We start from the raw sequence: 55624 nt of genomic DNA, 5'->3' as shown, positions 1-55624 counted from the left end.
CCTGGTACCTGCTCTACGTCGTCATGTCCGGATGGGCGCGCGGCTTCATGGGCAAGGAGCTGTTCGGCTCCATCAACGTCGCGCTGGTGTTCGGCCTGCTCCAGTTCGTGTCCACGTTCCTCATCGCGTGGCTGTACGCGCGGCACGCCGGCCGCAGCCTCGACCCGGCCGCCGACCGGATCCGCGCCGCCGTGGAAGCGTCCGGCTCCGGCGACGCCGACGCGCCTGAAACGGAGGTGGCTCGATGAGCGACGAGAACCTGTCGATCACCCTGTTCCTGGTCTTCATCGGCATCACGCTGGTCATCACCGTGTGGGCGAGCAGGAACACCAAGGACGCCACCGACTTCTACGCGGGCGGACGCTCGTTCTCCGGCGCGCAGAACGGTCTCGCGATCGGCGGCGACTACATGTCCGCCGCGTCGTTCCTCGGCATCGCCGGGCTCATCGCCCTGAACGGCTACGACGGCTTCCTGTACTCGATCGGGTTCCTGGTCGCGTGGCTCGTCGCACTGCTGCTCGTCGCCGAACTGCTCCGCAACTCGGGCCGGTTCACGATGGCGGACGTGCTGGCGTTCCGGATGAGCCCGCGTCCCGTCCGCACCGCCGCCGGCGTCTCCACCATCGTCGTGTCGATCTTCTACCTGCTGGCGCAGATGGTCGGCGCGGGCGCGCTCGTCTCGCTGCTGTTCGGGTTCAGCAGCGACTTCGCGAAGGGCGCCACGATCGCGCTCGTCGGCGTCCTGATGATCGTGTACGTGGTGTTCGGCGGGATGAAGGGCACCACCTGGGTCCAGATCGTCAAGGCCGTCCTGCTGATGACCGGCGCCATCCTCATCACGCTGCTCGTCCTCGGCCACTTCAACTTCAACCTGTCGTCCCTGCTGGACGACGCCGCCGGGCAGAGCGGCAAGGGCAGCGCGTTCCTGGAGCCGGGCCTGCGCTACGGCACCGAGGCCCAGGGCCTCGAGGGCAAGCTCGACCTGATCAGCCTCGGGCTCGCCCTCGTCCTCGGGACGGCCGGACTGCCGCACATCCTGATCCGCTTCTACACCGTCCCGACGTCCCGCGACGCCCGCAAGTCGGTGCTCTGGGGCATCGGCATCATCGGCGTGTTCTACCTGCTGACCCTCGTCCTCGGCTTCGGCGCCGCCGCGCTCGTCGGCAGCAAGGCGATCGCCAAGGAGAACCCGGCGGGCAACACGGCCGCACCACAGCTCGCCGAGAAGATCGGCGACATCGTGTTCGGCAGCGCGGGCGGCACCATCCTGCTAGCGGTCATCGCGGCGGTCGCGTTCGCGACGATCCTCGCCGTCGTGTCCGGGCTGACGCTCGCGTCCTCGTCGTCCTTCTCGCACGACCTGTACGCGCACGTGTTCCGCAGGGGCAAGGCCACCGAGCGGGACGAGGTCCGCGTCGCGCGCATCTCCGCGTTCGTCATCGGCGCGGTCGCGATCGTCCTCGGCATCTACGCGCAGCGCCTGAACGTCGCGTTCCTCGTCGCCCTGGCCTTCGCGGTCGCCGCGTCCGGGAACCTGCCCGCGATCCTCTACAGCCTGTTCTGGAGACGCTTCAACACCACGGGCGCCGTCGCCGCGATCTACGGCGGCCTCGGCTCCGCGATCTTCCTGGTCGCGTTCTCCCCGGTCGTCTCCGGCACGCCGAAGGCCCTGTTCACCGACGTGGACTTCCACTGGTTCCCGCTGGAGAACCCGGGCATCGTCTCCATCCCGTTCGGCTTCCTCTGCGGCTTCCTCGGCACCCTCCTCAGCAAGGAGCACAACGCCGAGAAGTACGCGGAGATCGAGGTCCGCTCCCTCACCGGAGCGGGCGCGGAGGCTGCCACCGATCATTGAGCCCTTCCGTCCACCGTGTGCCCGGAGCCTGCCCCGCACAGGCTCCGGAGACGCGAAGACTCAATGACCTGCCGCGCGGGCATCCCCCCGCCCACCGCGGCCGCGGCCCCGTCCCCACCCCTAGGGACGGGGCCGCCCCCTTCCCGGCGTCTTCCCAGCCGCCCGCGCCACGGTCAGATACCCAGTTCCCGGCCGAGTTCAGCGAGCTCGTCGGCAGCGGCGCGATTCTTCGCCTCGGACTCCCGCTTGTAGGCCATGAGGTTGTCGTACCTGATGCGCCGGTGCCGATACGGGATCGTCCCCTCCTCCAGCAGCCCGATCAAGTAAGCCTGGGAGACGTTCAGCAGGTCCGCGGCTTGCTGGGTCGTCAGCTCGGCGTGCGATGGCATCACCGACACATCCATTCGCAGTATGCGAAGCAAACGCAAGTTCTTAGTGGTGGGGACGGCGCGGCGTGTGGGGGGTACCGCCGTGCCGTCCCCGGTCTAAGGGTTGGCCGCGCCGAGGGTTGTGGCGACGAGGGCGGCCGCTCGTTCGGGGTCGGGGCCGAGGCGGGTGTCTTTGTGGGGGCCGTTGTGCCAGGTGTAGGACGTGCCGTCCCAGCGGATGAGCCAGGGCCCCGCGTCGCGGTAGGTGACGGTGACGCGGGTCAGGCCCGCCTCCTCGTCCAGGACGGGGGCCGCCGCGATCTGCGGGGCACACCTGCGGACGGCCGCGTGGAGCCGCTCAGCGGGGCCGAAGTCCTCGAACATGTCTCTCCGGTGGTCAGGTGGCGATGAGGCCGTGGACGGCAGCGCGTAGCCGCCCGCCCTGCCCCTTCCGACGATGCCGGGGGAGCGTCGCGCCAGTTCGGCGTCGATGCGCTCGACGTCCGTCACTGCTCGTCCCGGTGCAGGTAGCCGAGGATGAAGACGGCGGCGTCGGTGACACGTCCGGCCTCGGCGATCGGCTCGTTCCAGGACGTGAAGAACCACGGCCGCCCGCCGTCCTCGACACGGGTGCGGCAGTTGATGACGTCGGACGGGATGGGGACGTCCTCGCAGCAGCCGGGAGTGCCGGCGTTCTCGACGCGCAGCCCGCGGGAGGTCAGCTCAACGTCCAGCCTTCGCGCTGAAAGATGCGCTCCCAACGCCGCGAGCCGGTCATCAGAAACCGTACGATCTGCCATAGCCAGGACCTCTTTTCCTGGTCAGGCCCCGGGCTAGCGGCGCTGCAACGCCGTCCGGGGCCGTTTATTTCAGGTGACGGGCGCTCACCGGCCGGTTCGGAGTCGGCTGTGCGGTAAGTGGCTTGGTGAGTCCTTCGACGTGATCGAGTGAACTGGGCTTGTCGCCGAGAGGCGAGATGACATCTGGTGACACGAGGACGGGGAATGCCGCAGGCTGTGACGATCACCGGTACGCGCTCAACCGGTCATCGCGTGTTGCGCGAGTATCGGGCTGTTTTCGATGAGTATGTCCGGCCGTTCGCGCGGCCTGGCGTTCGCTTTCATCTCGGGGGCGCGTCCGGCATCGACTCGCTCGCGCTGCGTTGGCTTGCGGACGAGACGGAGGCCGAACTCGTGGTCATCGCTCCGGGCAGGCTCACTGAACAGCCGAAGGACGCTCAGGACGCGGTCGCGGGCGTCCGCGCCGGCGGTCGTCTCGCTGAGTTGGTCGAGCTCGGTGGCTCACTGAACACTGAGGGCTATTTCACGCGCAATCGCTGGATGGTCGACCGCAGCGGGTTCGTCATCGGCTTCCCGTTGAAAGGCACGACGTCCAGCGGCACCTGGTACACCATTGATTACGCGGCAAACCAGCACAAACCGCGATTGATAATGCCGGTTTAGGATTCCGGTGATGTACTGCCAGGGTGGACGGACAACGCAAGGCCGGAGCCCGCATCCTTCGGCGTTTACGGATCACCCGTGGCTGGTCGTGGACGGAGTTGGCCGAGCAATTGCGTTCGCAGGCCCGCGTGTTGCGCATCACGCGCATCGACAGCGCGCAGACGGCCAGCATCCGCCGGACGATCGCGCGCTGGGAGTCGGCGGCCAGCGTCCCCGATGAGCAGTACCAGATCCTTCTCGCTCACACCTATGCGCGAACGCCCGCCGGATTGACGGCGCTCGGCGGCGGCTCGGACTTTCGTGAGCTACTGGAAGCGCTGGCCCTCCTCGGCATGCCGTCCCAGCGGATTGACGAGTTGACCGCATCGGTTGCGATCGCCGTCACCGACATGGGCACGAATTTGTTGGCCTTCTTAGGGCCGACGATGCGGGCCGACATGGCGGGCGTCCTCGCTGGAAAGGCGTCATTGAGCCTCTCGGTTCTCGAAGCGCTTGCCGAGACGAGTGAGGCGGTGGACGCGCAGATCGGCGCGATACCGTTCGTGCGGCTCCATCTCGCCCAAGCGGCCCTGGTGGACGTGTGCCGCCTTCTGCTGATGAGCGATCCGCCTGCCGCGTTGCGCTCGCGGCTCCGGGCGGTCGCCGCACGCGCGTTCGCCCTGGCTGCCCGTCTGGCATTCGAGACGGGCGATGATGCTGCCGCATTGAACTTGTACGAGGAGGCCGTGGCCGCAGTCGAGGAGACCGACCTCGCGCGGCGGGCTCTGATCCGTTCAAGCCAGACCATGGTCGTGTATTACTCCACCGGCGATATCGGCCGCGCCCGTCGAATCGCCGCCGCCGCTGTTCAGGACGCCCGCCGTGGTGACAGCGTCCTCATGCGAGCGCGGGCGCACGCCCTGCAAGCGGAGATGGCGGCCCGTGGGGAATTCCCTCAGGCGCGTCGTGCCCGTACGGCGCTGTACGAGGCATGGCACGATTTGGAGGTCGATACGGTCGGCGACCCGATGGCGGCGTCGTTCAGCAAGGTCCGGCTACGCGGCTTCGAGGGCGTGTGCGAAATCTTCCTCGGAGAGGCGGAGGCCGCCGAACGCCGGTTGGCGAAGTCCGCCGAGGAATTGGCGAGCCCGCGAGAGCGGGTTCAGCGCGCGATCGTCCTGACAGATCGCGCGGTCGCGCGGCTGCGCACGTCCGGCCCCGGCGCTCCGGAGGCCGCGGCCGAGCAACTGCACGAGTGCGTGGACCTCGTCGCGGCCACGAAGGGCCGGGTGGCGGCTCAGCGGTTGCGGCACGCACGTCTGGAACTGCGGCCATGGCGACGCGAGTCCTTCGTGGCCGACTTGGACGACCATATCCACGCAACAATGATCGGCATCTGAACGAGGCTTCCGGCAGTGTGGGGTGGGTGCCAGTTGCGGTGGTTCCGAAGCTACTGGGATGAAGACGACATCTGGTTCTACTTCGAGGTCGGCGCCGACGACTGGGTGACCCGGCAGGTCGAATTGCAAGGCATCGACCGCACGCCGATCGCCGCCGCCTCGCTGGCCGAAGCGCTGCAAGCCCGTGAAGGCGGCACCTACGCCGCCTACGCCGCAACCTACGGAGAGACGGCAGGACTGCCCGTCAGCCAATGGGAGGGCCACAACCCAATGCCGCTCACCAAGGCCGAGTTCGAGGACATCTGGACGACTGCCCGTCAAATCCTTGAGGCTCCGCACCTGCCCGAACTCTGACCTGTGCTGCCGGACACCTGGCGGCTACGTTTCGGGTTGGTTTTGTTCGGCTTCTAGGTGGTCGGCTAGGGCGGCGCGTTCGGATTGGTGGCGGTGGAGGAGGGTGGCGCTGTAGGTCGTCCAGGCTTCTTCTTGGGGCTCGGTCATTTGACCATTGTGGAGTTCGGATTCTACGTCTGGGTGGGTTCCTAGGAATTCCGTGAAGAGTTGGCCCATTTCTATGCTGTGGCGTCGGTTGAGGGCTATGCGGCGGGGGTCCATTCCTTTCGGGGGCGGGGTTTCGGCTAGTGCTAGTTGGTCGTATACGACTAGGGCTGTGTGGGCGGGGTCGTTTGGTGGGTGGACTCTTAGGGTGTGGTGGGGGTTTGGCTCGTCGTCGAGGATGATTACGGTTTTGGTTCCGGGTGGGAGGTCGGCGGGCCAGTCGGTTTCGTCGGTGGGTTCGTCTACGAGGACGTGGGCGAGCTTCCCGCGCAGGCCCTTCGCGTTGTAGGGGAGCGGCTTTCGGTTCTGGTCGTTGCTCATGTGGGCTCTCCCTCGTGGGTTCGGGAATTCTATTCGCGTTGTGGGGACGGGGTTCCCGCGGGTGTGGTTTCATGATCAAATATGGGGATGCGAGTCGGTGGCGGCGTTGTCCTGCTGGTCGTCGGGGGCTTTCTGGCCGGGTGCGGCGGTGGGGGCGAGGAGCCCGCCTCTGGGGCCGTGCCACCTGCTGCGCCTTCGCCTGCGCAGGCGGCTGAGGTCGGGTTCCGAGGGTGCTTGCAGGGCAAGGGGATCCGGTTGCCCGAGGACGAGCGGGACGGCGACAAGGACGAGCAGATGCGGACGGCGATCGAGGGATGTGCCTCGCTTCTGGGTGCGGGGGAGGCCGCTCGGATTCCCGTGGTGGCGGGGAGCGCGTTTCAGAAATGCCTCGGGCGGCATGGCGTGAAGGTTCCTTCGGCGGGTGAATGGCTGCGGCTCAATCCGGGTGAGGATCCTGTGTTGGCGGCGGCGCTAAGGCGGTGCTGAGGGCTGGGAAATCGGCCGTGCGGAATGGGGGCGGGGGATGCATGATGGGGGCATGAGCGATGATCGGCATGAAGGCGACCGGTGGCGGACGCTGCCGCCGCGGACCCCATTGGACGAGTTGGTGGCCGGGCAGGAGGTTCCGCCCAAGCCGCAGGTGATCGCAGATCCGAGCAGTACGGAGGTCGACGAGGCCCTGCGGTATCCGGTCTGACCCATGGCCTTCGGGGACGGACGCCGGATGAGGGCACCGGTCGTCGAACTGGGTGATCGGCGGGCGCTGGAGGCGTGGCGGCCCGCCGATGACGGTGTGGTCGAGGCGGCGCGGCGGCTGAAAGAGCGGGCGCTGCTGGAAATGGGGATGAGCCACAGCGCCATCGCGTCATGGCTTTACAGCAAATGCCATCACCAGATTCCTACGACGGCCCTGGAGACCGCGGCCGTGGTCGCGTCTGGGGACGGGGCATGCCTGCTTCTCTACAACCCCGAGTTCTTCGTGGCCATTGGGGCCGAGGGTGTCAGGTTCGTGCTGTTCCATGAGGCGCGGCATCTCGTTCAGCGGCATCTGTTCGCCGATGCCGACCTGCGGAGCGATCCGGTTTTCACGGTGGCGTGCGAGGTCACCGTGAACCATGTCGCGCTGATGCGGCTGGGCGGCGGGCTGCCCGAGGTGGACGGGAGACCGGTCGGGATCTCGCCGTCGAAGGTCTACGGCGGCTATGTCGAGGATCTGCGTGGTCAAGGGCTCGATCCGGTTCGGTTCGAGGAATGGATCGAGACCGACATGAGCGTCTACCGGGAATTGCGGAGGATGCGTCGGCCGCCGAGGGCTGGGGACGCGGTGTGTGTCCATGTTCTCGTTGACGTTCTCGACCAGGAGACTGTGGAGAGGATCGGGAACGACGTCCTGCGGAGCGTGCTCATCGCGGCGCGGCGGGGCGACCGGGCGGCTAAAGAGGAGCTGCTCGAACTGCTGCGGAGAACGGAAGGCGGGGGCGAGGGCGTCGACCGGATCTGGGGTGACCTCGGGGCGCACGCGCTGCGCGGGGTCACGCAGTCGACGCGGCGGGTGGAATGGTGGCAGCGCTGGCTCGTGGACGTTCTCGCGTCGAAACTCCGGGAGGGCGAGCGGCTCGTCTATCCGAAGAAGCGCGGGGCGGTGCTCGCCGCGCTCGGGCATGAGCCGATGCTCGCGCGGCGCGGCCCGGAGCGGGTGAAGACGCTGGTCATCGCGCTGGACACGTCCGGTTCTATTCCGGCGGGCGTCGTCGACTGGCTGAGCGGGCTCGTCGGACGCATCGACGGGGTCGAGACGGAATGGCTTTCCTTCGACGCGGCGGTGAACCCGTTCCGGCCCGGGGAGCCCATGTACGGCGGCGGCGGGACGGACTTCGGCGCCATCCAGCGGCATGTCGAAACGAAGGACCAATCCCCGGACGCTGTCATCGTGGTCACCGACGGATATGCCGACCCGATCCGCCCGGCGGAGCCGGAGAAATGGATCTGGCTGATCACACCCGGTGGGGACGAATGGCCGGAGCGGCGGGATCCGCCGATGGCGTGTCATCGCGTCCGGCCCGCGTGAGTCGCTACGGTCATGGCTCATGGCCCCCCAACGCAGGTCCTGGAAGACCGTTCGCGCCCGCAATATCGCCCGCTGCACGGCGGGACTGCTGCGGTTCGCGACGCCCGGCGAGGTCGATGAACTGCTCGGGCACCTCTCGGACAGCCGGGTCAGGCATGCGACGGCAAGTCACGGGATGCCCAACCGGGTCGTGATCGAGGCGCTGCTGAGGCGCGGCCGGACGGCCGACCTCGACCTGCTGATCCAGCACGCCCTGCTGGTCGGGGACCCGCCGTCCCTGCTCGGACGCCTCCTCGACCTGGACGATCCCGAGGTCAACGCGACCCTGCTGACCGCGGAGAGCGCCCTCGCCGGGATCCCGCGCAACCTGCGCCGCCAGCTCGCGCGGCAGACCTCGCGCCGGGACGGCGTCACGCCCGTCCCGCTGCCGGCGTCGTTCCGGGACGACCTGTTCCCTCTGCACGGCGGAGCTCTCGATCACGCGCTGCTTTACGCGGCCGATCCTGAGCTGGCGGGAAGTGCACTGCGATTTCTCGGAGCGGGCGCCGATCCGCATGGCGCAGTCTGGGCCTGCCTGACACTTCTCGATTCCGGCCGCGCGCATGAAGTGCGGCAGCTCGTCGACGATGCGCGCCTTCCCGCGTTCCGATGGGGGCCCGGCGAATCGGAACCGAGTGTGCTCGCCTATGCGCAGGCCGCATTGCAAAGCGGGGAGGGGCGGGAACGGCTGCGGGAACTGTCGGGACGGGTGCGGCGTCCTGAATTCCTGCAGTCGGTGGCCGAGATCGCGGACGCGGGCGGTTGCGAGCCTTGGCAGGACGCGCAGCCGCTCGTTCGCACGGTGGTGAATCGGCGTCATCCGTGCATTCCGCGCGTCGACTGGGACGCGGTGTGCGCCGACCAAAGCCCCATCCCGGCAAGGGCGGCGCGGTTCATCGTGAAGCGGACCGACGTGCCGCTCGCGCTGATCCGGAGGGTCGTCGCCGAATATCCCGAGCTGGCCGTCTTCATCAGCGACCCCGCGCCCGAAGTGCTCCGGGATCTCTGCGGGCAGGGCGCGCGTCCAGGCGCGGACGTCCTCCTCAAGGTCGTCGGAAACGGTTTCGTCGCCGGGACGATCGACGCCGCCTTCGTGGTCGAGACCGTCCCGGAAGAGGTGCTGCGGACGGTCGCCGACTCGCTCTGGCTCCCCGGAATCCGCGGAACCGCCCAGGTCAGGGCGCTACTCCACAGGGACGGCGATATCGAACTGTCCCCGCCGTTCCTGGAGGAGACCGGCCACGGCCGTACCCGCCGCCTGCGCGAGCCGGGCGTCCCGAACCATTGGAATCCCGAACTCGCCTACGGCCCAGAAGCCCTGAAACTGTTCCGCGACCGCCCGCGCGTCACAGCCGACGAAGTGCTCGCCGTGGCTCAACCAGACGAACTGCTGGCCCCGAACAAGGGCCTTCCCGACCCGCGGGTGCTGCGCCGTCTCGCCGAGCACATCGATAGGCACATCGGCGGACGTCCCGAAGCCTGGCTGGTGGCGCTCAAACTGCTGGAGGACGGTTTCGTCGGCACCCTCCCCGAACTGTTCGCGACCGCCGGAGCCGTCACCAGTTGACGACCTCGAAATCCTTCAACAGGCAGCCGTGCGGCGGATTCCCGTCGCTTTCTCCACGCACGATCGGGTCGTAGACCCGAGCGGCGGCGTCGACGGCGTCCAGCGGCGGACGGAAACCGGCGGCGGCACGCCGTGCCTTGTCCGGTTCCGGCTGCTGGTCGGTGAACCAGCCCGGATCGACGCTCGTCATGTAAACGCCGTGCGACGCGAGTTCGGACGCCGCCGTCCGCGTCAACATGTTCAGCGCCGCCTTCGCCATATTCGTGTGCGGGTGCTCGGCGCCCTTGTAGACGCGGTCGAACTGCCCTTCAACGGCCGACACGTTCACCACGTACCGACGCGGATGCTGCGAAAGTTCCAGCAACGGGCGCAGTCGTCCCACCAGCAGGAAAGGCGCCGTCACATTGATGAGCTGCGCCTCCAGCAATTCCACCGGATCGACCTCGTGCACCAGGCGCGTCCAGGAATTGACCGGGGACGGGTCGGGCAGCAGGCCCGCGACGTCCACCGCGCCCACGGCCACCGGCAGCGCGGGTGCGGGAAGCGCGGCCAGGCCCTCGCCCGCCAGCAGCGGCGCGTACGACTCGGGCGGATGGCGGAGCGTCTGCGCCGCGAGGTTCACCAGAATGTCCAACGGCCCGCCCTCCGCCACCAGCGAATCGCACCACCGGACGACCGCCGGGACGTCCCGCAGATCCATCCCGGTAATGGTGAGCTGATCATGCCACTCGTCGCGGTCGGGCACTTCCGCGAACCGCCGCTGCGCGTCTGCCGGGAAGCGCGTCAACGCGGTCACGGCCGCGCCGTCCCGCAGCATTTTCAGCACCAGCTCGAAACCGGCGCGGATTCGGCCACCGGTGACGATGGCGCGGCGTCCCGTCAGATCGGTGCGCGCGTTCCGGTGACGGCGATGTTCCGCCGCGCACGGCGGGCACAGCCGGTGGTAAAAGGCGTCCACCTCACCGAAATGCGCCTTGCACACGTAGCAGGAGCGGAGCCCACCAGACGGCGTCCTCGACGGCACGACCTCGACCAACGAAACGGAATCAACCCGGTCCACCGGCTGACCCGCCAGAATCGTCGCGTCCTCGGCGGCGCGCCGCCGCCGGGCAGCCGCCCGGTCGCGCTCCCGGACCCGCTTTCCGAACGCGCTGACCGCCATCCGCACCCGCTCCAGGTCGGGATCACCCTCGGGCGCGTCCGCCATTTCCTTCAGGACGCGCAAGCAGATCCCCACCTCGTCGTCGCGCATGGGGGCCATTAAATCGGGTGATCCCCGACGTCCCGTACCGGTGTACTTGATCGCATGAGCATGCCGGACGGGCCGCGCCTCGCCCGCTTCATCGACACCATGATCGACCTGGGCATCACCGGGCAGGTCTTCGGCGAGCACGGAATCGGGAAGACGTCCACGTTCTTCAGCCATGTCCGGCGCCGCCGCGAGGACACGGCGCTCGTCTACGTCCCCGCCGCGAACCTCACCCCGGACGACCTGCTCGTCAACGCGCCCGTCCGCCAGAACAACGGCGAGCTGGTCCTGAAACAGCTCATCATGCGGCAACTCAAGCCCGGAAAGCCATTCGTCCTGCTGATCGACGACTCGCTCCAGGCCGGGACGACGCTCCAGTCGCAGCTCATGCAGATCGCCTGCGACTGGACACTCGGCGAACACGACCTGCGCGAACTCGGCTGCATCGGCGTTTTCCTCACCGACAACGAGTCGCTGACCGAGACCGCCGCCCGCCGCACCGACCTCGCCATTCTGGACAGAATGGCGACGCTCCGGGTCACGGCGGCCGACACCGCGTGGCGGGCCGCACTGTCCCGCAAATTCCGGGGCGTGGACCTGACCGGCGTGTTCCGAATATGGGCGTCGCTACCCGCCGAGTTGCGCCGAGCGCTGTCGCCGCGCACGCTGGAGCACGTCATCGACTGCGGCCTCGCCGGATTCCCGCTGGCTTGGGGCCTGCCGCTGGTGGACGGCCACCGGCTGCCCCTCGCCGTCCCGACCCCGGACGGCAAACCCGGCGAAGACCAGGCCCCCGACATCCTCGGACGCGTAGCCGCCGAACTGCGCCGCGCGGGCGCCGACGTGCCGAACCCGCCGCACATTCCAGACGCCGTCCGCCGGCTGGTAAGGACGGCCATCGAACGCCGCTGGGCGGTGCTCGTCCAAGGCCCGCCCGGATGCGGCAAGACGGAGGTGGTCAAGGAGGTCGTCCGCGACGAACTGGGCATCGACCCGCTCTATTTCTCGCTCCCCGTAACCAATGTCGAAGACCTGTGCGCGCCCGTCCCGACCCTGGACGGCGCCCTCGACAACCTCCTCTCCGCGCCATTCCTGGAGCCCGGAGACAAGGCCATCGTCTGGGACGAGTACAACCGTCCCAAGGACAAGTCCACCTTCGCGCGCCTCATGGAGGTGACGCAGGAATGGTCCCTGGCGGGACGCCGCATCAAGGGCCTGCGCGCCCAGATCGCCTTGCAGAACCCGCCCTACCACCTCGGCCGCAAGCTCCTCGTCTCACGCAACACCATCGCGCAGGCGTCGCGCTTCACCGCGTCCCTGGAAATAGAGCCGGACGACATCCCCGCCAACGAATGGCTCATCTCCCAGTACGGGCCGGTGGCGGAGACCGTCCTCGAATGGTGGAAGAACGACATCGACGACGAGGGCCGCCAATGGATGACCAAGCGCACCCTTGAGCGCCTGATCCGCCTCCACGGCAGCGGCCTTCCCCTGGACATCGCGAAGGTCTACCTGGGCGACGGCGAGTACGCGCCCGTTCCGCTCGCCGATCTGGAGTCGCGGCTCGCCCTCCGCCAGGTCACCGGCCTGCGCGAGCTGGCCGCCGATCTCGACGGCTGGACGGCCCGGCTCCGCGCCGCCGGGCCGGAGGGCTCGGACGCGACCGACGTCGTGCACCGCGTCCTCGCCAACGCCGAGTTGTCGCAGCTCCGCGCACACGCGGAGACCGCCGCGCGGCTGGCCCCGCTGCTGCCGCCCAAGCTCAAGGCCACCTACCTGTTCGGCGCCGACCCCGAGCGCCAGCGCTTCTGGACGAACCTCTTCACCAGCTGACCTCCGTGTTGCAACTAACTTGCATTTGCGTATTAGATGCGACAAGCGACTCATACGGGGAGGGTGGTGCACGGCGTGCGGGGCGAGAGCACTCGGCGTGGGTTCCTCGGGCTGGCGGGCGGTGCGGCAGGCGCGGTGCTGCTCGGCTCCTGCGCGAAAGGCGGCGAAACAAAGCGTCCGCGCAAGGGCGGGACGGTCCGCGCCGTGTTCCCGGGCGCGGGCGCCAAGGAGACGCTCGACCCGCACGCGCAGCGCCAGTTCGTCGACATCGCCCGGCACAAGGCCGTGTTCGACAAGCTCGTCGAGCTGAACGGGACGCTCCACCCCGTCCCGCGCCTGGCGACGCGCTGGGAGACGAACGCCGAGGCCACGGTCTGGCGCTTCGAGCTGCGCGACGCCGCGTTCCACGACGGCCACCGCCTGGACGCGGACGACGTCCTCTACAGCCTGGCCCGCATCCTCGACCCGGACGCGGCCGACCACAAGGCGAAGTCGTCCCTGTCGATCATCGATCTGCGCAGGTCGCGCGCCATCTCGGGCGGACGCGGCGTCGAACTGGTCCTCAAGCGGCCGAATGCCGAGCTGCCGTCGCTGCTCGCCATGACCGGGACGGCGGTCGTGCGGCGCGGCTACCGCGACCCGTCCCGTCCGGTCGGCACTGGACCGTTCCAGTTTCGCTCCTTCACCGCCGGACGCACGTTCATCGCCCGCCGGTTCGACGACCACTGGGCCGGGCCGCCGCACGTGGACGAACTGCGCATCCTGTCCGCCGAGACCGAAGCGCGGGGGAACGCCGTCCAGGCGGGCGAGGTCGAGTACGCGCACGAGATGTCGCCGACGTTCGCCCGCGTCGTCCGAGGCAATTCCAAGGTGCGGATCGTCGCGACGCCGGGCAGCGGCGCCGAGGGATTCGCGTTGAAGACCGACCGCCCGCCGTTCGACGACCCGGACGCGGCGATGGCGATGAAACTGCTCGCCGACCGCGAGAAACTCGTGAACACCGTCCTCGGCGGAAAGGGCGAACTCGGGAACGACATCTTCGGCAGAGGGTTCGAGTACTACCCGGAGAACGTCCCGCAGCGCGGACGGGACGTCGAGGAGGCCCGCCGCCTGCTCCGCAAGTCCGGAGCGCTGAACAAGGAAATCACCTTCTACACCGCCACCATCGCGGACACGTTCGTCGACTCGGCCCACATGTTCGCCGAGCAGGCCGCGGAGGCGGGCCTGCGCATCAAGGTGACGACCGGGCCGCCCGAGAGCTATTTCACCGACATGCTGAAGACGGGCACGATCGGCAGCCACCGCAGCGGCGCGATGCCCATTCCCACCTATCTCAGCGAACGGTTCCTCTCCGACTCCCCGCAGAACGCCACCGCCTGGCACCGTCCCGACTTCGACGAGCAGTTCGTCAAGGCGCAGTCGGAGACCGACGAGAAGAAGCGCACCGAGCTTTACCGCGACGTCCAGCTCCACCTCCGCGACACCGGCGGACTCGTCCTCTGGGGCCACCCCGACTGGCTGAACGCAGTTTCGACAAAACTGCACGGCGTCAAGCCCGCACCGCCGAACACGCTCGAATGGGCGCGGTTCGACACCGTATGGCTCGGGTGACCGGTGGCGCGGCACGCCCTGCGGCGGGTGTCGCTCGCGGTCGTCCAGCTCGCGGCGCTGGCCATCCTGATCTTCCTGCTGACCGCGCTGCTGCCGGGCGACGCGGCCGAGGTCGCGTTCAACGAGCAGGCGAGCCTGGAGCAGGTCGCGCAGCTCAGGACGCAGCTTGGGCTGGACCGTCCGCTCGCCGACCGGTTCGCCGACTGGGCGGGGGCGCTGCTGTCCGGCGACCTCGGGACGTCGCTGATCGGCGGCGAGCCGGTCGGCGGCATCGTCGCCCGCTCGCTCGCGACGACCGCGCTGCTCGCCTGCGTCACCGCCGTGCTCCTCGTGCCGCTCTCGCTCGTCCTCGGCCTGGTCATGGGCCTGCGGGAGGGCGGCCGCCTGGACCGCGCGCTGTCCGCCGTCATGCTCGCGCTGAACTCCGTGCCCGACTTCGTGCTGGCGCTCGTCGCGGTCGCGGTGTTCGCGCTGCGGCTCGGCTGGTTCCCGTCCACCTGGCTGGACGCGGGCGCGGCCGACCTGCTGACCCGGCCCGGCCTGCTCGTCCTGCCGGTCGCCGTGCTCCTCGCCCGGACGGTCTGCCTGCTCGCCCGCCAGTTCCGCGCCGGAACGATCGCCGCGCTGCACGCCGACTACGTCGTCCAGGCGCGGCGGCTCGGCGTGCCGCGCGGACGGCTGGTGCTGCGGCACGTCCTGCCGAACGCGGCGGTGCCGGGCGTCCAGGAACTCGCGCGGACGGGCGACCAGCTCCTCGGCGGCGTGCTGATCGTCGAGGCGGTCTTCGCGATCCCCGGCAGCGCGACCGCGCTGGTGGACGCGGTGCAGGGCCGCGACGTGCCGGTCGTCCAGGCGCTGACGCTGCTGCTCGCGGCGGTCGCGCTCGCGTTCAACGTCGCGGCCGACCTGGTCAGCCACCGGCTCGCGCCGCGTACGGAGGTGCTCCGGTGACGGGCCTGGCGCGCCGCCCCTCGTTCGGGACGGCGACGGCCGCGCTGCTGGTCGCCGTCCCGCTGGCGATCGCCGTGCTGGGGCCGCTCCTCGCGGACGCGGTCACCCCGCCGGACGGCGCGCCCTACACCGTCGGCGACGGGCATCCGCTCGGCACCGACCGGCTCGGCCGCGACGTCCTCGGCCTGCTCCTGCGCGGCGGTCCGAGCGCGCTCGGCGTCGCGTGCTGCGCCGTCGCGCTCGGCTACCTCGCGGGCGCCCCGCTCGGCCTCGCCGCCGCCTCGACCCGGCACCGCTGGCTGGACGAGCTGCTCATGCGCCCGGTCGAGATCCTGCTCCCGATTCCGTCACTGCTCGTCATTAGTGTCGTCGGCGTCGGCTGGCGCGGGCATCCGGAGGCGATCGCGCTGGCGGTCGGGGCGCTGAACGTCCCGGCGGTAGCGCGGCTCGTCCGGGCGGCGGCGCTCGACGCGGCGAGCGGTCCGGTGGCGGAGGCGATGCGGATGCAGGGCGAGTCGCGGGCCCGCGTCCTGTTCGGCTATGTGGGACGCGCCGTCCTGCCGGTCGCCGCCGCCGACGCGGGCACCCGCGTCGGCATGGCCGTGTTCACCGTCGCCGCCGCGAACTTCCTCGGCCTCGGCCTCGAACCGACCTCGCCCGACTGGGGCGTGACGATCGCGGGGAGCCGGGAGGCGCTGCTCGTCCAGCCGTGGGCGGTGGGCGCGCCCGCCGCGCTGCTCGTCATGTTCACGGTCGGGCTCAACCTGCTGTCCGACCGGCTGCTGCGGAGCCGACGATGATCGAGGTCCGGGGGCTCACGGCGCGGACCGGCGGCTCCACGCTGCTGGACGGCGTCGACCTCACCGTCCCGGCGGGCGGCGTGACGGCGCTGGTCGGGCCGTCCGGCAGCGGCAAGACGACCACGGCGCTGGCACTGCTGGGTGAGGCGGCGCCGGGCGTCCGGCTGCGCGGCTCGGTCCGGGTCGGCGGCGTCGCGGTGGTGGACGAAACGGGCGTCACCCGCGAGGCCGCGACGCTGCGCGGACGGACGGTCGCGTACATGCCGCAGCATCCCGGCAGCGCGCTGAACCCGGCCCGCCGGACGGGCGCCGTCCTGCGCGAGCTGGCCGCGCTGCACCGTCCCGGAACGGCGAGGGGAGAGGCCGCGGCGGCGGCGCTCGACCAGGCGCGGCTGCCGTCCGGGCGGGACGTGCCGCGCCGCTTCCCGCACCAGTTCTCCGGCGGGCAGCGGCAGCGCGTCGCGCTCGCGCAGGCGCTGGTCTGCGGGCCGCGCGCCCTCGTCCTGGACGAGCCCGGGACCGGCCTCGACGCCGTCACCCGGATGGGCGTCGCCGACCAGATCGCCGCGCTCGCCCGCGACGGCATGGCCGTCCTCCTGCTCAGCCACGACCACGACCTGGTTCGGACGCTGGCCGAGGACGTCGTCCTCCTCGCGGACGGACGGGTCGCCGGGCAGGGCGCGCCCGCTGAGCTGCTGCCCGTCCGGCCGGCGCCGCCGTGGGAGGGGAGTGCCGCCGGGGAACACCGGCTGACCGTCGACGGGCTCACCGCGTGGCTTCGTCCCGGACGGCGCGGCGAAGTGCTCCATGACGTCGGCCTTTCCCTGGCGGAAGGGGAGTGCGTCGCGGTCGTCGGGACGTCCGGGAGCGGCAAGACGACGCTGGCCCGCTGCGTGGCCGGCCTGCACGAACGCCGCGTCGGACGCATCGCGCTCGACGGCGCCGACCTGCCCCCGCACCGCCGCCGCGACGCGACGCAGAAGCGCCGCGTGCAGTACGTGTGGCAGGAGGTCCGCGGCTCGTTCGACGACCGGCGGACCGTGCTCGACCAGGTCGCCCGGACGGCCGTCCGGCTGCGCGGCCTGTCCCGCGCCGACGCGGCGGAGGAGGCGGTGGAACTTCTCTCCCGGCTCGGCGTCCCGGCGGAGACGGCGCGCCGGACGCCCGCCGCGCTGTCCGGCGGCGAGCTGCAGCGCGCCGCCTTCGCCCGCGCCGCGCTGGCCGGGCCCGACGTGCTGGTCTGCGACGAGATCACCTCCGCGCTGGACGACGACGCCACCCGGCTCGTCCTCGCGGAGATCGGGCGGATGCGCCGGGAGCGGGCCGTGTCCGTGCTGTGGATCGGGCACGACCTGCGCCTCCTGCCCGCCGTCGCGGAGCGGGTCGTCGTCCTCGACGGCGGCCGGATCGCGGCGGCGGGCGACCGGCGGAAGGTGGTCGACCTCGGCGGGAAGGCGTCCCGCCACGAGCTGGAACGACTGAAGGGAACGGACACGTGACCGACACGATCGCGGAGACCGGCTGGCAGTCCTGGCAGAACCGCTGGGACGCCATGCAGGAGTGGTACATGCCCGACCGCGAGGAGCGGTTCCGGGTGATGCTGGAGACGGTGGAGGCGGTCGCGGGGCCGGAGCCGACCGTCCTCGACCTGGCGTGCGGGACGGGCACGATCACCGACCGGCTGCTGCGGCGGCTCCCCGGCGCGCGCAGCACGGGCGTCGACCTCGACCCGGCGCTGCTCGCCATCGCCGAGGGCCATTTCGCGGGCGACGAGCGCGTCGCGTTCGTCACCGCCGACCTCACCGACCCCGGCTGGACGGACGCGCTCCCGCACTTTTCGTACGACGCCGTCGTGACGGCAACCGCGCTGCACTGGTTCGACGCCGAACCGCTGCGGACGCTGTACGGGCAGGTCGCGGGCGTGCTGCGGGACGGCGGCGTCTTCCTCAACGCCGACCACATGACCGACGAGTCCGCGCCCCGGCTGAACGCCGCCGCGACCGCGTTCCACGAGGCCCGCATGAACCGCGAGCAGGCGGCCGGGGCGCTCGACTGGGCGGGCTGGTGGGACGCGGTGGCCGGCGACCCCGTCCTGTCCGGGCCCGCGCGCCACCGCTTCGAGATCTTCGGCGACCCGCGCGCCCCCGGCCACGCCGCCGCGAACCGCGACCGTCCGACCTCGACGCGGTGGCACGCGGACGCCCTCCGCGACCAGGGGTTCAGCGAGGCGCGCCAGGTCTGGTGCTCGCCGAGCGACGCCCTGATGGCGGCGTTGCGCTGACCCGCGAACAGGCCGACTCTTTTCCCGCGACCGGGGGAGGTACGAGGAGCATCCCGCTGGACGATCTAGCGTGGCTACTGCACGGGCGCTGGACGAGCACGCGCGGGGACGCGCCGGACGGAGGCGGAGCATGGGATACGTCAGGCATGCCAGACGCGGCGTGGTGATCGTCGTCGGCGGCTTGGTCCTGCTCGGCGGCGTCGCGCTGCTCGTCCTTCCCGGACCGGGACTGCTGCTGGTGCTCGCGGGCCTGCTCATCCTCGCCCGCGAGTTCCCGGCCGTGGACAAGTACGTCGAACCCGTCCGGGATCGCGCGATCCAGGCGGCGGAGGAGAGCGTCACGTCCTGGTGGAAGCTCACCGGCTCGATCCTGACGGGCCTCGCGCTGCTGGGCGCGGGCGTCGCCTGGGGGCTGGTGGACGAGCTGCCGTTCTCGGGGTGGAGCGCGGGATCGGGCCTCATCCTGTCCGGCATCATCCTCTTCGCGCTGCTGATCTGGAGCCACCGCCGAGTCCGCGCCGCCCGCGCAGCCCGCCGCGCCTGACCTGCCGCGCTTGACCGTCGCGCCTGATCCGGCCATTTCTTGGGCGGAGTTGATCCGTGGGACGGGTATGCCCGTGCAATGGGCATGGGCATTCTTCTCAGACTTCTCGTGGCCGGTGGCCTGGCGGCGGACGCCGTCGTCCACTGGCGGTTCGCGCCGGACATGGCGCCGGGCCCGCACACTCCGAGCGACACCATCCCCGGCGACGACCTGTTCTACGGCCAGGCGATCGCCGCAGCCGTCGCGGCCGTGCTCGTCCTGGTCTGGGCGCGGAAATGGACGTTCGCGATCGCGTTCGTCGTCGCGGCGAGCGCGGCCGGGGCCGTCCTGCTGTACTACTCCGTCGACTTCGGACGGATCGGCCCGATCCCGCGCATGTACGACCCGTCCTGGTACAGCGACAAGACGATCAGCCTGGCGGGTGAGCTGGTCGCGGCGCTCGCCGCGCTGGCCGGGTTCTTCACCGTGCGGCGGCCGGAACGCAGCGAGGAGCCCGCGCCCGCGTCGGTCCAGCGTTGACGTCCGTCCAGCGTTGACGTCCGTCCGGCGTTGACGTCCGGCATGGGCGGGCGGGGGAGGGGTAGCCCGGCCCTATGGACACCGCGGACGTGACGCTCGACCTGGCGGACGCGACGCTGCCGGGCGACCTCGCCCTGCCCGGCGGCGAGCCCGGCGGCGTGGTGCTGTTCGCGCACGGCAGCGGCAGCTCGCGGCACAGCCCGCGCAACCGCGCCGTCGCCGCCGGGCTCAACGAGGCGGGGATCGGCACGCTGCTCATCGACCTCCTCACCGCCGAGGAGGACGAGCGCGACGCCGTCACCGCCGAGCTGCGCTTCGACATCGGGCTGCTGACCAGGCGGCTCGCCGGGGCGATCGACTGGCTCTCCGCCGCGCCCGCGACGGCGGGCCGCCCGGTCGGGCTGTTCGGCGCGAGCACCGGCGCGGCGGCGGCGCTCGCGGCGGCGGCGGAACGTCCCGGACGGGTCGCGGCGGTTGTGTCCCGGGGCGGCCGCCCGGACCTCGCCGGGGGCGCGCTCGGCCGGGTCGCCGCGCCCGTCCTGCTGATCGTCGGCGCCCGCGACCCAGTGGTGCTCCGGCTGAACGACGAGGCGGCGGGACGGCTCCGGGGCGCCGTCCACCGGTTGGAGGTCGTACCGCGCGCGTCCCACCTGTTCGAGGAGCCCGGCACGCTGGAGCGGGTCACCGACCTGGCCGCGCAGTGGTTCGCCCGGTACCTGACGCAGCAGTCCGCCGTGCCGTAACCGGGCGGCGTACCCCGCGCGGCGTAGGCGCTTCGCCGTGTTGTGCGCCGTTCGCCGTACCCCCGGTGTCGCCGCGCACGGGACGTCTTTCCGTCCGCGAACCGGGATCGTCTTTCCGGGACGCACCGGAAAGGACGTGACGACATGGCGGCACAGGAAGCCCAGACCGTACGCGCGCCGAGCCCGACCGCTCGGCTCCCGCTCGGACGAGGCTGGCGGCGGGCGACGCTCATCGTGCACATCGTGTCCGCCGGGGCGTGGATCGGGATCGACGTGATCGTGGCCGTGCTCGTCCTGACCGGACGTTACGGCGGGAGCGGCGACGTCCGCGGGCTCGCCTACCGGGCGCTGGCGACGTTCGTGGTCTGGCCGATGCTGACCAGCGGGCTCGTCTGCTTGGCCAGCGGAGTCGTGCTCGGGCTGGGCACGAAATGGGGCCTGCTCCGCTACTGGTGGGTGGCGATCAAGCTGACGCTGAACCTCATCCTCTGCTCCCTGATCCTGGTGGCGCTGCAACCGGGAATGGGCGAGGTCGACGACTACGGCCGGACGCTGGCGGCAGGTGGTGCGCCCGATCCGGGCCGCGTTTCCGACCTGTTCTACCCGCCCGCCGTGTCGCTGACGGCGCTGACGCTGGCGACCGTCCTCGCGGTGACGAAGCCGTGGGGCCGCGTCCGCCGCCGTGGTTGAAGCCCGCGGCTGAGCGGCGCGCCGCCCGGCGTGCCGGATCGCCGGACGACGCGCCGCGGTATCAGCGTACGAGCGGCGCCGGGTCCGGTCGCTCGGCCCCCTGGGTCGCGGCCACCGCGGGGGCGGCGGCGACCCAGACCGGGTCCGGATCCGGCAGCTTGTCGCAGGTGCGGTCGACGAGGCCGCGGTTCGCGGGCAGCGTGCCGTCCCGCAGGTAGGCGACGAGGGTGTCGTCCAGGCACCGGTTGCCCGCGAACGTGATCGCGTGGCTGCCGCCGCCGCGCTCCACGACGAGCCGGGCGCCCGGCAGCGCCCGCGCCATGTCGACGCCGCCCTCGTATGGCGTCGCCGGGTCGTCCGTCGCTTGGAAGAGCAGCATCGGCGGCAGGCCGCGTCCGTCGATGCGGGTCCGGTTCCCCGCCTTGACCGGCCACGTCAGGCAGGCGGCGTTGAACCACATGTTGTTGTAGGTGTAGAAGGGTGCCTTCTCGTTGACCTTCGCCTGGTCCTTCTTCCAGAAGCGGAAGTCGCGGGGCCACTTGCTGTCCGAGCATTGGACGGCGTTGTACAGGTCGAACGAGTCGTCCGTCGGATCGGGCGCCGCGTACCGCTCATAGGCGGTGACGAGCGGAGCAGTGTCCTTCGAGTTCGTGTACGCGGACAGGACCGTCGCGAGCCGAGGCCAGCGCAGGATGTTGTAGCCGCCCGCGACCTGGGTGTCGTCGAACTCGTCCGGGCCGATGCGTCCGACCGGGTGCGCGCGGAGCGAGGTGCGCATGGCGTACCACTTGTCCTCGACGTCGTCCGGGTCGGTGCCGAGGTGGTAGACGCCGTCCGCCCTGGCGACCCAGGCGGCGAACGCCTTGAACCGCTTCTCGTGCTGGAGGTCCTGCAGCACGTTGTGGTCGTACCAGGGGATGGACGGCCCGACGATGCTGTCCAGGACGAACCGGCGGACGCGCGACGGGTAGAGCTGCGCGTACGTGGAGCCGAGCGTCGTCCCGTACGACCAGCCGAAGAAGTTGATCTTCTCGGCGCCGAGCGCGCGGCGGATCGCGTCCATGTCCCGGACGTGGTCGACCGTCGACAGGTGCGGCAGCAGTTCCGCGTGTTTCTCCGTGCAGTTCCGGACGTATCCCGCCGCCTTCGCGAGCCAGGTCTCCGTGGTGCCCTGGCTGACCTGGAAGTCGGGACGAGGCCCGTCGAAATAGTGCGGGTCGCAGGACATGCGCGGCTCGCTGTGCTGCGACCCGCGCAGGTCGAAGCCGATCCAGTCATAGGCGGCGGCGACGTCCGGCGGCAGTTGCGACGGGATGTACGACGCCATCCACAGCCCACTGATGCCGGGCCCGCCCGGATTCAGCAGTACAGGCCCCTGCCGCTGATCTTCGGGCGCGGTGGCGGGCAGCCGGTTGATCGCGATCTTCACCGTCCGCCCGTCCGGCCGGGCGTGATCGAGCGGGACCTCCAGCATCGCGCACTGCAAGGTCGGAGCCTCCGGCTCCGCGCAGTCCTGCCATTGGACTCCCTGCGCGACGGCGGCCTGCGGAACGCCGCCGACCACCGCTCCCACGGCGACCCCGGCCGCGGCGATGACCGCGCCCGCGCGTCTCCTTCTCCGGGCTTTCACCGGCTGCCTCCCTGATCTCAGTGTGAAATTGCAGTGTACAATTGCATACCTCTCCGAAAGCTGTCCAGGGAGCCGCCGGAGGCTTCGAAATTCCCTGTCAGGACGCGGTTCCCGGCACCTCCCGGCCTGCGGGAGGTGCCGGTTCAACGAGCCTCGGATTGACCGCCGATCAGTTCGCAGGCGGGGTGGCGGTCGGATCGACGCCCAGCGTGATGGTCGCGAGGAGCCCGCGCTCGAACCGGCCCTTGTGGAGCGGCCGGATCGTCAGCAGGCCCGAGTTGGCCTGCTGGTAGATGAAGTCGTCCTCCAACTTCACGCGTTCCAGAGTGTTGTCCTTGTACGGGGACAGTTTGGCGACCTTCTCCGCCAGGTCTTCCGCGAAGTAAAGCTGACCGGTGTGGCTCACATGGCCACCCGTGTAGGTCTGCTTCTTAGGGTCGACCTTGCCTCCGATGTGGACTTTCACGTGGATGTGGAGTGCGCGGCCCTGGTACCAGCCGGGGTAGACGGTCGCGAACTCGGCGTCACCGTGCCCATTGGCGAGTTGGACGCCGCGCAGGAACGTCAGGTCGTTCACCGGCTCCTGGTGCATGCCACCGCCACCACCGGGCGGCGGCCCGGTCGGAGCGCCGGTGGGCGGCGTTCCGGTGGGCGGCGTCCCTCCTCCGCCGGGCAGGGTGTTGCCGTCGTAGCCGGAGTAGACGCCGCCCGCGTCGCAGTGCCAGATGTCCACGGCCGCCTTGGGGATGGGACGGCACGTGCGGGAGTCGACGACGGTCGTCCGCAGGATGAGCGGAACTCCTGGCCGGTCCTCGGTGACGTTGCGCCGGACCATCTCGTAGTCCAGGTAGTACGGGCCTTCGATCGACTCGGGCGACAGCACGCACGACGGCTGCTTCGTGCCGGACGCGGCGGACGCGGGCGTCGCGGTTCCGCTATCGGCGCCACCGACGAGCACGACGCCGCCCGCAGCGGCACCGACCGTCAGGCCGACGCCGCCCATCGCGGTCAACGCGGCCCGGCGACTCAGCCCTGGGCGCTCCACTGCCTTCTCGTCTTCGTGCATGGGAGCCTCCTCGTGGGGGACGGGGCCGCGGTCAGCCAAACGAGATCACCTTAGATCTCAATAGGGCGAGGATGAGATTCGAGTGAGCTTTTCTCAGAAGGTGGACGGGAAAAGCCGGTGCTTGAGAACGCGGTCGATCTGGACGGCGGCGGTCTCGGGGTCCCCGCAGGGGCACAGGTAGCCGTGGCGTCCCCAGGTGGCTTCGTGGTACGCCCAGCCGCCGCCGGGGACGGCGAGGACGTTGACGACCATTCCGATGTCCTTCGTCGCCCTCGCGTAGACCCAGAGTAGGGGGACGGGCACCGGGAATTCGTCCCGCCGGTAGAAGCGCATGAACCGCCAGCCGCGCGGCGCGAGTTCGTCGGCGAGGTCCTCCAGGTATTGCGTCGCCGTCTCGTGGCCGCCGAGGGTCCGCCAGCGCAGCAGAATGCGCTGGGTTTGGACGACTAGAGCCCGCATTTCGCCCACGTGACCTTTCCTCCGTCCGGCAGCGGCCGGATACCCCAGTCGCACGCGAGGCAGGCCACCAGCGTCAGCCCGCGCCCGCTGGTCGCGGCGCGGTTCTCCGGCTGGACGACCGGCCACCCGAGGCCGCCGTCCCTGACCTCGATGACCGGCAGGCCGTCGCGCTCGTCCTTGAACACGTGCACGGCAACGGGCCCGTCCCCATGCTGCACAGCATTCGTGACCAGCTCAGACACGATGAGGCGCCCGTCGTCGTCCAGGAGCCCCCACTCGGCGAACCGCGCGGAGAGGAATCGTCGCGCCCTTCCCGGAGCCTCCGCATTGGGTTGGAGGACGCATTCGCCTTCCCCGCCCATCAGGACCGCCCCCTTTGTGAATGCGCTCATCGCCCCGCCCGATTTGCCGGACGAGTGGCGAAAATGCATTCCGTTATGACCGGTTCGGGGGGAACTGTCAAAACGATCGTCTCGAACATTCCGGCCTCCATTTCCATCGACCTCTAGCCGAGCATCGCGCAAAGTGCCATGCTGTTTAACGTGTTCGGCACGCCATGAGCCGGACCCGGGGCTTAGCCGGGTCTCATTGGTCGTCATGGGTCATCGACTGGTCATCGGGAGACACAAATGCCGCAGCCGCCAAAGCTCCTCACGCCCTCGAACAGCCCGCTCGACCTGTTCGGCTCAGAGGTCCGCAGATACCGCGTCCTGGCGAATTACAGCATCAAGCAACTCGCCGCCAAGATCCCCTACAGCCCCTCATTCATCGGCGTGGTGGAACGCGCGGAATCCCACTGCGAACGCGCCTTCGCGGAGCACTGCGACGCCGTCCTCGACACCAAGCAGGCCCTGTCCCACCTCCACGACGGCCTCTTCGGCAACAAGAAGGACGCCTTCCCGGAGTGGTTCCGCAAGTGGCCCACCGTCGAGGAGGAGGCGGGAACTCTCAAGGTCTACAGCCCGATCGTTGTACACGGCCTGCTCCAGATGGAGGCGTACGCAAGTGCGCTTCTCTTCGGAGACAGCCAAGCGATCGACGCGCGCATGGCACGTCAGGCCATCCTTACGCGGGCGGACCCCGTGCCTCCGCGCCTGATCTACGTTCTCCCAGAGACCGTCCTCTGGTACGACGTCGGCGGACGTGATGTGATGCGATCACAGCTCGACTGCCTCGCTGGGGCCAGCAACGATCGCCTTAGCATTCAGGTCGTACCCAACGGGGCACGTCATCCCGGCAATCAGGGGGAGTTCATGATTGCGACCCTGCCCGGCGGCGAGGAGATCGCTTTTGCTGACTCGGCGGGCCGTGGGATCATGATGGACACGCGCGAGGACATCTACAGACTTAAAGAGCGATTCGACGCGATCGCCACGCAGGCCCTCCCGACGAGCCTCAGCGCCGATCTGATCGCCCACACGATTGAAGAGAAGTGGACAACATGAAGCGACCCCTCACATGGCGTAAGTCGACCCGTAGTGGAAGTGACGGCGGTAGTTGCGTTGAGCTGGCCGGGTTGAACGACGATGTGGCGATCCGAGACTCGAAGGACCCGCGCGGCCCGATCCTTGTCGTGTCGCGTGTGGCCTTGCGCGATGCCATCCGATCTGCTGAGAGGTAAGGTCGTCGTAGCGAGGAAAGGGCTGCCTTCGGGCGGCCCTTTTTAGTTGGCCCCTCTCCGAGAGTGCCGACGCCTTATCGTTGTTCTGTGGTTCGGCGTCGAGGTTCGGCGGGAGAAGGACAAAAGAGATGGGCAAGCACAAGAGGGAAGTAGCGTGCGGTATGTGCAACGGCACGGGGAGAGTGAAGACGGGAGGGGGTGACGGCAAGTCCGGAGGAATGCCTCAGGAGGTCACGTGCACCGGCTGCAATGGAACTGGTAAGCAGTGAACTCACGAGAGGCGCTCAGAGGCGTTCCCCGGGAGATCTTCGTTCCGGACGAGATCTGGGTACGTGGCGACGATTGGCTGTTGACGCCCCTTCGTCGTCAGGACGAACCGGATGAGTGGGCTCGGCTGGTCGCTTCGGAGGATGAGGCGATCATCACGCGGGTGAGCGACGCTCCGTGGCCGGTCCCCACCAGTTCCAGCAGCGCGCCCGCCGTAATGGCAGAGATGATCGATGCCCTCGCGCTGGCCGAGAGCATGGGGGTTTTGGAGATCGGCACCGGCACCGGTTACAACGCGGCCGTGATGTGCGCGATCACGGGAACTCGTGTCGTCTCCATAGAAGTCGCCCCTGATGTAGCTGCTCAGGCCCGCGCGGCGCTGATCGGGGCCGGGTATCCGGTTGAGGTGGTCACGGGTGACGGAGCCCAGGGAGTTCCTGCCTTCGCACCGTTCGACCGCGTCATCGCCACGGCCGCCGTCCGAGACGTCCCTTATGCGTGGGTGGAGCAGACCAGGCCGGGCGGCCGGGTGGTCATGCCGTGGCGCAACGACCTGGTTGAGGGTGGTCGGCTGCTGGTGCTCGACGTCTCCGCGGACGGGTCCGCCGCGGGCCGGTTCGGCGGCGGCCTCTCCTTCATGCCCCTGCGCCAGCAACCCCTACCCAAGTTCGTCCCCTGGGTGAGCGACAACGAAGAAGGCGACTACGAGGAGACCACCACGCGGGTGGATCCTCGCGAGGTGCTCGACGGCCGGAACCGGGGCGCAAAATTCGCCATCGGCCTTCGGCTCCCAGGCTGCACCGATGGACGCACCATCAACGAGGACGGAACCGAGACGTTCCGACTGTCCCACTTTGAATCCGGTTCCTGGGCCGGATTCACTCCCGGTAATGGCGAGCACGTCGTGAAGCAGCACGGCACGCGCCGACTCTGGGACGAACTCGAAGCCGCCTACTCATGGTGGCTGGAGGCCGACCGGCCAGGTCCCGACCGCTTCGGAATCACCGTAACCCCGCAGGGCCAAACAATCTGGCTCGACTCACCAACAGGGATGAACTGGTCCGTGTGACCGTGAACGCGGCACCGCCGTCCGCGACTCGAAGGACTTACGCGGCCCGATCCTTTTCGTATCGCGTGCGGCCCTTCGTGATGCCATCCGATCTGTGGATGAGTGCGGTTGCCGGGTTCTTTGCGGTGTGGTGGCGAAAGGCTCAGTGAGCCGGTGCAGTGCGCATCGGCCGTCCGGCATGCCCGACGTCCCGCGCCGCAAGGGCGCGGGCGAGAACCCGCAACAGGAGATCCACCACCGTGAGCTACGACGAGCAGCGCGACGACCAGGACGAACAGCGGGTCGAGGTCACCGAATCCGAAGAGGATAAGATCGCCGACGCGGTCGAGGGCCCCTGCTGAAGAAGAAGCGCGCCCGTCCTCGCCTAATGGGGCGGGCGTCAGTCCCGCCTTATGGGGAAGACTTCCGGTTCCTGAGGCCCTCCTCGCACGCCTTCACAAATTCGGCTTGGCCGGCGGGGAACTCCGCACCCTCTATAGAAGCGCCGTATCCGGCAGCTCCGGCGCAATTTTCGTTGCCCACGCCGCCTTCCCCTTGGGACGCGTACTCTCTGACCTCCTTGTAGGTCAAAGTCTCCCCTGTCGACGAGTCTCTCATTACGATCGTGTCGTCTTTGGACGACCCACAAGCCGTGAGGGCAAGCAGAAGGCACAGGGTGCACAGCAGGAGGATGCCGAGTGCCGATGACCGGGGCAGAGGTCTGGCAGGTGGGTTCATGATGATCCTGTCGTCCGAAGCCTTGGCGGGGCGCGACGTGTGTGGGACGCCCGAGGGGTGCGGGCTGTTCACCGGCGACACGATCCGGCCCGCCCGCGCTGTGCGGCGTCCAGCAGTGTCGGCGACGAGGCGAAGATCATGAGGTCGGACAGGACTGGGATGAGGTAGGCCACGAGCCCACCGGTGCCCGTCGCGCGCACCACGTCCAGCCCGTGCTGGGAGGAGATGACGGCGGTGATTGCGGCGGATGTGCCGAACGTCAGTGCGGCCGCCACGACGTCGCGCTCGGCGTCACTGATCCGGCGGCCGGGAGGCTCAGGGGTAAGTCCACGGCTTTCCGGTGTTGCGATACTCCTCCACGGGGATGGGGGTTGTGCCGTCGAGCATGCGGTCGGTGTAGAGGCGTCCGTACAGATGGTCGATCTCATGTGCGGCCAGGCGGGCGAGGCCGGTGTCGAGGGCGATGATTACTTGCCGGCCGTCCAGGCGGGTGTGTTCGATCTCCAGGCGCAGCGGGCGTGGGACCAGGCCGCGTACCTCGAAGAAGCTCAGGCAGCCCTCGTACTGCACGTCGGTCTCGGACGACGAGCTGACGACGCGGGGGTTGAGCAGCACGAGCGGTTCGTCGTCGGGGTCGGGAGGCTGGACGAGGGCGGCGGCGCGGCCGATCCCTATCTGCGGAGCGGCCAGGCCCATGCCCTTGCCGAACACGTGGTGCTCGCGGACCCGTTGCATCGCCGCGAACAGCCTGTCCACGACGTCGTTGGCCACCTCGGCCTCGGTCGGCAGGTCGAACGGCCGCGCCGTCGCCGACAGGACCGGGTCGCCGCGCTGAACGATTCCTGCGGCCTTCATCCGGTCGCTGGCGGTGCGCAACTCGGGACGCGGTTGGTCGTCGTCGCGGGCGCGGAAACGCCATTCCAGCCGGTAACGGGCACCCATGGGCGGATCCTGGGTGGCCCAGGAGAAAAATACCCGCTCGCCGTCGACCGCGCGGGCGATCGGGGTTCGCAGCGGGACCGCCTCGGCGGTGGTGGACGTTTCAGTGCCCCACACCACCGGATTCAGTTCGGCGGGGAAGACCAGGTCGACCGATAACCGCCGAGTGGGCAGCCGCACGGCCCGCTGAAACCAGGGGCCCCAGCGGTCGTGATCGACCTGGTAGCCGTACTCCAGAACCGTGTGCTGTCCGGGATAGAGCGGGAAGCGGCCGCGATCGTTCTCCAGGCGGAGCCACGCTTCCTTGAACGAGTCCCGGTCATGCTTGGACGTCCAGTTCATGGGCTCGCCATCGCAGGTTGCGTCAAGTGCGAGCTCGCCCCAGGTCAGAGGTCGCGCCCGGTAGAGAGCGTTGGACCGCTCGGGCTGGCCCGGATAGCGGTCGACGCTGATGCGCATCAGGTAGCGGGTGACCGGTTCGGCGCCGCCGTTGAACAGCTTGCGGCGCTGGACGGGCCGGTACATCCGCCCGTCGTAGTGCAACCGCGCGTGATCCTCCTCCACGATCAGTCCATCGGCCTGGCCGGTGTCGGGACCACGGGCGGCGGTTCCCTCGGCCCGCCACGCCTGCCACAGCGCGCCGCCCGCGCTCAGGACGCTCTCGGCTTTGCGGGCGAAATCCTCACTGGCCTGGTGCCGTCCGGCCTCGACATGGCTGACGTAGGACGGGTCGTAACCCATCGCGGCGGCCAGCTTCTTCTTGGACATCCCGCGATGTTCGCGCCACCGGGTCAGCGCCAAGCCGAAGGAGGGCACCTCGCCCGCGGGCTTGCCCTCCGCAGGAGGGACGGGACGACTCGGTGGCATGCCTCAATCCTCTCCCGAATAAGGAGTGAGGGCGTGAATGAACCGTGAATGAAGCCGGTTCAGCCTGGTTTCAGCGCCTCCACGGGAGGTCCCCTGGATCTGACCGCAGACATCTCGTCCCGCTCCTCGCGGGGCACGCCGCTGGAGGTACTGATGACAGTCACCACCGAACGGGCGACCGGAATCGCCCTCGAACCACGCGAACTGGTGGACCGCGCCCTGTTCGACAAGCTGTCGGCGTACGTCGCCAAGCACCAGGAGGTCACGCGCTCCTACGCCGAGGGCGTGGTCGGACAGACGCTGGTCTGGTTGCGGGCCGTCGCCGACAATCCCGGTGTCCGGCTGGCCATGTCCGAGACGGTCGACCCTGGATGGCACGCCTTCCTGCTCCACTCCCAGGACTACGCCCGGTACTGCGCGGACAACCTCGGCTACTACCTGCACCACGTCCCGCCCACCCCGGGTGTGGCCGCGTGCGAGGAAGAGATCGCTCGGACGCTCCCGGCGCTGCGCGCCACCGGATACCGGGTCGACGACGAGCATTGGGCGGGTACCGCGTACCCGTGCTGCCCGCCCGACCCCTGCGTGGTGAAGGCACCTCGCGCCTGATCGCGTGGCAGGCTCTCCTTTCGTGGATCGTGTCGAGTGGGAGAGTCTGCCGTCCGATCTGCGGGACGCCGTCCAAGAGGCGGTGGGGCCGCTGGTGAAGGTCGAGCCGGTCGGTGAAGGGCGGCGTTCGGCGCTTGCCGTCGTCGCGTACACCGGTGGCGGACGGCTGTTCCTCAAGGGGGCACCCGTCGCGGACGGGCGGGCGGGGGCTCAGCTTGCCCGCGAGGCCGTCGTCAATCCCTGGGTGCGCACCGTTGCCCCGGCGCTGGCATGTGACGTTGAAGCCGGAGGGTGGCGGCTGCTCGGGTTTGAGCATGTGGAAGGGCGGCGCGCCGATTACACGCCCGGCTCACGGGACCTGGACGCCGTCCTCGAAACGCTTGCGGCGGTGGACGCCCTGCGGGTTCCCGCCGAGGTGGACGTGCTGTGTTTCGAGAGGCGGTGGTCCAACTACGCCGTCGTGCCGAGGGACCTGAGCCGTATCGCGGGGACGGTGCTTCTGCACACCGACCTCAATCCCGGGAACGTGCTCTTGACCGGCGTGAATGCGCGACTGGTGGATTGGGGCATGGCTTCAAGGGGCGCGCGACTGGTGAACCCTTCCGACTTGGTGGTCAACCTTGTCGCGTGTGGTCACGCGCCCCGCGAAGCCGAGGCAGTCGTGCGCGAACTGGACGCGTGGGCGGATGCCGACCCGGTGACGGTCGACTACTACGCCAGGCTGCTAGCCACCACATGGCTGGAGGCGTTCTGGACGCCCACGCATCCCTGGACGCGGACCGTGGTGGACGCGGCCGTTCGCTGGGCGATGCATCGACGAGCCCGGCGCTGACGACCAGCCGCCGGGGCGGGTCCTTAGGCCGTGGTGCCTGGGCCCGCCCCGGCGGCAGGGGTGGCGTCTAGTCCATTTCGAATTGTTCGACTACGTAGTCGACTACGTCCTTGCCGTACTTGGTGTTCAGTGTGGCGAGGTGGGGGTCGTAGAGCTTCTTGATGGGGGCGAGTTTCTCGCTGTCTTCGCCAAGCACGTCCTCGCGCGTGCGGATCAGGACGTTGTACTCGAGGCTGGTGGTCTCCATGTCGGGGACGGGCGTCTTGCGCTTGCTCGTTGAGGGGCTCGCACTGCTCGGGGTCATTCGGGCGGCCACCAGGCTGGAGACCAGGCTGAGCATGGCCAGCACCTGGTTGGCCCGCAACGCGGGCGACTGGTGCTGCGTCGTCGCGGAGAAGTCTCCGTCTTTGACCTGCTTGGTAAGCGTGGCGAGCTTCTCGGACTCTCCGCCGATCCCCTTGAGGGCGGTGTGGAGTCGGTAGAAGGGCAGGACGTGCAGTTCGAATTCGTGGAGCCCGGTGGTGATGAGCCTCGCGCTTGACGTTCCGATTTCCGCCGAGTTGAGCCAGACCTCGACCCGCGTCGATTCGAGGGCGCCCGCCCATTCGGAGAGGCTGCCGACGTCGGGCGTCTGGGCGATTAAGGCGAACGGGTCCGTGGTCGACTTCTTTCCGTAGAGCCCGGCGAAGGTCCAGCCCAGCACGTTGGTGAGCGTGGTCGAGGGCGGCATCGCGGAATAGGTGAAGGTGACGGTGAAGTCCTTGGCTTCATTGATGGCGCGCACCGTGTCGGGCGCGGTGCTGTGGGCCTTGATCGCGTCGAGGACGGGCTGGGTGGTGGTGTTGGCCTGGAACACCATGGCGGAGTCTCCCCGTGTGCGTGGCGAACGTGCGGCACGCCCATCGTCTGCTCTGCCGGTACCGCTGGCATCCCCCATATGCCGTAGCCGGGGAGGCTAGTTCTGGGGGCCGGGGTCGCATTCGTACTTGTTCAGTGCGTCGAATGCCGGTCTGTTCTGTTTGCCGTAGAGAGGGGTGACGACGTCGCGGATCAGGGCGCCCTTTTTGAGGTGGGTTGAGGACTCCTTGATCGCCTTTAGGACGGTGCGGAAGTGGGCGGCGATGTCCGGTGGGGCGGTTGACTCCATTTCTTCGCCCCAGGTGAGGATTAGGGCGGCCTTTCGGCGGAGTTCTTTGAAGTCCAGCGGTTGGCCTTCCATTGCCCGGCCCGCGTCGGCGGTGTAAGCGATCAGGCCGACCTGGAACGTCGAAAGGTCGAGGCAGAACGCTGATGCGGGTGAGGTCGATGGCGCCGGTTTTGGTGCGGTGGTTTGCGGGACGGCCGGGGAGCCGTCCGAGTTTGAGCAGCCCGCGATCAGCGGCGTTGCCAGCAGGAGCGCGGCCAGGGTGCGGGGAACGGTCATGGGCGGAGGGTAGGGAGCGGGGCGAGGGAGGGGTCCCGAAGGTGGTCTGAAACCGGGATGAAAGTCGGGTGAAGCCGCGTCCCGGCAGGGTTCAGGGCATGGACACGGAACCACGGCAGACGGCCATTTTCGCGAAAGGGCTGCGGAAGGCGTTCAAGGACAAGGTCGTCCTTGATGGGATCGATCTCGACGTTCCGCGCGGGACGATTTTCGCGCTCCTCGGCCCTAATGGTGCTGGGAAGACCACGGCGGTGCGGATTCTGTCGACGTTGCTCCGGGCGGACGGTGGAGAAGCGCGGATCGCCGGGTGCGATCTCGTGAAGGACGCCGACGGGGTGCGGCGGGCGATCGGGGTCACCGGGCAGTACTCGGCGGTCGACGGGCTGCTCACCGGGCGGGAGAACCTGATCATGGTGGCCGACCTGCACCATCTCGGGAAGGAGACCGCCCGGCGGGTGGCGGACGCCCTGCTTGAGCGGTTCGACCTCCTGGACGCCGCCCGCAAGCAGGTCAGCACCTACTCCGGCGGCATGCGGCGGCGGCTCGACCTCGCGATGACGCTGGTCGGCGACCCGCGGATCGTCTTCCTCGACGAACCCACCACCGGGCTCGACCCGCGCAGCCGCAGGACCATGTGGGAGATCATCCAGGGCCTCGCCCGGGGCGGCGTGACGATCTTCCTGACCACGCAGTACCTGGAGGAGGCGGACCGGCTCGCCGACCGGATCGCCGTCCTGGACGGCGGGCGCCTCGTCGCCGAGGGCACGTCGGAGGAGCTGAAGCGGCTCGTCCCGGGCGGGCACGTCCGGCTGCGGTTCGCGGACCTCGCGGCGCTCGACGCGGCGGCCCGGACGCTCGGCGTCGTCACCCGGCACGACGACGCGCTCGCCTTGCAGGTGCCGAGCGACGGCGGCGTCCGGTCGCTGCGGGCCCTGCTCGGACGGCTGGAGGACGCGGCCGTCGAGGTCGAGGAGATGTCCGTCCACACACCCGACCTGGACGACGTGTTCCTGGCGCTGACCGGACGTCCCGAAAAGAACGAGAAGGTGGCCTCGAAATGACCGCGTTCACCCAGGCGACCGCCGACTCCGCCACGATGCTGCGCCGCAACCTGCGGCACGCGCTGCGCTATCCGTCCCTGACGATCGCGGGGATGATGATGCCGATCCTGATCCTGCTGCTGTTCGTCGGCGTGTTCGGCAACGCGCTCGGGGACGGCGTCGGCGGCGGCGCGAAGGGCGACTACATCTCCTACGTCGCGCCGGGGATCATCCTGATGGCGATCGCGTCCGGGTGCCTGTCGACGTCCATCGCCATCTGCACGGACATGACCGAGGGGATCGTCGACCGGTTCCGCACCATGGCGATCGCGCGGTCGTCGCTGCTCACCGGGCACGTCGTCGGCAGCATGATCCAGACGGTGGTGAGCACGGCGGGCGTCGTCGCGGTCGCCGTCGCGATGGGCTACCGGACGCACGCCGCCCTGCTCGACTGGCTCGCCGCGACCGGCCTGCTGGTGCTGCTCATGTTCGCGCTGACCTGGGTGGCCGTCACGCTCGGGCTCATCGCGAAGAACCCGGAGGGCGCGAGCAACTCGCCGCTGATCATCCAGTTCCTGCCGTTCGTGGGGAGCGCGATCGTCCCGCCGGAGTCGATGCCCGCCGGGGTGCGGTGGTTCGCCGAGTACCAGCCGTTCACGCCGGTCAACGAGGCGCTTCGCGGGTTCCTCGCGGGGACGCCGAACGGGCACGACACGGTGGTCTCGCTCATCTGGTGCGTCGGTCTCGCGGTGGCCGGCTACACCTGCTCGAAGGTCCTGTTCGACCGGAAGGCGCCGCGCTAGACGCGCCGCGCTAGGCGATCAGCGCCCGGACGGCGGCACGCAGTTCCGCGCGGCCCAGCCCCGCGTACTCCGACACCGCGTCGGCGTACGCGGGGCCGTCGGCGTCCTCGGCGACGGCGCGGGCCGCCGCCGGGGACATCGTCGGCTGGAACACCCGGACGAAGTGCAGCCGCTCCGCCAGCGCCACGGCCCGCGCGGTGCGGGTCCGGACGCGCGGCGGGGCCTCGGACGTCCAGCCCGCGCGGGCGAGGTCGGCGAGGGCCAGCGCCAGCAGCAGTCCGCCGCAGATCGGCAGGTCCATGAACGACACCGGCATCGGGGGCTGCGGCTCGGCGAGCAGCCCGGCGAGCATCGCGGGCAGCCCGGCCGCGACGTCCTCGACGAGGTCGAGCCGACCGTGCCGGGCGTGGGCGACGACGGTGACGCTGTGCGCCTCCAGCGTCCACGGGTCGGCGACGGGCGGCGCGACCGGGTTCTCCTCCTCGGCCAGCCGCTCGACGGCCTCCCGCCACAGCCGCAGCCCGGTCTCGGCGTCGCCGCGCGCGAACGCGATCTCGGCGCGGGCGCCGAGGTTGAACGTGGCGGTGCCGAACGTCTCGTCCGGGCCGGACACGAGCGACCGGTCGAGCCAGTGCTCCGCCTCGTCCACCTCGCCCAGGTGCAGGTGGACGGCCCCGAGCGCCCAGAGCAGCCCGAACATGTCCCGCCAGCCGTACTGCTTCAGCAGGTCGAGGGAGACGCGCAGGTAGTGCGCCGCCCGCTCGCCCTGGTCGAGCTGCATGAGCAGTTCGCCGAGCCGCGAGTTGGCGACCAGCTTGAGGCACGGGTTCCGGGACACGTCGAGCATCGCCTCGGTGGCGGCCAGCGCGCCCGCCACGTCGCCGTTCCGCTCCCGGACGTACCCGGCGACGCAGTTCGCCAGCCCGGCGAGGATCGGGTCGTCGCTCGCGCGCAGGCCGTCCAGGACGGACGTCTCACCGTCCGCGAGGATCTCCGGCGTGGCCGCCGCGAGGACCGCGGCCGCGCCCGGCAGCCCGCCGGACGCGGGGGCCGGGAGCCTGCGCAGCGCGACCAGCGCCCGCGTCACCGACGGGCCCTTCAGCAGGAACGTGGTCAGGACGTTCAGCGCCAGCGCCGCGCGGGTGATCTCGACGTCGGCCGGGCCGGGGCGGAAGCGGCTCAGCGTCCCGGCCGTGTCGTACGCCAGGACGATCATCCGGCCGTAGGCGGACTCCAGCGTCCACATCCCGGCGAGCGTCGCCGTCACCGCCGCGACGGAGGCGGCGTCGTCGCGGTCGAGGCCCTCGCGGAGCGCCTGGTGGAGGTTGTCCTGCTCGGCCCGGACGCGCCGCATCGGGCCGACCGGCTCCGCCCCGAACAGCGACTCGTGGTGCTCCGCGCCGAATTCGCGGGCCCAGGCGAGCAGGCCGTCGACGGCCCGCTCCGTCTCGTCCGCCGCCTCGCGGTGCGCCGCGCCGAACTCCCGGACGGTCTCCAGCATGCGGAACCGCGTCCCCGCCTCGCCCTCGACCGTCTCCAGCAGCGACTGGCCGACGAGATCGTCCAGGATCTCCAGGGCGTCGCCGCCGAGGAGATGGCGGGCGGCGTCCGCCGTGAAACCGCCCGGGAAGACCGACAGCGCGCGCATGGCGGCGCGTCCGGACGGGCCGAGCAGGTTCCAGCTCCACTCGACGACGGCGTGCATGGTGCGGTGCCTGGACGGCGCGTCCCGCGCGTTCCCACGCAGGAGGGCGAACCGGTCGTCCAGCCCGCCCGCGATCTCCGCCACCGACATGACCCGGACGCGCGCCGCCGCCAGCTCGATCGCGAGCGGCAGCCCGTCCAGGCGGCGGCAGAGCCCGGCCACCGCGTCCGCCGGGACGTCGGCCGCCGGACGCGCCGCGTGCGCGCGCTGCCGGAACAGCTCGGCGGACGTCGCGAGGTCCAGCGCGGGCAGCGGGTACACCGACTCCGACGACAGGCCGAGCGGGGCGCGGCTCGTCGTCAGCACCCGCAGGTCGCGGGTCATCGACACGAGCGCGCCGACCAGGTCGGCGGCGCCTTCGACGACGTGCTCGCAGTTGTCCAGGACGAGCAGCACCGGCCCCGGACCGAGCGCCTCCACGATCCCGCCCGCGCGGTCGGCGGGACCGGTGAGCCGTCCGCGCGCGGCCTGGTGCGGGCCGCCGACGCCGAGCGCGGACGCGACCTCCGCCGACACGTCCCCGTCCCGCGACACCCCGGCCAGCGGCACGACGTGCACGGCGCGGTGCGGGGCGTCCCGCGCGACGGCGTTCGCCAGCCGCGTCTTGCCGAGCCCGCCGGGGCCCACGACCGACGTCACACGGGACGTCCGCAGCAGGGCGAGCACGGCGGCGACGTCGCCGTCCCGGCCGAGCAGCGGGTTCGGCTCGTGCGCCACGCCCCGCCGGACCGCCGGGGCCTCCGCGCGCAGCAACTCCTGTTGGACGCCCCGCAGCGCGGCCCCCGGGTCCGTGCCCAGCTCGTCGCGGAGGGCGCGCCGGTAGTCCTCGAAGCGGGCCAGCGCGGCGGACGGTCCCGCCGTCGCCGCCTCGCAGCGCAGCAGTTCGGCGAGGACCTCCTCGTCCCTCGGGTACTCGCGGGCCGCGGCGGCGAGCGCCTCGAAGCCCTCCGCGCGCCGATCGAGTCGGGCCAGGGCGAGCGCGCGGGAACGGGTCAGCGTCCAGTAGGTGGAGGCCCGGTCGGCGCGCAGCGCGGACAGCGGGTCGTCCCCGTCGCCCGGTTCGGGCGGGCCGTCCCAGAGCGCGAGGCCGTCCTCGGCGTGCGCGAGCGCCGCCTTGTGGTCGCCGTCGCGGGACGCGCGGGCGCTCGCGGACGCGGCGAGCAGCACCGCCGACACGTCCACCGCCGCCTCGGGAAGGCCCAGCCGGTAGCCCGCCGGGGTGCTCGCGACGACGTCCGCGCCGAGCCCCGAACGGGCCCGCGACACGACGACCTGGAGCGCCTTCGCCGGGTTCTCCGGACGCTCGTCCGGCCACAGGCCCGCGACCAGCCGCGGCACGGACACGCCCGCGCGCGGCTCGGCGGCGAGCAGGGCGAGCAGCGCGCGCAGCCGGGGGCTCGTGACGTCCCGGCCGCGGCAGGCGACCTTGGACAAAAGCGTCAGCTCGACGGTCACGGGCCCCAGGCTAGACGGCCCGCCCGCGCCGAACGGTCATGCGCGGCAGCCCGGCCCTCAGGCGCGGTAGTGGCGGCGCAGCGCGATGCCTGCGGCGACGCCGCCCGCGAGCGCGCCCGCCCCGGCCGCGGCGGGCAGCGCGATCATCGTGACCCGGCGCCCGGTGCGGAAGTCGTGGATCGGCCAGCCGTTCTCCTTCGCGTGCTCGCGCAGCCCGGCGTCCGGGTTCACGGCGTGCGGATGGCCGACGGCCGTGAGCATCGGCAGGTCGTTGATCGAGTCGCTGTAGGCCGCGCAGCGCGCGAGGTCGAGGCCCTCCCGCTGCGCCAGCGCGCGGACGGCCTCCGCCTTCGCGGGACCGTGCAGCAGGTTGCCGACGAGCCGCCCGGTGTAGAGGCCGTCGTGGGTCTCGGCGACGGTGCCGAGCGCGCCGGTGAGGCCGAGGCGGTGCGCGATCGTCCGGGCGACCTCGACGGGCGTCGCGGTGACGAGCCAGACCTGCTGGCCCGCGTCCAGGTGCTGGAGGGCGAGGGTGCGGGTGCCGTGCCAGATCCGGTCCGCCATCACCTCGTCGTAGATCTCCTCGCTGAGCTTGACGATCCCGGCGACCTTCTGCCCGGCGACGAACGCGAGCGCCGCCTCCTTCGCGCTGCCGATGTGCTCGGAGTTCTCGGTGCCGCGCATCCGGAACGCGGCCTGCCCCCACGCGAACATGGCGAGGTCGCGCATGGTGAACAGCTTCCGGGAGGCGAGCCCGCGCGCGAAGTAGTAGATCGACGCCCCGCGCATCATCGTGTTGTCGACGTCGAAGAACGCCGCCGCCGCCGGGTCGGGCTTCGGCAGCGGGACCGGCTCGGCCGCCGCCGCGGCGGCGGCCTTCCCGGCGCTCACGTGGTCCTGGTGCCTGCCGCGCCACTGCAGGAGGCTCAGGGGCCGGGACACGCGCTGCCAGATCTCCCGCTGCCGGTTTCGCCGCATGGGCCGAGCCTAGTTGACCGCTTTTCGCCTTTCCGCTCGCCATCCCGGCGAAGGTGATCAGTCGACCGTCTCCCGCGCGACCTCCCCTCGTCCGTGGTCGTGGAAGTCCTCGCCCCGGCCGTTCGCCGCCGCGACGAGCCGCTCGCGCAGCACGGCGCGGAAGCGCGGGTCGGGACCCGCCTCGCTCATCCTCAGCCGGGCGAGCGAACTTCCCTGCTCATCGGTCTTGCCCCGCCTGGTTCTCACCGGCCGCTCCCTTGCGGAGTCCAGGCGCCATCGCGCTCTCCTGCCCGGGAAACGACCGAACTGCACGGAGGGTTACGGCCGGTGCTCGGAGGAGTGGTGCGGATAACGGCCCAGCCGTGCGCCGAGCGGTACCACCGGTCCGATGAGCGGCGAAGGCTCAGCGCCGAAGGTCAGCGGCGAAGGCTCAGCGCCGAAGGTCGTCGGGGAGCATGCGGCCCAGCGACCGGACGGCGCGGTACTGCAACGCCTTGATCGCACCCGGCTTCTTGCCCATGACGAGCGCCGTCTCCGCGACCGACAGCCCGTGCAGGAACCGCAGGACGACGCACTCCTGCTGCTCGGACCCGAGCAGCCGGACGGCCTCCAGCAGCGTCCGGTTCGTCATCGCGTCGAGGACGGCCCGCTCCGGCCCCTCCTGGTGCCGGTCCGGCTCGACCAGCTCGCCGGTGCAGACCTCCAGCCGGTACCGGCTGGACTTGAAGTGGTCGGCGACGAGGTTCCGCGCGATCGTGACGAGCCAGGCCCCGAAGTCCTTGCCCTGCCAGTGGAAATCGCAGATGCGGCGGAGCGCCCGGAGGAACGTCTCGCTCGTCAGGTCCTCGGTGATGGAGTGCGTCCCGACCCGGTAGTAGACGTAGCGGTAGACGAGTTCGACGTAGTGGTCGTAGAGGCAGCCGAAGGCTTCGGGGTCGCCGTCCCGCGCGCGGAGCACCAGCGCCTTGAGCACTTCGGCGCGGTCGGCGGCACGGTCGGCGTCGCGCCGCGCGGCGCCCGGCCGCGCCAGCGGACGGGGCAGCGCGCGGGGTTGCTGGCTGGGCCGGGGAAGCGGGAGGACCCCGGCGTCGAGGGACAAGCTGCTCATGCAGTTCTCCTCGGGGCGTACGCGACCTCCGGCGTGAATTGCCACTCTAGATACCGATAGGTACGCCGGGCAATGGTGTAGGTGGACGGGCGGTTACCCGTCGGGCCCCGGCATCGGGCACCATGGGGCGCGATGGTCGATGCTCTTCTCGCGCTCCTTGCGACCCTCGGCGCTTTAGTGGCCACCGGGTTGCTGGTTCAGCGCGCCTACAAGGACCGGCTGCTCTACCTGATCGCCTGGTCGTTCACCCAGGTGGGGCTGTCGCTCGCGCTGCTGTGCATGGGCGTCGGCTTCCTCGCCGGCTTCAACGGGCCGCTGTTCCGCGTCGTGGAGCTCGGGGCCGCGCTGCTCGGGCCGGTCTGGCTCGCGCTCGGCATGGTCGAGCTGATCGCGCGGTACGTCCAGGTGCGGTTCGCGGCGTGGCTGTTCGCCATCTCCTACACGTTCGTCGCGCTCGTCATCCTCATCCTCGACCCGCTCAAGGGCACGCTGACGAAGAGCCTGCCGAAGCCGGGCTCGACCTACGACGCGCTGCCGCTGCTGCTGATCGACGGCGCGCACGTCGTCGCGGTGATCGCGCTCGTCGCGTGCACCGGCCTCACCGCCTGGCTCGCCAGCAAGCAGGACCAGGAGGCCGCCGAGCTGCTCATCCCGGTCGCGCTGGTCGCGCTCGCGGGCGTGCTCGTGGTGAGCGGCACCCGCGGGTTCCTGCCCGCGCCGCTCGCGGTGATCGCGCTCGGCGGCGCGGCCGGGCTCGTCTGGTACGGCGCGATGCGCACGATCCCCGTCTACGACGACGAGGACTACGACGAGTACGGCGACGAGGCCGCCACCGGATACGAGGAGCAGGGCTACCAAGGGCCGTCCCGTCCGGAGCACCCGGCGGCGCGCGCCGAGCGGGCGGAGCCCGTCGCGGCGCCGACCCCGCCGCCGCCCGACCCGCGGCGCGGGGAGCTGCGGTTCCCCGACCCGCCGACCGAGGAGCCGCGCTTCCCGGACGACCCCGCGGGCCCCACGGCCGTGGACGGGGTCGGCGTCGGCATCGGGATCGGCAACGCGCTCGTCCCGGAGCAGGCGTCCCCGGCGCTCGCGCCGCGCGGCGGTCGCGGTCCCGGCGGGGAACTGGCGGGGGCGTGCGGCCAGATCACCGTCTACACCCTGCTCGACGGGCGCGAGGCCGCGTTCGACCGGCTCGCCGGCGACCTGGTGAAGGCCGCCCGCGCGACCGAGCCGGAGACGGTGATCTTCGCGTCCCACGAGGTCGTCGGCGCGCCCACGCAGCGGATCTTCTACCAGCTCTTCCGGGACGAGGCCGCCTTCGCCGCGCACCGCAAGACGTCCCACCTCCAGCGGTTCCTGGCCGAGTCCCGCACGCACATCATCGCCACCAACGTGATCGAGCTGCGGCTCGGCGCGGCGAAGGTGCCGCTGCCCGCGCCCGAGTTCCCGGGGCGGTGACGCGGGTGTCCGAAGGGGTGCTGATCACGCTGCTCGGCAAGCCGGGCTGCCACCTGTGCGACGACGCCCGCGCGGTGATCGAGCGCGTCGCCCGCGACCTCGACGTCCCGTGGGAGGAGCGCGACATCACGCTCTCCGAGCGGGACACCGAGCAGTACTGGGAGCAGATCCCGGTCACGCTGATCAACGGCGTCCAGCACGACTTCTGGCGGGTGGACGAGTCCCGCCTCCGCACCGCGATCGGAAAGCTGCGCGAGACGTCCTAGCCGGGTCCTGAGCCGTCTCGGTGGCGGCTCCGGTGTCTCGTCCGTCACATCGGACGGCGGCCCCGGGCGCGGGTGTCCCAGGGCGGAAAGCCCTGATGGGCGGGGCCGCGGAGGCGCGTTCCTGGACCGGTTCAGGGGCGTACCCGCGGGCCCGCCCACCGCGTCGCCGGGGGGTGACTTTGTGCGCGTATTCACAAAGGCTTAACCTGGTGGACAGCCCTGGAGCGGTCGAGCCGCGGTCGGACGGCCGGCGCCGCGCCCGCCCGGGCGAGGGGCCCGCCGCCCCGTCCCCAGCGCCGACTTCCGAAGAGCAGGCCGTGACGACACCTCGACAGAACCGCCGGCGCGAACGCGCGGCCCGCGGCATCCCCGAAGCCACCGTGGCGCGGCTGCCGGTGTACCTGCGGGCCCTCACCGGGCTCCAGGAGCGCGGCGTCGCGACCGTGTCGTCGGAGGAGCTCGCCGCGGCGGCCGGGGTGAACTCGGCGAAGCTCCGCAAGGACCTCTCCCACCTCGGCTCCTACGGGACGCGCGGGGTCGGCTACGAGGTCGAGTACCTCGTCTACCAGATCTCCCGCGAACTCGGCCTCACCCAGGACTGGGTCGTCGCGATCATCGGTGTCGGTAACCTGGGCCGTGCACTGGCCGGCTACGGCGGATTCGCGTCCCGCGGCTTCCGCGTGGCGGGCCTGCTCGACGCGGACGACTCCATCGTCGGCCAGGAGATATCCGGCATGACGGTGGAGCACATCGACCGGCTGGAGGACATGATCGCCCGGCACGGCGTCTCCATCGCCGTGATCGCCACCCCGGCGGGCGCCGCCCAGGGGGTGTGCGATCGCGTGGTCGCGGCGGGCGTGACGAGCGTCCTGAACTTCGCGCCGACCGTCCTCACCGTGCCGGACGGCGTGGACGTGCGCAAGGTCGACCTGTCCATCGAGCTGCAGATCCTGGCGTTCCACGAGCAGCGCAAGGCGGGCGGGCCGGACGGCCCCGCCCCGCTCGTCGCCGGGGACGCGCCGCCCGGCACGAAGCAGTACGTGGAGCCGGTCGAGGCGTAGACCGGGCCGAGGGGCGGGGCACAGGGCGGGGCGCGGAACGTGAACGGCGGGCGGTGGACGAGAGTGGACGGGGAAGCCTGGGAGGGCGGGACGTGAGCATTCTGGTCGTGGGGCTCAGTCACCGGAGCGCGCCCGTCGCGGTCCTGGAGCGGGCGGCCGTGGCCGGGGACGACCTGGCCAAGCTCCTGCACGCGGTGCACGAGTCCGCGAACGTCGCCGAGGCGGCGATCGTGTCGACCTGCAACCGGGTCGAGATCTACACCGTCGTGGACAAGTTCCACGGCGGCGTCACGGCGGTCTCCGAGCTGCTGGCGCTGCACTCCGGCGTCCCGCTGGACGAGCTGTCCCGCCACCTGTACGTGCACTACGAGGAGCGGGCCGTCCAGCACGTGTTCGCCGTGGCGTGCGGGCTGGAGTCGATGGTCGTCGGGGAGGGGCAGATCCTCGGCCAGCTCCGGCAGGCGTTCCGGCTCGCGCAGGACGAGGGCACCCTCGGCCGCGAGCTGCACGACGTCCTGCAGCAGTCGCTGCGGGTCGGCAAGCGCGCCCACCACGAGACCGGCATCGACAAGGCGGGCGCGTCGCTCGTCAGCGTCGGGCTGGACGTCGCCGCCCGGCACCTCGGGCCGCTGGAGGGCGTCCGGGCGCTGGTCGTCGGCGCCGGGTCGATGAGCTCGCTGGCCGCCGCGACGCTGAGCCGGGCCGGAGCCCGCGAGGTCGTCGTCGCGAACCGGACGCACGAGCGCGCGGTGCGGCTGGCCGAGTCGCTGGACGTCCCGTCCCGCGCCGTCGAGCTGTCGGTGCTGGACGCCGCGATCGCCGAGGCCGACCTCGTCGTGTCCTGCACGGGCGCGACCGGCCTCGTCGTGACGGCCGCGCGGCTGGCGGCGCGCGGCGTCGGCGCGGACGGGCGGCGCCGCTTCTTCCTCGACCTCGCCCTCCCGCACGACGTCGAGCGTTCCGTCGGCGACCTGCCGGGCGTCGCCCTCGCCGGGCTGGACGACCTGCGCACCGCCGAGGAGGCCGCGCACGCCATCGGCCCGGAGGCGGTCGAGGCCGTCCGGCGGATCGTGGGCGCGGAGGTCGAGGCGTTCCTCGGCGCGGCCCGCGCCGCCGCCGTCGCCCCGACCGTCGTCGCGCTGCGCAGCAAGGCCGCCGAGGTCGTCGAGGGCGAGCTGGCCCGGCTCGGCGGGCGGCTCCCCGAACTGGACGGACGGGCCCGCCGCGAGATCGAGCAGACCGTCCGGCGCGTGGTCGACAAGTTGCTGCACGCGCCGACCGTCCGGGTCAAGGAGCTGGCGGCGGCGCCGGGCGGCGACTCCTACGCCGACGCCCTGCGCGAGTTGTTCGACCTGGACCCGATGAAACCCGAGGTCGTGGCGCGGGCCGACCTGCGCGACGAGGAGCCCGCCACGGCCCGTGCCGCGTCCGTGTCGTCCGGGCCGTCCGTGCTCGACGCGGAGTGCGCCGAGGCCGACTGCCTGAGCCTGCCGCCCGGTGTTCCCGGCGTGCCGGGCGTGCCCGAACCGGCCGGTCCGGCGATGACCGTGCGGGACGTGGCCGCGCAGGCCGCGAACGTCCGCGCGGTCAGCACGCCGGACGCGGCCGCCCCTGAAGGAGACGAGAGATGAGCACCGCGAGCACGGGGCCGCTGCGGCTCGGCACCCGCAAGAGCCTGATGGCGACGACCCAGTCGGGGCTGGTGGCCGACGAGGTCACCCGGCTGACCGGGCATGCCGTCGAGCTGGTCGGGGTAACGACGCAGGGTGATGTCTCCAAGGCCCTGCTCGCCCAGATCGGCGGGACGGGGGTCTTCGTCAACGCCCTGCGCGACAAGATCCTGTCGGGCGAGGTGGACTTCGCCGTGCACTCGCTGAAGGACCTGCCGACGTCCGAGACGCCGGGGATCGCGCTCGCCGCGACCCCCGTCCGCGACGACCCGAGGGACGCCCTGTGCGGTCCGGCGAAGCTCGCCGACCTGCCGCGCGGCGCCCGCGTCGGGACGGGCTCGCCGCGCCGCGTCGCGCAGCTCCGCGCGCTGCGCCCGGACCTGGAGATCGTCCCGATCCGCGGCAACGCCGACACGCGGCTCCGCAAGGTCGCCGACGGCGAGCTGGACGCCATCGTCCTCGCCCACGCGGGCCTGCGCCGGATCGGCCGCCTGGACGCGGTCGCCGAGGTCTTCGAGCCCGACCAGATGCTGCCCGCCCCGGGCCAGGGCTCGCTCGCGCTGGAGTGCCACGCCGACCGCGATGACCTCCGCGCCCTGCTTGGAACGGTCGACGACGCCGCGACCAGGAGGACCGTCACCGCCGAGCGAACGGTCCTCGCGGTCCTGGAGGCGGGTTGCTCTGCTCCCGTGGGGACGTACGCTGCCGAAGTAGATGAAAGGCTGCACCTGACGGCGGCCGTCGTGGCGTACGACGGGAGCCGGCAGGTGCGGCTGTCCGCAAGCGGCCACCCGGACGCCGCCGAGCAGATCGGGCGCGACCTCGCGCACCGGCTGCTCGCGCAGGGGGCCGACCAGTTGATGGGGGAGCGAGATTGAGCCCCGCCGCGAAGACCACGACCGGCACCGAGAGCACCGAGAGCATGGAGAGCACGGCGATGACCGTCCTGGAGGGCGCCGACGGCGCGCCGCCCGGGGCGGGCCGCGTCGTGCTCGTCGGCATGGGTCCGGGCGACCCCGGCCTGCTGACCCTGCGCGCCGCCGCCGAGCTGGCGCGCGCCGACACCGTGATCGTCAGCCGCGAGCACTGTCCGCCGGAGATTCTGTCCCACTGCCGTCCCGACGTGGAGATCGTCGACTCGGCGGCGGGCGACCCGGCGCTGCTCGCCGAGCGGGCCGCCGAGGCCGGGCGGCGTGTCGTCCGGCTGCTGCAGGGTGATCCCGGGCTCGGCTGCGGGCTCGCCGCCGAGGGCGGCGCGCTGGCGAAGGCCGGGGTGCCGTTCGAGATCGTCCCGGGAGTGTCGGCGGTGACGGGCGTGCCCGGCTACGCGGGCATCCCGCTGACCGACGCCGCGCACCGCGAGGTCCGGGTCGTGGACGCGTCGCAGGGCGGCGTCGACTGGGAGCGCTTCGCCTCCCCGGACGCCACCCTCGTGGTCATCGGCGCGGAGGGCGCGGTCGCGGAGGTCTGCAAGGGCCTCGTCGCGGCCGGACGCCCCGACTCCACGCCCGCCGCGATGACGAGCCTCGGCACCACCACCGAGCAGGAGACCGTCGTCTCGACGCTGCACAAGCTCGCGTCCGACACCAAGGGCATGGAGGCGCCCGCGCTGATCATCGTCGGGGACGTGGTCAACCGGCGCGACGAGCTGTCCTGGTTCGAGACGAAGCCGCTGTTCGGCTGGCGGGTGCTGGTGCCGCGGACCAAGGAGCAGGCCGCCTCGCTGTCGGACCAGCTCCGCGGGTACGGGGCCGTCCCGGACGAGGTCCCGACGATCTCGGTCGAGCCGCCGCGCACCCCGCAGCAGATGGAGCGGGCCGTCAAGGGCCTCGTCACCGGGCGGTACGAGTGGGTCGTGTTCACGTCCACGAACGCGGTGAAGGCCGTCCGGGAGAAGTTCGTCGACTACGGCCTTGACGCCCGCGCGTTCGCCGGGCTGAAGGTCGCCGCCGTCGGCGAGCAGACCGCCGCCGCGCTCGTCGAGTTCGGCATCCAGCCCGACCTGACGCCGTCCGGCGAGCAGTCGGGCGAGGGCCTCGCCCGCGAGTGGCCGCCCTACGACGCCGACCTCGACCCCATCAACCGGGTCCTGCTGCCGCGCGCCGACATCGCCACCGACGTCCTCATCGCCCGGCTGACCGAGCTGGGTTGGGAGTGCGAGGACGTCACCGCCTACCGGACGGTGCGCGCCGCGCCGCCGCCGGAGCCGATCCGCAACGCGATCAAGGGCGGCGGGTTCGACGCGGTGCTGTTCACGTCGTCGTCCACGGTGAAGAACCTGATCGGGATCGCCGGGAAGCCGCACAAGGTCACCGTCATCGCCGTGATCGGCCCGCAGACCGCGAAGACGGCCGAGGAGTACGGGCTGCGCGTGGACGTCATGGCCGACAAACCGTCCGTATCGGCACTCGCGGCGGCGCTCGCCGAGTACGGTGCGAAGCGGAGGGCGGCTCAGATCGAGGCGGGGGACCCGCTCCGCAAGCCGAGCCAGATGCGCCGGGGAGCCCGGCGCCGCAGGTAGCGCGGGGGTCCCGCGCGTCCCCGGATTCCGGAAGAAGGAAGATGTCTGCTCAGTTTCCCGTGGTCCGTCCGCGGCGGCTGCGGCGCGCGCCCGCGCTGCGCCGGATGGTCGCCGAGACGCGGCTCGCCCCGGCCGACCTGGTGCTGCCGATGTTCGTCAAGGAGGACGCCGGCGAACCGCAGCCGGTGCAGTCCATGCCGGGCGTCTTCCAGCACACCCGCGACAGCCTGCGCAAGGCCGCGCACGAGGCGGCCGAGGCCGGGGTCGGCGGGATCATCCTGTTCGGCATCCCCGCGGTGAAGGACGGCGCCGGCTCCGGCGCCGACGACCCGGACGGGATCGTCCAGCTCGCGCTCCGCGACCTGGCGTCCGACCTCGGCTCGGGACCGGACGCGGCGACCGTCCTCATGACGGACCTGTGCCTGGACGAGTACACCGACCACGGGCACTGCGGCGTCCTCACCCCGGCCGGGGAGATCGACAACGACGCGACGCTGGAGCGGTACGCCTCGATCGCGCTCGCGCAGGCCGAGGCGGGCGCGGCGGTCGTCGGCCCGTCAGGGATGATGGACGGCCAGGTCGGCGCGATCCGCACGGCCCTCGACGGCGCCGGGCACACCGACGTCGCGATCCTCGCCTACTCGGTGAAGTACGCCTCGGCGTACTACGGCCCGTTCCGCGAGGCCGCCGAGTGCGCCCCTCAGTTCGGCGACAGGTCCACCCACCAGCAGGACCCGGCCAACGCCGAGGAGTCGCTCCGCGAGGTCCTCCTCGACATCGACGAGGGCGCCGACATGGTCATGGTGAAGCCCGCCGGGGCCTACCTCGACATCGTCCGCCGCGTCCGCGACACGGTCCGCGTGCCGGTCGCCGCCTACCAGGTGAGCGGCGAGTACGCCATGGTCGAGGCCGCCGCCGAGCGCGGCTGGATCGACCGCGACCGCACGATCATGGAGTCGCTCACGTCGATCCGCCGGGCGGGGGCCGACATGGTCCTGACCTACTGGGCCACGGAGGCGGCGCGCCGACTGTCCTAGATCACCTAGTCCTTCTGGGCGGTTTCCGGGGGTTGCCGTGTCTCGGCGACGGGCCGCCGGGCATCATCGTTGACCAGTGACCCACGTCGGGCTTTGGGTATTGGGGGCGGAGATGCTGGCGGTCTCGGGGAACAGCAGGCGGCAACGGGCGGCGCGCGACCGGATGGCGGCGGCGGCCCGCGAATACGCCGGGTTCGGCTGGCCGTCGTTCCCCGGCGCGCATCCCCCGGTCGGCGGCGACCGGGCCTGTTCGTGCGACCGGATCGGGTGTCCCGACCCGGCGGCGCACCCGGTGTCGGCGGCGTGGGCGCACCAGGCGAGCGTCGACTCCGCCGTGATCGGACGCTGGTGGTCCGAGCGCCCGCTCGCCAACATCATCCTGCCGACCGGGCGCGTCTTCGACGTGTTCGACGTCCCGGCGGCGGCGGGCGCGGCCGCGCTCGACCGGATCGAACGGGACGGCCTGCCGGTCGGGCCCGTCGCGTCGTTCGGCGGCGACCGGCACCTGTTCTTCGTCGCGACCAGGGGCGCCCCGGTCGACGAGGACGAGTGGTGGTCCTGCCACCTCGACTGCTCGCCGGAGGACGTCGCGGAGACGCCCGGCATGCGGTGGCACTGCCGTGACAGCTACGTCGTGGCGCCGCCGTCGGTGCTCCCGTCCGGGCGTGAGGTGACGTGGCTGCGGCCGCCGTCCGCGGGCCCGCTGCCCGACCCGCTGCGCCTCCTCGAAGTCCTCGCGGACTCCTGCGACGCAGCGGGCTGACTCTCCACAGGGGCTAGTGCGGCGCCTGGCTAGTGCGGAGCCTGGATGGCGGGCTTGCGGCCCCAGTTCGAGTACGAGCCGCGCAGCACCTCGTTGCGGCCCTGCTCCGGCCCGGCCCGCACCCAGAACTTGACCGGACGGCTCCCCGCGTCCAGCTTCACGGCGAACGCGATCTGCTGCGCGCCCGTCGCCTGCGCCATCCGCGCGTACATCGTCCCCATGCCGGGTTCCCGCGTGAGCGTCGCGACCGGCGCCTCGCCCTCGTAGATCTGCCCCGACCGGGAGAGCTTCGTCGCCGACTTCAGCAGCGTCGTCAGGTTCGCCACGGACGAGCCCTGGCTGATCTGCTCGGCGGTCGCCGGGTAGCCGCGCCCGCCGAGCGGCGACGACCGCCACCGCTTCCCGACGCGCACGTACAGCCGGTCCTGGACGATCACCCCGTGCACCGCCTTGCGGGCGGGGCCCGACCCGGACAGCGTCAGCGTGTACGACGACCGTCCGCCGGGCGCGACGCCGAGCGTCCCCTTGCCGGTGGCGGCGAAGCCGCAGCACCCCGACTGCTGGTAGCTGAACAGGGCGCCCGGGGCCTGCGCGACGGCCTGGTCGATCTCGGCGACGAGCGGCCGCGGGTCGACGCCCCCGGCCGGGACGGTCGGCTGCGGCGTGCTGCTCTGCGCGGGCGTCGTCGGCGGCGGCTTCTTGTCGCCGCCCGTCAGCACGGCCGCGGCGGTCGCGCCCGCGGCGGCGACGACGGCGATGGCGACGGCGGCGAGCACCCAGCGCGTCCGGGAACCGCCGCCCTTCCCGCGGCCGCCCGCCGGGACGGTCGGGTTCCGCCCGCTGCTCCGGGACGGCTTCGGCTTCGGCGGCTCCGGCAGCAGCGCCGCCTGCGCCGCCAGCTCGGTGAGCCGGCCGCGCCCCTGCGCCTCCCAGGACGGCCCGTACGCGGAGACGGCGGCGTCCTCCAGGGCGGCGAGGAAGTCGGCGGCGGACTTCGGACGGCTGTCCGGGTCCTTCGCGAGGCCGTGGTGGATCAGCTCGCGCAGCGGCCCCGGCGCGTCGTCGGCCGGGATCGGCGCCTCCCGGTGTAGCCGCGCCATGTTGCGCCCGGCGAACGGCGGCCGTCCGGTGAGGCACTCGTAGAAGACCGCCGTGGCGCCGTAGATGTCGGTGGCGACCGTCGCGGGGACGCCGTCCCACAGCTCGGGCGCCGCGTACTGCGGGCCGTACTGCGCCTCGGTGCCCGCCGGGGACGTCGCGAAGTCGCTGAGCCGCGCGTTGCCGTCCGGGTCCACGTAGACGTTCGACGGGCGCATCGCGCCGTGCACGATGTCGTGCTCGTGCGCCGCCGCGAGGCCGAGGAGCGTCCCGCCGAGCAGCGACAGCGCCGCGAGCGGACCGGTCGGCCCCTGCGCGGCGAGGACGCGCCGCAGGCTGACGCCCTCGACGTACTGCGACACGATCGCGGCGCCGTCCACGGTCTCCACGAAGTCGTAGAGGTCGACCACGTTCGGATCTTCGAGCTGGGACAGGTTCCGCGCGACCGCGCGGAACCGCTCCAGGAACGCCTCGTCGCCGCGCAGCGCGCCGTCGAGGTACTTGATGGCGACCTTCGTGCTGGTCAGGTCGTCGACCGCCAGCACCACCCGGCCCGCGGCGCCGGCACCGAGCTCCCGCTCGTGGGTGAAGCCCTGGACCGTCCAGCCGTCAACCACGTTGAAAGCCATCCCTCCGATACGCCTGTCCCGGCGGACCGCGCCAGTCGAGCCGGGCGCCGCCGGTGAGTCGGGGAGGCGCCGTGAAGACCGCTTGCCGTGAAGACCGCTTGGTGAGACAGGGCGCCGATGTCGTACTTGGTGGAATATCGGCCCGTACCCGGCGAGGTCAAGGCAAGTCGCCGAACTGCAACGGAGACTGAATCAATCCGGTCCCCGGCGCGCTCACCCGGTAGGGGCGCACGGGGTCGCGGACGGGAATGGTTCACTGAATCGGTGACTGGTATCAAGCGTTCGCAGGAGTTGTTCGACAGGGCCGCCGGGGTCGTGCCGGGCGGGGTCAACTCGCCGGTCCGCGCGTTCGGGGCCGTGGGCGGGACGCCCCGGTTCATGGCGTCCGGGCGGGGGCCCTACCTGACCGACGCGGACGGGAACGAGTACGTCGACCTGGTGTGCTCGTGGGGCCCGCTGATCCTCGGGCACGCGCACCCGGCCGTGGTGGACGCGGTGCGGGACGCGGCGGGCCGCGGCACGTCCTACGGCGCGCCGACGCCCGGCGAGGTCGAGCTGGCCGAGGAGATCGTCGCGCGGACCCCGGCGGAGCGGGTCCGGCTGGTCAACTCGGGCACCGAGGCGACGATGTCGGCGATCCGGCTGGCGCGCGGCTTCACCGGCCGCACCAAGATCGTGAAGTTCGCGGGCTGCTACCACGGGCACGTCGACTCGCTGCTCGCGGCGGCCGGGTCGGGCGTCGCCACGTTCGGGCTCCCGGACACGCCAGGCGTCACCGGCGCGACGACCGCCGACACGCTGATCCTGCCGTACAACGACGTCCCGGCGCTGGAGACGGCGTTCGACGAGCACGGCCGCGACATCGCCTGCGTCATCACCGAGGCGGTGCCGTGCAACATGGGCGTGGTGCCGCCGCTGCCCGACTTCAACGCGCTGGTGAAGCGGCTGTGCGAGCGGTACGGGGCGCTGCTGGTGATGGACGAGGTGCTCACCGGGTTCCGCGCGTCCAGGTCAGGCTGGTTCGGGGTCGAGGGCGTCGCGGGCGACCTGACGACGTTCGGCAAGGTGATGGGCGGCGGGCTGCCCGCCGCCGCGTTCGGCGGACGCGCCGACGTCATGGACCAGCTCGCGCCGTCCGGACCCGTCTACCAGGCGGGGACGCTGTCGGGGAACCCGCTCGCCACCGCCGCCGGGCTCGCCACGCTGCGGAACGCGACGGACGAGGTCTACGCCGCCCTCGACCGCTCGGCCGGGATCGTGGCGAAGGCGGCGTCGGAGGCGCTGGAGCGCGAGGGCGTCCCGCATTCGACGCAGCGGGCCGGGAACCTCTTCTCGGTGTTCTTCACGGCCGGGAAGGTCGGCGACTTCGTCGCCGCGCAGCGCCAGGACGTGAAGGCGTACGCGGCGTTCTTCCACGCGGCGCTGGAGCGCGGGGTGTACCTGCCGCCGTCCGCGTACGAGGTGTGGTTCCTGTCGGCCGCGCACGACGACGAGGCGCTCGGTCGCGTCCTGGAGGCCCTCCCGCACGCCGCCCGTGCCGCTGCCAGGGCGGCGTCCTAGGCGGCCGTCCGGAACGCTCTCAGCGCCGCGGCGACCGGTTCGGGACGCGGCGCGTGGAGCGGGGCGCGCACGGCGGGGTCGTCGATCAGCCCCTCCGCCGCGAGGCACGCCTTGAGCACCGCCGGGGACGGCTCGGCGAACAGCGCCTCCACCATCGGGAACAGCGCGTTGTGCAGGGCGAGTCCGCGGGCGGCGTCGCCGTCCCGCACCGCCGTGGCCAGCGCGGCGTAGGCGGCGGGCGCGAGGCACGCTGCCGCCGCGACCCCGCCGGACGCGCCGAGCTGGAGCATGGGATAGATGTACATGTCGTCGCCGCACAGGATTCCCTTGCCCGTGCGGGCGGCCAGCACGGCGAGGGTGTCGTGGTCGACGGCGCCCGCGCAGTGCTTCATCCCGGCGACGCAGTCGAGGGACAGCAGCCGGACGAGCGTCTCGGCGGACAGGTGCTTCCCCGTCCGGTACGGGATGTTGTAGGGGAGCAGCGGGACGTCCACCGCCGCGCCCACGGCGGCGAAGTGGTCGATGACGCCCTCGTCCGACGGGCGCAGGTAGTACGGGACGACGACGAGCAGCGCGTCCGCCAGCGGGGCGCGCTCCCTCGCCTCGCGGATCGTGTCGGCGGTGCCCATCGTCCCGGCGCCGACGATCAGCGGGGTGCCGTGCTGGATGGACACGGCGCGGCAGACCTCCAGGACGGTCCGCCGCTCGGCGTCGCTGAGCAGGGCCGCCTCACCGGTCGTGCCGAGGGCGACGAGCCCGTCCGCGCCGTTCTCCAGGCAGTGGACGGCGAGCCGTTCGAGCGACTTCGCGTCCACCTCGCCCGAGCTGGTGAACGGCGTGACGAGCGACGCGTGGATTCCGCGCATGGTGATCACCTCGTTGTCTCCGCGGGCTGTGGTTCGGGCGCCGGGACCCGTGGACGGGACCGCGGGCGGACGCTCCCGGCGGCGACCCCGGCGATGATCAGTCCGGCCCCGGCGAGCCGGGCCGGGGTCACGTGCTCGTCCAGGATCAGGGCGGCCGACAGCAGCCCGAAGGGCGGGACGAGCAGCGAGTACATCGCGACCGTGCTGGCCTCGTAGCGGCGCATCAGCCACCCCCAGACGCCGAAGCCGAACAGCGTGGACACGTACGCGATGAACGCCATCGACGCTGCCCCGGTAAGCGACAAGTCATGCACCGCGTCCGGGATCGCCCCCGGCCCCTCGAAGATCAGCGACAGCGCGAGCAGCGGCAGCGGCGGCACGAGCGACATCCACACCATGAAGCCCAGCGCGTCGACCCGCCCTGTGGCGTGCTGGTTCATCCGCCGCATGGCGACGTTGGCGAGCCCCCAGCTCGCCGCGCCGACCAGGCAGACCACGAACGCGCCGACCGGGCTGCCGCCCTCGGCCTGCGCCACGCCGAGCAGCGCGACGCCGCCGAAGGCGACCGCCATCCCCGCGACCTGCCGCCCGCTCAGCCGCTCGCGCAGCAGCAGCCCCGCGAACAGCGCCGTGAAGACCGCCTGCACCTGGAGGACGACCGAGGCGAGCCCGGCGGGCATCCCCATCCGCATGCCGATGAACAGCAGGCCGAACTGCCCGACCCCGAGCGGCAGCCCGACCAGCGCCAGCCAGCGCGCCGGGACCGGCGGCCGCCGCACGAAGAACACCGCCGGGACCGCGGCGAGGACGAACCGCAGCGCGGCCATCAGCAGCGGCGGGAGGTCCTCCAGCGCCCAGTGGATGGGGACGAAGTTGAACCCCCAGCACGCGGCGACCAGGGTGGCCAGCAGGACGTGGCGCGAATTCATGCCTCGATCGTCGGGCCGCGAGTCGTTTTAGGACAAGCGAGACCTTCTTGACACCTCGTTTTAGTATTGCTACATGCTGGATCTGGAGCGCCTGCGCGCCCTGCACTCCGTCGCGACCTACGGCTCGGTGAGCGCCGCCGCCGACGTCCTGCACGTGACCACGTCCGCCGTGTCCCAGCAGCTCGCGAAGCTGGAGCGGGAGACCGGGCAGAAGCTGCTCGAACGCAACGGGCGCGGCGTCCGGCTCACCGACGCCGCCGAACTGCTCGTCGCGCACGCCGAGCGGATCCTGTCGCTCGTCGAGCAGGCCCAGGCCGACCTGGAGGCGCACCGCGGCTCGGTCGTCGGGCAGCTCGCCGTCGCGGCGTTCCCGACGGCGATCCGCGGGCTGATGCCCGCCGCGCTGCGCGCCCTGCGCGCCGACCACCCCGAGCTGCGCGTCCTGCTCCGCGAGGAGGACCCGATGCGCAGCATGCCGCTCGTCTCGCGCGGCGACTACGACATGGCCGTCGTCCAGGACTGGAACAACGAGCCGCTCCCCATGCCCGAGGGCCTGCACAAGGGCGTCATCTGCGACGACGTCGCCGACGTGGCGCTGCCGGCCACGCACCCGCTCGCCGGGCGCGGCACCATCCACCTCAAGGAGCTGGCCGGCGACCCGTGGATCAGCTCGTCGTCCGACAGCATCTGCTGCGACTGGCTCATCCGGACGCTCCGCGCCGTCGACAGCGAGCCCAACATCGACCACATGGCCTACGAGTTCGCCACCCAGCTCTCGCTCGTCGCCGCCGGTCTCGGCAACGCGATCCTGCCCCGGCTCGGCCGCTGCGACGTGCCGCCGGGCGTGGCGATCGTGCCGCTGTCGGCGCCGCTCTCGCGCCGCGTGTACGCGGTGTGGCGGGAGGAGGCGGCCCGGCGCCCGGCCATCCGCGCGACCCTCACGGCGCTGCGCGCCGCCGTCCCCGGCGGCGTTCCGGACGGCGTCCCCGATGGACGGAGGCGCGAGGCCGCGCGGGTAACCTGACCGGCGATGACTGAGACAACGACGGTCCACCTGCTGCGGCACGGTGAGGTGCACAATCCCGAGGGCATCCTGTACGGGCGGCTGCCCGGCTACCGCCTCAGCGAGGACGGCGTCCTCATGGCGAAGGCCGCCGCCAAGTGGTTCGCCGACCGGGACGTCACCGCCGTGTTCGCCTCCCCGATGCAGCGGGCGCTGGAGACGGCCGCGCCGCTCGCCGACGCCTTCGACCTGCCCGTGACCGTGGACGACCGGCTCATCGAGGCCGACAACCACTTCGAGGGCCACACGTTCGGCGCGGGCTCGGGGTCGCTGCGGCGTCCGGAGCACTGGCGGTACCTGGTCAACCCGTTCCGGCCGTCCTGGGGCGAGCCGTACAAGGAGCTCGCCGCCCGGATGCGGGCCGCCGTGATCAGGGCGCGGGAGGCGGCGCGCGGCCACGAGGCCGTGTGCGTCAGCCACCAGCTGCCGATCTGGATCCTGCGGCTGCACGCCGAGCACCGCCGCCTCTGGCACCACCCGAAGCGGCGCGAATGCGGGCTGGCCAGCCTGACGAGCCTGACGTTCACCGGCAGCAGGCTGGTCGAGGTCGCCTACTGCGAGCCCGCGGCGGGCATCGCGAAGGCCCCCGGTGTCGCGGGCGCCTGACCCCACCGCTAAGTTTATCTACTACGCCCTGTAGTAACACCCCGACCGAGGAGGGTCCGTTGAGCCCCCGAGTCTCCCCGGCGCGCGCCGCCGCGGCCGCCGCCGCGCTCTGCGGGCTGCTGGCCGGGTGCGCCGGGACGAGCGCCTCAGGCGACGGGCAGGGCAGCGACACCCGCTTCGTGTCCGGCGACGGGAACGTGACGGAGTACAAGGCGGCGGGCCGCAAGGGCGTCCAGGACGTCGGCGGCGACGCCCTCGACGGCAAGCCGGTCAAGCTCGCCGACCTCAAGGGCAAGGTCGTCGTCGTGAACTTCTGGGCGTCCTGGTGCGCGCCGTGCCGCGGCGAGGCGCCGTCCCTCGAGCAGGTGTACACCGAGAACAAGGCGAAGGGCGTCGAGTTCCTCGGCGTCAACTTCAAGGACTCCAAGGCCAACGCGCAGGCGTTCGAGCGGAAGCTCAAGGTCACCTACCCGAGCCTGTTCGACGCGGACGGGCAGGTCACGCTGGCTTTCCGGGCGGTGCCGCCGAACGCGATCCCGAGCACGCTCGTCCTCGACCGGCAGGGCCGGGTCGCCGCCCGGATCATCGGCTCGACGACGTACTCCAAGCTGAACCCGCTGGTCGCCAAGGCCGTGGCCGAGAAATGAGCGGCCGAGCAGTGAGCGCCAGT

Annotated in this window: 58 protein-coding genes (1 of these 58 only partly in view); 38 read left to right on the top strand and 20 right to left on the bottom strand. The window is 71.4% G+C overall.

What is annotated here, in order from left to right; translation table 11 throughout:
* Both FXF65_RS01225 and FXF65_RS01220 read left to right on the top strand, forming a co-directional pair.
* Nucleotides 1-248: the 3' portion of a DUF485 domain-containing protein gene (locus tag FXF65_RS01225; protein WP_148347648.1), read on the top strand. The gene continues 121 nt to the left of window position 1, outside the view; 248 of the gene's 369 nt are visible here — the last part of the coding sequence; its start codon lies off the left edge, out of view; the stop codon is at nucleotides 246-248.
* Nucleotides 245-1855: a solute symporter family protein gene (locus FXF65_RS01220; protein WP_148347647.1), complete on the top strand. Its 1611-nt coding sequence runs from the start codon at nucleotides 245-247 to the stop codon at nucleotides 1853-1855. Before FXF65_RS01225 ends, FXF65_RS01220 begins: the two co-directional genes overlap by 4 nt.
* Nucleotides 1856-2028: 173 nt before the next feature.
* Here the strand turns inward: FXF65_RS01220 and FXF65_RS01215 are convergent, their stop codons facing one another.
* The 3 genes from FXF65_RS01215 to FXF65_RS01205 form a co-directional block, all read right to left on the bottom strand.
* Nucleotides 2029-2244, bottom strand: coding sequence for a helix-turn-helix domain-containing protein (locus tag FXF65_RS01215; protein ID WP_246198340.1), 216 nt, complete (start codon nucleotides 2242-2244; stop codon nucleotides 2029-2031).
* Nucleotides 2245-2340: 96 nt separating this feature from the next.
* On the bottom strand, nucleotides 2341-2733 hold the full coding sequence (locus tag FXF65_RS01210) for a hypothetical protein (RefSeq protein ID WP_148347645.1): 393 nt from the start codon (nucleotides 2731-2733) through the stop codon (nucleotides 2341-2343).
* On the bottom strand, nucleotides 2730-3023 hold the full coding sequence (locus FXF65_RS01205) for a hypothetical protein (RefSeq protein ID WP_148347644.1): 294 nt from the start codon (nucleotides 3021-3023) through the stop codon (nucleotides 2730-2732). Before FXF65_RS01205 ends, FXF65_RS01210 begins: the two co-directional genes overlap by 4 nt.
* A gap of 204 nt (nucleotides 3024-3227) precedes the next feature.
* Between FXF65_RS01205 and FXF65_RS01200 the strand changes: the two genes are divergently transcribed.
* From FXF65_RS01200 to FXF65_RS01190, 3 genes are read left to right on the top strand one after another with little or no spacing between them, the layout of a single operon-like run.
* Complete coding sequence (locus FXF65_RS01200; RefSeq protein ID WP_148347643.1) at nucleotides 3228-3686, top strand: DNA-processing protein DprA; 459 nt, start codon at nucleotides 3228-3230, stop codon at nucleotides 3684-3686.
* Between the two features lie 23 nt (nucleotides 3687-3709).
* Nucleotides 3710-5065, top strand: coding sequence for an NsdA family TPR-like regulatory protein (locus FXF65_RS01195; RefSeq protein ID WP_148347642.1), 1356 nt, complete (start codon nucleotides 3710-3712; stop codon nucleotides 5063-5065).
* A 33-nt stretch (nucleotides 5066-5098) separates the two neighbouring features.
* Nucleotides 5099-5419 carry a hypothetical protein gene (locus FXF65_RS01190; protein WP_148347641.1) on the top strand — a complete coding sequence of 107 codons (321 nt, stop codon included), beginning with the start codon at nucleotides 5099-5101 and terminating at the stop codon, nucleotides 5417-5419.
* Nucleotides 5420-5443: 24 nt separating this feature from the next.
* Here the strand turns inward: FXF65_RS01190 and FXF65_RS01185 are convergent, their stop codons facing one another.
* A complete protein-coding gene (locus FXF65_RS01185; protein WP_148347640.1) occupies nucleotides 5444-5944 on the bottom strand; it encodes a DUF7161 family protein in 501 nt (166 codons plus the stop codon).
* 255 nt (nucleotides 5945-6199) lie between these two features.
* Between FXF65_RS01185 and FXF65_RS01180 the strand changes: the two genes are divergently transcribed.
* Genes FXF65_RS01180 through FXF65_RS01170 form a run of 4 tightly spaced genes read left to right on the top strand, consistent with a single transcriptional unit; the run spans nucleotide 6200 to nucleotide 9618 of the window.
* On the top strand, nucleotides 6200-6430 hold the full coding sequence (locus tag FXF65_RS01180; protein ID WP_148347639.1) for a hypothetical protein: 231 nt from the start codon (nucleotides 6200-6202) through the stop codon (nucleotides 6428-6430).
* Nucleotides 6431-6482: 52 nt separating this feature from the next.
* A complete protein-coding gene (locus FXF65_RS43405; RefSeq protein ID WP_187412013.1) occupies nucleotides 6483-6641 on the top strand; it encodes a hypothetical protein in 159 nt (52 codons plus the stop codon).
* A 27-nt stretch (nucleotides 6642-6668) separates the two neighbouring features.
* Nucleotides 6669-8012, top strand: a complete 1344-nt coding sequence (locus FXF65_RS01175) for a DUF2201 family putative metallopeptidase (RefSeq protein ID WP_246198290.1) — start codon at nucleotides 6669-6671, stop codon at nucleotides 8010-8012.
* Between the two features lie 19 nt (nucleotides 8013-8031).
* Nucleotides 8032-9618: a hypothetical protein gene (locus FXF65_RS01170; RefSeq protein WP_148347637.1), complete on the top strand. Its 1587-nt coding sequence runs from the start codon at nucleotides 8032-8034 to the stop codon at nucleotides 9616-9618.
* On the opposite strand, the gene FXF65_RS01165 is transcribed toward FXF65_RS01170, so the two are convergent.
* Entirely contained in the window at nucleotides 9608-11011 is a 1404-nt protein-coding gene (locus tag FXF65_RS01165) for an SDR family NAD(P)-dependent oxidoreductase (protein ID WP_246198289.1), read from the bottom strand. The genes FXF65_RS01170 and FXF65_RS01165 overlap by 11 nt on opposite strands.
* Between FXF65_RS01165 and FXF65_RS01160 the strand changes: the two genes are divergently transcribed.
* The 10 genes from FXF65_RS01160 (at nucleotide 10925) to FXF65_RS01115 (ending at nucleotide 20839) form a co-directional block, all read left to right on the top strand.
* Nucleotides 10925-12700 (top strand): AAA family ATPase, encoded by a 1776-nt coding sequence (locus FXF65_RS01160; RefSeq protein ID WP_148347636.1) that lies wholly within the window; start codon nucleotides 10925-10927, stop codon nucleotides 12698-12700. The two genes, FXF65_RS01165 and FXF65_RS01160, sit on opposite strands and share 87 nt — an antisense overlap.
* A gap of 66 nt (nucleotides 12701-12766) precedes the next feature.
* On the top strand, nucleotides 12767-14311 hold the full coding sequence (locus FXF65_RS01155; RefSeq protein ID WP_246198288.1) for an ABC transporter substrate-binding protein: 1545 nt from the start codon (nucleotides 12767-12769) through the stop codon (nucleotides 14309-14311).
* Between the two features lie 3 nt (nucleotides 14312-14314).
* A complete protein-coding gene (locus FXF65_RS01150; protein WP_148347634.1) occupies nucleotides 14315-15262 on the top strand; it encodes an ABC transporter permease in 948 nt (315 codons plus the stop codon).
* Nucleotides 15259-16062 carry an ABC transporter permease gene (locus tag FXF65_RS01145; protein WP_148347633.1) on the top strand — a complete coding sequence of 268 codons (804 nt, stop codon included), beginning with the start codon at nucleotides 15259-15261 and terminating at the stop codon, nucleotides 16060-16062. The genes FXF65_RS01150 and FXF65_RS01145 overlap by 4 nt, the downstream gene beginning before the upstream one ends.
* Complete coding sequence (locus FXF65_RS01140; RefSeq protein WP_148347632.1) at nucleotides 16059-17561, top strand: ABC transporter ATP-binding protein; 1503 nt, start codon at nucleotides 16059-16061, stop codon at nucleotides 17559-17561. The genes FXF65_RS01145 and FXF65_RS01140 overlap by 4 nt, the downstream gene beginning before the upstream one ends.
* Complete coding sequence (locus FXF65_RS01135; RefSeq protein ID WP_222868305.1) at nucleotides 17558-18343, top strand: class I SAM-dependent methyltransferase; 786 nt, start codon at nucleotides 17558-17560, stop codon at nucleotides 18341-18343. The genes FXF65_RS01140 and FXF65_RS01135 overlap by 4 nt, the downstream gene beginning before the upstream one ends.
* Nucleotides 18344-18413: 70 nt before the next feature.
* On the top strand, nucleotides 18414-18887 hold the full coding sequence (locus FXF65_RS01130; RefSeq protein ID WP_222868304.1) for a PGPGW domain-containing protein: 474 nt from the start codon (nucleotides 18414-18416) through the stop codon (nucleotides 18885-18887).
* Between the two features lie 108 nt (nucleotides 18888-18995).
* The gene (locus FXF65_RS01125; protein ID WP_148347631.1) at nucleotides 18996-19406 is read left to right on the top strand and encodes a hypothetical protein; all 411 of its coding nucleotides are present in this window, start codon (nucleotides 18996-18998) and stop codon (nucleotides 19404-19406) included.
* A gap of 74 nt (nucleotides 19407-19480) precedes the next feature.
* Nucleotides 19481-20149, top strand: coding sequence for a dienelactone hydrolase family protein (locus FXF65_RS01120; protein WP_148347630.1), 669 nt, complete (start codon nucleotides 19481-19483; stop codon nucleotides 20147-20149).
* 144 nt (nucleotides 20150-20293) lie between these two features.
* On the top strand, nucleotides 20294-20839 hold the full coding sequence (locus FXF65_RS01115) for a hypothetical protein (RefSeq protein ID WP_222868303.1): 546 nt from the start codon (nucleotides 20294-20296) through the stop codon (nucleotides 20837-20839).
* Nucleotides 20840-20900: 61 nt separating this feature from the next.
* Here FXF65_RS01115 and FXF65_RS01110 read toward each other — a convergent pair whose 3' ends face one another.
* The 4 genes from FXF65_RS01110 to FXF65_RS01095 all read right to left on the bottom strand — a co-directional run bounded on the left by FXF65_RS01110 (nucleotide 20901) and on the right by FXF65_RS01095 (nucleotide 24386).
* Nucleotides 20901-22469, bottom strand: a complete 1569-nt coding sequence (locus FXF65_RS01110; protein WP_222868302.1) for an alpha/beta hydrolase — start codon at nucleotides 22467-22469, stop codon at nucleotides 20901-20903.
* A gap of 169 nt (nucleotides 22470-22638) precedes the next feature.
* Nucleotides 22639-23535, bottom strand: a complete 897-nt coding sequence (locus tag FXF65_RS01105; RefSeq protein ID WP_222868301.1) for an intradiol ring-cleavage dioxygenase — start codon at nucleotides 23533-23535, stop codon at nucleotides 22639-22641.
* 93 nt (nucleotides 23536-23628) lie between these two features.
* Nucleotides 23629-24003, bottom strand: a complete 375-nt coding sequence (locus tag FXF65_RS01100; RefSeq protein ID WP_148347629.1) for a hypothetical protein — start codon at nucleotides 24001-24003, stop codon at nucleotides 23629-23631.
* Nucleotides 23982-24386: an ATP-binding protein gene (locus FXF65_RS01095; RefSeq protein WP_187412010.1), complete on the bottom strand. Its 405-nt coding sequence runs from the start codon at nucleotides 24384-24386 to the stop codon at nucleotides 23982-23984. Before FXF65_RS01095 ends, FXF65_RS01100 begins: the two co-directional genes overlap by 22 nt.
* Before the next feature lie 237 nt (nucleotides 24387-24623).
* Between FXF65_RS01095 and FXF65_RS01090 the strand changes: the two genes are divergently transcribed.
* From FXF65_RS01090 to FXF65_RS01080, 3 genes are all read left to right on the top strand, one after another.
* Nucleotides 24624-25439 (top strand): helix-turn-helix domain-containing protein, encoded by an 816-nt coding sequence (locus FXF65_RS01090; RefSeq protein ID WP_148347627.1) that lies wholly within the window; start codon nucleotides 24624-24626, stop codon nucleotides 25437-25439.
* Nucleotides 25436-25615: a DUF397 domain-containing protein gene (locus FXF65_RS01085; RefSeq protein ID WP_148347626.1), complete on the top strand. Its 180-nt coding sequence runs from the start codon at nucleotides 25436-25438 to the stop codon at nucleotides 25613-25615. The genes FXF65_RS01090 and FXF65_RS01085 overlap by 4 nt, the downstream gene beginning before the upstream one ends.
* 265 nt (nucleotides 25616-25880) lie before the next feature.
* Nucleotides 25881-26951: a methyltransferase domain-containing protein gene (locus tag FXF65_RS01080; RefSeq protein ID WP_148347625.1), complete on the top strand. Its 1071-nt coding sequence runs from the start codon at nucleotides 25881-25883 to the stop codon at nucleotides 26949-26951.
* Nucleotides 26952-27736: 785 nt separating this feature from the next.
* Here the strand turns inward: FXF65_RS01080 and FXF65_RS01070 are convergent.
* Both FXF65_RS01070 and FXF65_RS01065 read right to left on the bottom strand, forming a co-directional pair.
* Nucleotides 27737-27943: a hypothetical protein gene (locus FXF65_RS01070; protein ID WP_148347624.1), complete on the bottom strand. Its 207-nt coding sequence runs from the start codon at nucleotides 27941-27943 to the stop codon at nucleotides 27737-27739.
* A gap of 40 nt (nucleotides 27944-27983) precedes the next feature.
* Nucleotides 27984-29474 (bottom strand): peptide deformylase, encoded by a 1491-nt coding sequence (locus tag FXF65_RS01065; RefSeq protein WP_148347623.1) that lies wholly within the window; start codon nucleotides 29472-29474, stop codon nucleotides 27984-27986.
* A 153-nt stretch (nucleotides 29475-29627) separates the two neighbouring features.
* Here FXF65_RS01065 and FXF65_RS01060 point away from each other — a divergent pair, with 153 nt between their 5' ends.
* Nucleotides 29628-30083: a glycine-rich domain-containing protein gene (locus FXF65_RS01060; RefSeq protein ID WP_148347622.1), complete on the top strand. Its 456-nt coding sequence runs from the start codon at nucleotides 29628-29630 to the stop codon at nucleotides 30081-30083.
* Between the two features lie 22 nt (nucleotides 30084-30105).
* Entirely contained in the window at nucleotides 30106-30915 is an 810-nt protein-coding gene (locus FXF65_RS01055; protein ID WP_187412009.1) for a phosphotransferase, read from the top strand.
* 67 nt (nucleotides 30916-30982) lie between these two features.
* Here the strand turns inward: FXF65_RS01055 and FXF65_RS01050 are convergent, their stop codons facing one another.
* Nucleotides 30983-31774: a hypothetical protein gene (locus FXF65_RS01050; protein WP_148347620.1), complete on the bottom strand. Its 792-nt coding sequence runs from the start codon at nucleotides 31772-31774 to the stop codon at nucleotides 30983-30985.
* Between the two features lie 96 nt (nucleotides 31775-31870).
* A complete protein-coding gene (locus FXF65_RS01045) occupies nucleotides 31871-32338 on the bottom strand; it encodes a hypothetical protein (RefSeq protein ID WP_148347619.1) in 468 nt (155 codons plus the stop codon).
* Between the two features lie 98 nt (nucleotides 32339-32436).
* Here FXF65_RS01045 and FXF65_RS01040 point away from each other — a divergent pair, with 98 nt between their 5' ends.
* Nucleotides 32437-33399 carry an ATP-binding cassette domain-containing protein gene (locus FXF65_RS01040; RefSeq protein ID WP_148347618.1) on the top strand — a complete coding sequence of 321 codons (963 nt, stop codon included), beginning with the start codon at nucleotides 32437-32439 and terminating at the stop codon, nucleotides 33397-33399.
* Complete coding sequence (locus FXF65_RS01035; RefSeq protein ID WP_148347617.1) at nucleotides 33396-34181, top strand: ABC transporter permease; 786 nt, start codon at nucleotides 33396-33398, stop codon at nucleotides 34179-34181. Before FXF65_RS01040 ends, FXF65_RS01035 begins: the two co-directional genes overlap by 4 nt.
* Nucleotides 34182-34191: 10 nt before the next feature.
* Here the strand turns inward: FXF65_RS01035 and FXF65_RS01030 are convergent, their stop codons facing one another.
* The 4 genes from FXF65_RS01030 to FXF65_RS01015 form a co-directional block, all read right to left on the bottom strand.
* Nucleotides 34192-37341 (bottom strand): ATP-binding protein, encoded by a 3150-nt coding sequence (locus tag FXF65_RS01030; RefSeq protein ID WP_148347616.1) that lies wholly within the window; start codon nucleotides 37339-37341, stop codon nucleotides 34192-34194.
* 57 nt (nucleotides 37342-37398) lie between these two features.
* A complete protein-coding gene (locus FXF65_RS01025; protein WP_148347615.1) occupies nucleotides 37399-38319 on the bottom strand; it encodes an HAD family hydrolase in 921 nt (306 codons plus the stop codon).
* Nucleotides 38320-38376: 57 nt separating this feature from the next.
* Entirely contained in the window at nucleotides 38377-38565 is a 189-nt protein-coding gene (locus tag FXF65_RS01020; protein WP_148347614.1) for a hypothetical protein, read from the bottom strand.
* Between the two features lie 184 nt (nucleotides 38566-38749).
* Nucleotides 38750-39427, bottom strand: a complete 678-nt coding sequence (locus FXF65_RS01015) for a sigma-70 family RNA polymerase sigma factor (RefSeq protein WP_148347613.1) — start codon at nucleotides 39425-39427, stop codon at nucleotides 38750-38752.
* A 132-nt stretch (nucleotides 39428-39559) separates the two neighbouring features.
* On the opposite strand from FXF65_RS01015, the gene FXF65_RS01010 reads away from it, so the two are divergent.
* The 8 genes from FXF65_RS01010 to FXF65_RS00975 all read left to right on the top strand — a co-directional run bounded on the left by FXF65_RS01010 (nucleotide 39560) and on the right by FXF65_RS00975 (nucleotide 48203).
* The gene (locus FXF65_RS01010) at nucleotides 39560-40885 is read left to right on the top strand and encodes a putative quinol monooxygenase (protein WP_148347612.1); all 1326 of its coding nucleotides are present in this window, start codon (nucleotides 39560-39562) and stop codon (nucleotides 40883-40885) included.
* A gap of 5 nt (nucleotides 40886-40890) precedes the next feature.
* A complete protein-coding gene (locus FXF65_RS01005; RefSeq protein WP_148347611.1) occupies nucleotides 40891-41151 on the top strand; it encodes a glutaredoxin family protein in 261 nt (86 codons plus the stop codon).
* A 317-nt stretch (nucleotides 41152-41468) separates the two neighbouring features.
* Nucleotides 41469-42212 carry a redox-sensing transcriptional repressor Rex gene (locus FXF65_RS01000; RefSeq protein ID WP_148347610.1) on the top strand — a complete coding sequence of 248 codons (744 nt, stop codon included), beginning with the start codon at nucleotides 41469-41471 and terminating at the stop codon, nucleotides 42210-42212.
* Between the two features lie 92 nt (nucleotides 42213-42304).
* Complete coding sequence (locus tag FXF65_RS00995) at nucleotides 42305-43843, top strand: glutamyl-tRNA reductase (protein ID WP_342787269.1); 1539 nt, start codon at nucleotides 42305-42307, stop codon at nucleotides 43841-43843.
* On the top strand, nucleotides 43840-44760 hold the full coding sequence (gene hemC, locus FXF65_RS00990; protein ID WP_148347609.1) for a hydroxymethylbilane synthase: 921 nt from the start codon (nucleotides 43840-43842) through the stop codon (nucleotides 44758-44760). The genes FXF65_RS00995 and hemC overlap by 4 nt, the downstream gene beginning before the upstream one ends.
* 59 nt (nucleotides 44761-44819) lie before the next feature.
* On the top strand, nucleotides 44820-46403 hold the full coding sequence (locus FXF65_RS00985) for a bifunctional uroporphyrinogen-III C-methyltransferase/uroporphyrinogen-III synthase (protein ID WP_148348312.1): 1584 nt from the start codon (nucleotides 44820-44822) through the stop codon (nucleotides 46401-46403).
* Nucleotides 46404-46444: 41 nt separating this feature from the next.
* Nucleotides 46445-47440 (top strand): porphobilinogen synthase, encoded by a 996-nt coding sequence (gene hemB, locus FXF65_RS00980; protein ID WP_148347608.1) that lies wholly within the window; start codon nucleotides 46445-46447, stop codon nucleotides 47438-47440.
* Nucleotides 47441-47552: 112 nt separating this feature from the next.
* Nucleotides 47553-48203, top strand: coding sequence for a bifunctional DNA primase/polymerase (locus FXF65_RS00975; RefSeq protein ID WP_148348311.1), 651 nt, complete (start codon nucleotides 47553-47555; stop codon nucleotides 48201-48203).
* 29 nt (nucleotides 48204-48232) lie between these two features.
* Here FXF65_RS00975 and FXF65_RS00970 read toward each other — a convergent pair whose 3' ends face one another.
* A complete protein-coding gene (locus FXF65_RS00970; protein WP_148347607.1) occupies nucleotides 48233-49930 on the bottom strand; it encodes a serine/threonine-protein kinase in 1698 nt (565 codons plus the stop codon).
* A 264-nt stretch (nucleotides 49931-50194) separates the two neighbouring features.
* Between FXF65_RS00970 and hemL the strand changes: the two genes are divergently transcribed.
* A complete protein-coding gene (gene hemL / locus FXF65_RS00965) occupies nucleotides 50195-51490 on the top strand; it encodes a glutamate-1-semialdehyde 2,1-aminomutase (protein ID WP_148347606.1) in 1296 nt (431 codons plus the stop codon).
* Here hemL and FXF65_RS00960 read toward each other — a convergent pair.
* Entirely contained in the window at nucleotides 51487-52356 is an 870-nt protein-coding gene (locus FXF65_RS00960; protein ID WP_148347605.1) for a dihydrodipicolinate synthase family protein, read from the bottom strand. The two genes, hemL and FXF65_RS00960, sit on opposite strands and share 4 nt — an antisense overlap.
* A gap of 5 nt (nucleotides 52357-52361) precedes the next feature.
* Nucleotides 52362-53285, bottom strand: a complete 924-nt coding sequence (locus FXF65_RS00955; protein WP_148347604.1) for an EamA family transporter — start codon at nucleotides 53283-53285, stop codon at nucleotides 52362-52364.
* Between the two features lie 73 nt (nucleotides 53286-53358).
* Between FXF65_RS00955 and FXF65_RS00950 the strand changes: the two genes are divergently transcribed.
* From FXF65_RS00950 to FXF65_RS00940, 3 genes are read left to right on the top strand one after another with little or no spacing between them, the layout of a single operon-like run.
* Nucleotides 53359-54309: a LysR family transcriptional regulator gene (locus FXF65_RS00950; protein WP_148347603.1), complete on the top strand. Its 951-nt coding sequence runs from the start codon at nucleotides 53359-53361 to the stop codon at nucleotides 54307-54309.
* A gap of 6 nt (nucleotides 54310-54315) precedes the next feature.
* Nucleotides 54316-54954, top strand: coding sequence for a histidine phosphatase family protein (locus tag FXF65_RS00945; protein ID WP_148347602.1), 639 nt, complete (start codon nucleotides 54316-54318; stop codon nucleotides 54952-54954).
* A gap of 59 nt (nucleotides 54955-55013) precedes the next feature.
* Complete coding sequence (locus FXF65_RS00940; protein ID WP_246198286.1) at nucleotides 55014-55601, top strand: TlpA family protein disulfide reductase; 588 nt, start codon at nucleotides 55014-55016, stop codon at nucleotides 55599-55601.
* Nucleotides 55602-55624 lie beyond the last annotated feature (23 nt).

Origin of the sequence: Actinomadura syzygii (assembly GCF_008085905.1) — a bacterium.
In the GTDB taxonomy this organism is placed as follows: domain Bacteria; phylum Actinomycetota; class Actinomycetes; order Streptosporangiales; family Streptosporangiaceae; genus Spirillospora; species Spirillospora syzygii.
Note: the sequence above shows the minus strand (reverse complement) of the source record. Positions and strands in the feature narration are given on the sequence as shown.

Coding starts and splice junctions, on each gene's coding strand:
- FXF65_RS01220 (WP_148347647.1), top strand. CDS start 245: ATGAGCGACGAGAACCTGTCGATCACCCTGTTCCTGGTCTTCATCGGC.
- FXF65_RS01215 (WP_246198340.1), bottom strand. CDS start 2,244: ATGCCATCGCACGCCGAGCTGACGACCCAGCAAGCCGCGGACCTGCTG.
- FXF65_RS01205 (WP_148347644.1), bottom strand. CDS start 3,023: ATGGCAGATCGTACGGTTTCTGATGACCGGCTCGCGGCGTTGGGAGCG.
- FXF65_RS01200 (WP_148347643.1), top strand. CDS start 3,228: ATGCCGCAGGCTGTGACGATCACCGGTACGCGCTCAACCGGTCATCGC.
- FXF65_RS01185 (WP_148347640.1), bottom strand. CDS start 5,944: ATGAGCAACGACCAGAACCGAAAGCCGCTCCCCTACAACGCGAAGGGC.
- FXF65_RS43405 (WP_187412013.1), top strand. CDS start 6,483: ATGAGCGATGATCGGCATGAAGGCGACCGGTGGCGGACGCTGCCGCCG.
- FXF65_RS01175 (WP_246198290.1), top strand. CDS start 6,669: ATGAGGGCACCGGTCGTCGAACTGGGTGATCGGCGGGCGCTGGAGGCG.
- FXF65_RS01170 (WP_148347637.1), top strand. CDS start 8,032: ATGGCCCCCCAACGCAGGTCCTGGAAGACCGTTCGCGCCCGCAATATC.
- FXF65_RS01160 (WP_148347636.1), top strand. CDS start 10,925: ATGAGCATGCCGGACGGGCCGCGCCTCGCCCGCTTCATCGACACCATG.
- FXF65_RS01140 (WP_148347632.1), top strand. CDS start 16,059: ATGATCGAGGTCCGGGGGCTCACGGCGCGGACCGGCGGCTCCACGCTG.
- FXF65_RS01120 (WP_148347630.1), top strand. CDS start 19,481: ATGGACACCGCGGACGTGACGCTCGACCTGGCGGACGCGACGCTGCCG.
- FXF65_RS01115 (WP_222868303.1), top strand. CDS start 20,294: ATGGCGGCACAGGAAGCCCAGACCGTACGCGCGCCGAGCCCGACCGCT.
- FXF65_RS01105 (WP_222868301.1), bottom strand. CDS start 23,535: ATGCACGAAGACGAGAAGGCAGTGGAGCGCCCAGGGCTGAGTCGCCGG.
- FXF65_RS01095 (WP_187412010.1), bottom strand. CDS start 24,386: ATGAGCGCATTCACAAAGGGGGCGGTCCTGATGGGCGGGGAAGGCGAA.
- FXF65_RS01090 (WP_148347627.1), top strand. CDS start 24,624: ATGCCGCAGCCGCCAAAGCTCCTCACGCCCTCGAACAGCCCGCTCGAC.
- FXF65_RS01085 (WP_148347626.1), top strand. CDS start 25,436: ATGAAGCGACCCCTCACATGGCGTAAGTCGACCCGTAGTGGAAGTGAC.
- FXF65_RS01065 (WP_148347623.1), bottom strand. CDS start 29,474: ATGCCACCGAGTCGTCCCGTCCCTCCTGCGGAGGGCAAGCCCGCGGGC.
- FXF65_RS01060 (WP_148347622.1), top strand. CDS start 29,628: ATGACAGTCACCACCGAACGGGCGACCGGAATCGCCCTCGAACCACGC.
- FXF65_RS01050 (WP_148347620.1), bottom strand. CDS start 31,774: ATGGTGTTCCAGGCCAACACCACCACCCAGCCCGTCCTCGACGCGATC.
- FXF65_RS01045 (WP_148347619.1), bottom strand. CDS start 32,338: ATGACCGTTCCCCGCACCCTGGCCGCGCTCCTGCTGGCAACGCCGCTG.
- FXF65_RS01040 (WP_148347618.1), top strand. CDS start 32,437: ATGGACACGGAACCACGGCAGACGGCCATTTTCGCGAAAGGGCTGCGG.
- FXF65_RS01035 (WP_148347617.1), top strand. CDS start 33,396: ATGACCGCGTTCACCCAGGCGACCGCCGACTCCGCCACGATGCTGCGC.
- FXF65_RS01025 (WP_148347615.1), bottom strand. CDS start 38,319: ATGCGGCGAAACCGGCAGCGGGAGATCTGGCAGCGCGTGTCCCGGCCC.
- FXF65_RS01015 (WP_148347613.1), bottom strand. CDS start 39,427: ATGAGCAGCTTGTCCCTCGACGCCGGGGTCCTCCCGCTTCCCCGGCCC.
- FXF65_RS01010 (WP_148347612.1), top strand. CDS start 39,560: ATGGTCGATGCTCTTCTCGCGCTCCTTGCGACCCTCGGCGCTTTAGTG.
- hemC (WP_148347609.1), top strand. CDS start 43,840: ATGAGCACCGCGAGCACGGGGCCGCTGCGGCTCGGCACCCGCAAGAGC.
- FXF65_RS00985 (WP_148348312.1), top strand. CDS start 44,820: ATGACCGTCCTGGAGGGCGCCGACGGCGCGCCGCCCGGGGCGGGCCGC.
- hemB (WP_148347608.1), top strand. CDS start 46,445: ATGTCTGCTCAGTTTCCCGTGGTCCGTCCGCGGCGGCTGCGGCGCGCG.
- FXF65_RS00975 (WP_148348311.1), top strand. CDS start 47,553: ATGCTGGCGGTCTCGGGGAACAGCAGGCGGCAACGGGCGGCGCGCGAC.
- FXF65_RS00970 (WP_148347607.1), bottom strand. CDS start 49,930: ATGGCTTTCAACGTGGTTGACGGCTGGACGGTCCAGGGCTTCACCCAC.
- FXF65_RS00960 (WP_148347605.1), bottom strand. CDS start 52,356: ATGCGCGGAATCCACGCGTCGCTCGTCACGCCGTTCACCAGCTCGGGC.
- FXF65_RS00955 (WP_148347604.1), bottom strand. CDS start 53,285: ATGAATTCGCGCCACGTCCTGCTGGCCACCCTGGTCGCCGCGTGCTGG.
- FXF65_RS00950 (WP_148347603.1), top strand. CDS start 53,359: ATGCTGGATCTGGAGCGCCTGCGCGCCCTGCACTCCGTCGCGACCTAC.
- FXF65_RS00945 (WP_148347602.1), top strand. CDS start 54,316: ATGACTGAGACAACGACGGTCCACCTGCTGCGGCACGGTGAGGTGCAC.